Raw genomic sequence first — 55,124 nt, forward strand, 5'->3', positions numbered from 1 at the left:
CGGTCGGGGTGGTCGGGGCGATCACGCCCTGGAACTCGCCGCTGCTGCTGCTGACGTTCAAGCTGGCGCCGGCGTTGGCGGCGGGCTGCACGATGGTCGTCAAGCCGAGCGAGCACGCGCCCGCCTCCACCGTGGCCTTCGCCGAGGTCCTGCACGAGGCCGGGCTGCCCGCGGGCGTGCTCAACGTCGTCACCGGCTGGGACCGCTCGACCGGTGAGGCGCTGTCCGGCCACCCGGGCGTCGACAAGGTCGCGTTCACCGGCTCGTCGGCGACCGGCGCGAAGGTCGCACAGGCCGCCGTGGCGAACTACAACCGGGTCACCCTCGAGCTGGGCGGCAAGTCCCCGCAGATCGTGTTCCCCGACGCCGACCTCGACGCCGCCGCGAACGGCCTGGTCGCGGGCGTGTTCGCCGCCACCGGCCAGACGTGCATGGCGGGCTCGCGGCTGATCGTGCACGCGGACGTCCACGACGCCCTGATCGAGAAGGTCGTCGCCCGGGCGAACTCCATCGTGCTCGGCGATCCCACCGAGGCCGACACCGAGATGGGTCCGGTGGCCAACCGGCCGCAGTACGAGAAGGTGCTGGGCTACCTGCAGGGCGCGGCCGCGGAGGGCGCGACGTTCGCCTGCGGCGGCGAGCCCGACGCCGAGCGCGGCGGACTGTTCGTCAGGCCCACCGTCGTCACGAACGTGACCCCGGAGAACACGATCGTCCGGGAGGAGGTGTTCGGCCCGGTCCTGGCCGCCTACACCTTCACCGACGAGGACGAGGCCCTCAAGCTGGCCAACGACACCCCCTACGGCCTGGCCGGGGCGGTGTGGACCAAGGACGTGCACCGCGCCCACCGGGTGGCGAACACGCTGCGCGCGGGCACGATCTGGATCAACGCCTACCGGGTGATCGCCCCCAACATGCCCTTCGGCGGCTTCGGCGCCAGCGGCATCGGCCGCGAGAACGGCGTCGACGCGGTCAACGAGTACACCGAGAACAAGTCCGTCTTCGTGGAGCTGACCGGCGGCACGCGAGACCCCTTCCAGCTCGGCTAGTCCCCACCCCCTCTTCCCGGCGAGCGGCGCGTTCGCTCACACCTGGTGAGCGAACGCGCCGCTCGCTCCCCTGCCCAGCCCTGCCTTGCCCTGGAGGACCCATGACCGTCACGGCCAACGAGCGCCTCGGCCTCGCCCCCACCGACCCCCGCCCGGCGAGCGAGACCCGACCCGCCGCGGACCGCACCACCACCAACCCGCTGTTCGGCGACCAGAAGATGAAGCTGGGCCTGTTCGGCACCAACACCAGCTACGGGCTGATCATGAGCCACGCGCCGTCGGGTTTCGAGATCACCTGGGAGCACACCAAGGAGATCGCCCAGCGCGCCGACCGCCTCGGGTTCGACGTCCTGGTCCCCGTCGCCCGCTGGAAGGGCTTCGGCGGCTCCACGAACTTCAACGGCAACTGCTTCGAGACCTACACCTGGGCCGCCGGGGTCGCCGAGGCGACCGAGCGGATCGCGGTCGCCGCGACCAGCCACCTCCCGACCATGCACCCGATCGTCGCCGCGAAGCAGGCGACCACGGTCGACCGCATCTCCGGCGGCCGGTTCGCCCTCAACATGGTGATGGGCTGGGTGCCGCCGGAGATGGAGATGTTCGGCTCCGAGCAGCGCGAACACGACGAGCGCTACGCCTACGGCCAGGAGTGGCTGGACTTCGTGAACCGGCTCTGGACCGAGGAGGGCACCTTCGCGATCCACTCGAAGTACTTCGACGCCGAGCTGCTCGAGGCCTACCCCAAGCCCCACCAGGGCCCCCGCCCCGCGCTGATCAACGCGGGCAACTCGCCGTCGGGCATCGAGTTCTCCGCGCGCAACGTCGACTTCAACTTCGCCTCGCTGGACACCCTCGACAACATCAAGGCCTACACCACGGCGCTGAAGGACAAGGCGCGCACCGAGTACCAGCGCACGATCCACGCGATGACCTACGGCCTGGTCGTCTGCCGGGACACCGAGGCCGAGGCGAAGCGGGCCTTCCAGCAGGTCGTCGACGAGGGCGACTGGGGCGCCGCGGGCAACGTCATCAAGATCGCCGGATCCGGTGCGAGCCAGTCCTTCGACCACGCGGTCAAGGCGATGCAGGAACGCTTCATCGCGGGCTGGGGCGGCTACCCGATCGTCGGTACCCCCGAGCAGGTCACCGAGGAGCTGGGCAGGCTGAACGAGGCCGGCATGGAGGGCATGATCTTCGGGCTCATCGACTACAACGAGGAGCTCAAGTACTTCGGCGAGAAGGTCATGCCGCTGCTGAAGGAGGCCGGACTGCGGCACTAGTGCCCCGGACCGCGCCCCGCCGATCACTGAGCCTACCCTTACCGGGTGAAAACGGACGACGGTCTGCGCAGGCGGGTGCTGCGCCGCCAGCGCAGACGGGTGCTCGGGGCGTCGCTGCTGCTGATGGGGCACCAGACGTGCGAGGCGCTGGTCCCGCTCGCGATCGGGTTCTCGGTGGACCGCGCCGTGGCCACCGGCGACGTGCGGATGCTCGTGCTCTGCCTGGCGGGGTTCGTCCTGCTGTTCGGGGTGCTGAACACCTGCTACCGCTGGTTCGCCCGGCTGGGGCAGGGCGCGGTCATCGACGAGGGCCACCTGCTGCGCACGGAGCTCGCGGGCAGGCTGCTGCGCCCGGGGGCCACCACCGCGCGGCGGCACGGCGAGCTGTTGACCATCGCGTCGTCGGACGCCGACCAGACGGCGCGGTCGGTCATCTGGGTGTCGGGGCTGTGCGGCTCGGCGGCCGCGCTGCTGGTCAGCTCGGCGATCCTGATCGGGATCGACCCGCTGCTGGGGCTGGGCCTGATCGTGACGGCCGTGGTCGTCACCCTGGGGCTGAACGCGCTGTCCCCGCTGCTCTCCCGACGGGTGGCGGGCCAGCAGGAGTCCCTCGCCGAGGCGTCGGCGCTGGCCACCGACCTGGTGACCGGCCTGCGCGTGCTGCACGGGCTCGGCGCCCAGCGCACCGCCACCGCGCGCTACCGCGAGGTCAGCAGGCGGGCCGAGAGCGCGGGCGTCCGCACGGGCACCGCCAAGTCGCTGCAGCTCGGCGCCACCGTACTCGCCGCCACCCTGGTGCTCGCGGTGTCGGTCGCGTCCGCGGGCCTGCTCGCCGTCGACGGAACGATCACCATCGGCGCCTTCGTCTCCGCGGTCGGCGCGGCCCAGTTCATCGCCGAGCCGCTGACCGCGGCGGGCTTCTACCTGCAGATCGGTGCGGCCGCCAAGGCGAGCGCCGCGCGCGTCGGCGGGGTGCTGGACGAGGCGCCGGTCGTCGAGCCGGTCGAGCCGGTGCGGCTCGACCTGCCCGCCGGGCGGCTGACCGGGATCGTGGCCGAGCCGGAGGTCGCCGACCGCCTCACCGCGGCGCTGCGGGAGCGCACCGTGACCTTCGACGGCGCCGCCCCGGAGGCCGTGCACGTCGAGCCCCACCACGCCCACCTGTTCGCCGGGACCGTCGCGGAGAACATGGCGCTCAGCGGCGTGCCCGGTGACCTGCGGCCCGCCATCGTCGCGGCCGGCGCCGCGGACTTCGTCGACGCCCAGTCCGCAGGCCTCGACGAGCCGGTCCGGGACCGGGGCCTGAGCCTGTCCGGCGGCCAGCGCCAGCGGCTCGCGCTGGCCCGCGCGCTGCACGCCGATCCCCCCGTGCTCGTCCTGCGCGACCCGACGACGGCGATCGACTCGGTCACCGAGGAGTCCGTCGCGCAGGGCCTGCGGACGCTGCGCCGGGACCGGACGACCGTCGTGATCACCGACAGCCCCGTGCTGCTCGCCCACGCCGACCACGTCGTGCACCTCGCCGCCGAGGGCGTCCTCGCCGAGGGCACGCACCACGACCTGCTCGCCCACGAGGGCTACCGGAAGAAGGTCCTGGGATGAGCACGCGCCTCCCCCTCGCCACCGCGGGGCAGGTCCGCCGCGCGATCGGCGGGTACCTGCGGAGCCGGCGGGCGCTCGCCGTCTCGACGGTCCTGTTGGCCGCGCTCGCCTCGCTGTCCGGCCTGGTCGCGCCCTGGGCGATCGGCCTGATCGTCGACGCCGTGCTGCGCGGCACCACGACCGCGGAGATCGTCGAGCTGGTGGTGCTGGTGGCGGGCGCGGGCGTGCTGAGCGCCGTGCTGACCGCGATCAGCGCCGCCCTCGTCGCCCGGATCGGCCAGCGGGTCCTCGCCCGGATGCGCGAGGACACCGTCGGCACCGCGCTGCGGCTGCCCGCGAACGAGCTGGAGGAGTCCGGCCGCGGCGACCTGCTCAGCCGCGTGGGAGACGACGTGGCGGTCATCAGCGAGGTGATCACCGCCCTGCTGGCGCCGTGGGTCGGGGCCGCGCTGACGGTCGGCCTGACGATGGTCGGCCTGTTCGCCCTCGACCCGTGGCTCGCCGTGGCGGGCCTGACCGCCATCCCGGTGTACGGCTTCGCGATCCGCTGGTACCTGCCCCGGGCGGCAGAGCGCTATGCCGCCGAGCGGGCCGCGTTCGGCGACCGCGCCGAGGCGCTGGTGTCCAGCCTGGAGGGCCTGCCGACGGTGCACGCCTACGGCGCCGAGGACCAGCACGTCGCGCGCATCACCGAGTCGTCGGAGCAGGCGCGGGCGATCTCGAAGTCGGTGTTGTGGTTCGCCACGGCGTGGGGCAAGTGGATGAACATCGCCGAGCTCGTGGGGCTCACGGCGATCATCGGCGTCGGCTTCGCGCTCGTCTCCACCGAGGCCGCCACGGTCGGCGCGGTCACCGCCGCCGCGCTGTACTTCCACCGGCTGTTCAACCCGCTCGGCCTGATCATCATGAGCTTCGACGAGATCCAGTCGGCCTTCGCCAGCCTGCAGCGGATCGTCGGGGTGATCGTGACCGAGGTGCCCGCCGTCGACCCCGCGCCGCGGCCGAACGGCTCCGTGACGGCCTCGGGGATCACCCATCGCTACGGCGCGGACCCCGTGGTGCGGGACGTGTCCGTGGCGCTCGCGCCCGGCGAGACCGTCGCGCTGGTCGGGGCGAGCGGGGCGGGCAAGTCCACGCTCGCGGTGATCCTCGCGGGGCTCACCGACCCCTCCGCGGGGACGGTGCACGTCGGCGGCGAGCCGGTGTCGCGGTTCCGGGCCGACGGGTCGGTCGTGCTCGTGTCCCAGGAGGCCCACGTCTTCGCGGGGCCGCTGGCCGAGGACCTGCGGCTGGCGCGGGCGGACGCGACGGACGCCGAGATCGAGAAGGCCCTCGCGACGGTCGGTGCGGACTGGGTGTCCGCGCTGCCGTCCGGGCTGCGGACGGTGGTCGGCGAGCTCGGGCACGCGCTCTCGGCCGAGCAGGCCGCCCAGGTCGCGCTGGCCCGCGCCCTGCTCGCCGACCCCGTGGTGCTGCTGTTGGACGAGGCCACCGCCGAGGCGGGCTCGCGGGACGCGTCGCGGTTGGAGGACGGCGCCGCCGCCGTGCTCGCGGGGCGCACCGGCCTGGTGGTGGCGCACCGGCTGCGGCAGGCGTCGACCGCCGACCGGATCCTCGTGATGGACGCCGGGGAGATCGTGGAGTCCGGGACGCACGCGGAGCTGCTCGCCGCGGACGGGCACTACGCCCGGCTGTGGCGCGCCTGGCGCGGGGAGTGATCACCGCTGCGCCCGCCCGACCCGCCGCAGCAGCGGACCGGGATCGGTGAGGCACCGCTCGGGGTCGAGGTCGGCCAAGGCGGTGACCCGCGCGAACGGGGTCTGCGCGGGGTCGAGGTCGCAGCGGCCGCAGACCGCGACGACCGGGACGTGGGCCGCGCGGGCCGCCACGGCCACCCCGGCCGGGGCCTTGCCGTGCAGGGTCTGGGCGTCGAGGGCCCCTTCGCCGGTCACCACCAGGTCCGCGGTGCGCAGGTGCGCGGCGAACCCGAGCAGCTCCAGCACCACCTCGATCCCCGGCCGACGCCGCGCCCCGAGCACCGCGAGCGCGGCGTACCCGACCCCGCCCGCCGCACCGGCTCCGGGACGCTCCGCGCCGGGGCCGACCAGGCTCGCGAGGTGGGCGAGGGCCTCCTCGAGCAGCCGCACCTGCGCCGGGGTCGCGCCCTTCTGCGGGCCGTAGACCGCGGCGGCGCCCCGGGGGCCGAGCAGCGGGTTGTCGACGTCGCAGGCGAGGACGATCTCCGTGTCCCGCAGCCTGGGGTCGAGGCCCCGCAGGTCCACCGAGGCCGCCTCCCGGAGCCCTCCCCCGCCGTCGGGGACCGGGTCGCCCCGTGTGGAGAGGATCCGTACGCCCAGGGCGGTGAGCAGGCCCGCGCCGCCGTCGGTGCAGGCGCTGCCGCCGACGCCGAGCACGACCCGGCGCGCGCCCGCGTCGAGCGCGGCGCGCAGCAGCTCGCCGGTTCCGCGGCTGGTCGCGCCGAGCGGGTCCGGCGGCCCGAGCTGCAGGCCCGAGGCGAGCGCCAGCTCCACCACCGCCGTGTCGCCCCGCAGCCCGATCGCGGCCGGTCCCGCCGGCACCCGTCGGAACCCGGCGGCGAGCGCCGCGGCGAGGGTGCCCTCGCCGCCGTCCGCCACCGGCAGCTCGACGGCCTCGTGCCCGGCCTCCCGCAGGCCCGCGGCCAGGTGCGCGGCGACCTCCGCCGCGGTCAGCGTGCCCTTGAACTTGTCCGGCGCGACCAGGACCCTCACGCGAGCGGGAGCGGGATGGTCGCGGTGGGGGCGTGGGCCCGGGTGGTCGCCTGCTCCTCGAACTCGACCACGGCGTCCAGGTCCTGGCCCATCGCGATGTTCGTGACCCGCTCCAACACCACCTCGACGACCACCGGGACCCGGTGCAGCGCCACCAGCTCCTTCGCGCGGGCGAACGCGCCGGGCAGGTCGGCGGGGTCCGTCACGCGGATCGCCTTGCAGCCCAGGCCCTCGGCGACCTTGACGTGGTCCACGCCGTACTTGTCCAGCTCCGGCGAGTTGATGTTGTCGAACCCGAGCTGCACGCAGTAGTCCATGTCGAACCCGCGCTGCGCCTGCCGGATCAGCCCCAGGTAGGAGTTGTTCACGACGACGTGGATGTAGGGCAGCGTGAACTGCGCCCCGACCGCCAGCTCCTCGATCATGAACTGGAAGTCGTAGTCCCCGGACAGCGCGACCACCCCGGCCTCGGGATCGGCGACCCGGACCCCCAGCGCGGCCGGGACGGTCCAGCCCAGCGGCCCCGCCTGCCCGCAGTTGATCCAGTGCCGCGGCCGCTGGACGTGCAGGAACTGGGCCCCGGCGATCTGGCTGAGCCCGATCGTGCTGACGTAGCGGGTGTCCGGGCCGAAGGCCTTGTTCATCTCCTCGTACACCCGGTGCGGCTTGATCGGGACGTCGTCGAAGTGGGTCCGCCGCTGCAGCGTCCCCTTGCGCTCGACGCACTCCCGGACCCAGGCGCTGCGGTCCGGCAGGGTGCGCTCGCGCGCGGCCTCGACCGCGGTCCGCAGGAACGCGCCCGCGTCGGAGGTGATCCCGTAGTCCGGCGCGAACACCCGCCCGATCTGGGTGGGCTCGATGTCGACGTGGACGAACCGCCGCCCGCGCCGGTAGACCTCCAGCCCGCCGGTGTGCCGGTTCGCCCACCGGTTCCCGATGCCGAGCACCAGGTCGGACGCCAGCAGGGTCGCGTTGCCGTACCGGTGCGCGGTCTGGATGCCGGCCAGACCCGCCATCAGCGGATGGTCGTCGGGGATCGCGCCCCAGCCCATCAGCGTCGGGATCACCGGGAGGTCCAGCAGCTCCGCCAGCTCGACGAGCTCGGCGCACGCGTCCGCGTTGACGATCCCACCGCCCGCCACGATGACCGGGCGCTCGGCCTCGGCGAGCAGGTCGAGAACCCGCTCGACCTGCGCGCGGGTGGCGGCGGGGCGGTGCACCGGGAGCGGCGCGTACGTCTCGGGATCGAACTCGATCTCGCCCTGCTGGACGTCGATCGGCAGGTCGAGCAGCACCGGGCCCGGGCGCCCGGACCGCATGAGGTGGAAGGCCTGCGCGACCGCGCCGGGGACCTGGGCCGGCTCGCGGACGGTCAGCGCCAGCTTGGTGACGGGTGCGGCGATCGCCGCGATGTCGACCGCCTGGAAGTCCTCCTTGTGCAGCCTCGCGACCGGCGCCTGCCCGGTGATCGCGAGGATCGGGATGGAGTCCGCCATCGCGGAGTAGAGCCCGGTGATCATGTCGGTGCCCGCGGGTCCCGACGTCCCCACGCACACGCCGATGTTGCCCGCCTTCGCGCGCGTGTAGCCCTCGGCCATGTGCGAGGCGCCCTCGACGTGGCGGGCCAGGACGTGGGTGAGCGTGCCGTCGCGGCGGACGGCGTCGTAGAACGGGTTGATCGCGGCGCCCGGCAGCCCGAACAGGTGCGAGACACCCTCGGCCTTGAGGATCGCGACGGCGGCGTCGACGGCGCGCATGCGGGTCATCGTGCCCGTCCGGAGAGTGCCTCGACCTGCGTCAGCAGGGCGCTGTGGTCGAGCGAGCCGTGCCCCTGCGCACGCAGCGCGCCCACCAGCTGGGCCACGTGCGCACCCAGCGGGATGGCGACGCCCGCCTCCCGCGCCGCCGCCGTCACGATGCCCAGGTCCTTGTGGTGCAGGTCGATCCGGAAGCCGGGTGCGAAGGTGCGGGCGCGCATCGTGGCACCCTTGCGCGCGAGGACCGTGCTGCCGGCCAGGCCGCCGCCGAGGACCTCCAGCGCGGACTCGGTGTCGACGCCGTAGGCCTCGAGGAACACCAGCGCCTCGGCGACCAGCTGGATGTTCCCGGCGACGATCAGCTGGTTGGCGGCCTTGACGGTCTGGCCCGCCCCCGACGGTCCGACGTGGACGACGGTCCGGCCCACGGTCTCCAGGAGCGGACGGGCGGCCGCGACGTCGTCGTCCGCGCCGCCGACCATGATCGACAGCGTGGCTTCGACGGCGGCGGGCTCGCCGCCGCTGACCGGCGCGTCGACCGGGCGGATGCCGCGCTCGCGCTCGGCCTCGGCGATCCGGCGCGCGACGTCCGGGCGGATCGTCGAGCAGTCGATGTGCAGGGTGCCGGGCTTGGCGTGGGCGAGGATGCCGTCCTCGGAGAACACGAGCGCCTCGACGTCGGGGCTGTCGGGGACCATGGTGATCACGACGTCCGCCTCGCGGACCGCGTCCGCGGTGTCGGTGGCGGCGCGTCCGCCCCGCTCGACGAGCACGTCGACGGCGAGCCGGGAGAGGTTGTGGCCCACGACGTCGTGGCCCGCGTCGACGAGGTGGGCCGCCATCGGGCCGCCCATGATGCCGAGGCCGATGAATGCGATCGTGCTCATGCGATGACCTTTCGGGTGGGGACGTACTCCAGCGCGGTGCGGCCGGTGTAGCCGGCGGCCTGCAGCGCGGCGAGGACGTGGGGGAAGTCGATGTCGCCGGTACCGGGCTCGTGCCGTCCCGGCGCGTCGGCGAGCTGAACGTGGGCGATGCGGTGCGCGTGGGCGGCGATCGCGGCGTCGAGGTCCTCGCCGTTGACGGCGAGGTGGTAGACGTCGAACAGCAGGCCGGTGTTCGGCGCGCCGACCCGGTCCAGCACCGCGACCGCGTCGGCGCACGTGCGGATCGGGTAGCGGTCGGCGCCGCTCAGGGGCTCCAGCACCACCGTCGCGCCGATGCGCTCGGCCTCCTTCGCCGCGTGGGCGAGATTCTCCAGCGCGAGGTCGTCCTGGCCGCTCGCGCCGTCGACGCGGTTGCCGTACAGGGCGTTGAAGACCGAGATGCCGAGCCGTTCGCCGAGCCCGACCGCCACCGCGACCGAGGCCCGGAACTCCGACTCCCGGCCCGGCCAGGACACCAGGCCGCGGTCACCCGCGGGCATGTCCCCCGCGGCGAAGTTGAGCCCCACCAGGTCCACCCCGGCGTCCTCCACGGCGCGGGCGAAGCGGTCCACCTCGGCGTCCGACGGCGCGGCCGAGGAGAAGGGCCACCAGAACTCGACGGCGGCGAACCCGGCGGCCGCGGCGGCCGCAGGCCGCTCCAGCACAGGAACATCGGCCAACACGAGCGAACAGTTGAGCGCGTGCACGGTCTCTCCCAAGATCAGGGCATCATGGAGCCACAACTGTCGTTCTCGACCCGCGAAACGACAGTCGTGGCTCCATGATGCGGACGGGGTCAGCGGGCCGAGAGCCAGCGGGTTTCGAGCGTCCGATAGCCACCAGCGGTGGGGGTGCCCCACAGGCGTACTCGGGACAGGCCGCCGTCGGGGTGGATGTCCAGGCGGACGGCGGTGACGGGGGTCGGGTCGTCCGGCACGACGCGGTGCACGGTGTCCGGGCTGAGCTCGGACTCCAGCAGGGTGCGACCACCGCTGCGGAGCACCGCCCGCGCGGGCGCGTTGTGCAGGAAGTACCTCGTGTCCAGCTCGACGACGGCCAGGGACGACTCGACCGCCAGGCCGATCTCGACCCAGTCGTTCCCGGCGTCTCGGCGGCGGGCGGTCTCCCACCCCTCCCCCATCGACCGGGCGGGACCGGGGAGCAACAGGTTGTGGGGCTCGCTGTAGAACCGGTTCGACACGTCCCGGATGTGCCCGCCGTTCTCGACGGCGGCGAGGTCGACGGTGCCCAGCGCCGCCAGCAGGGCCGGGTCGGGCAGCGCCTCGCCGAACACCCGCAGGCGCGCGACTCCGCCGTCCGGGACGATGCGCAGCCGGACCTCGTCGGCGCGGCGGTGGCAGCGGACGTCGAACACGTTCTCGCTGTCCCCCTTGAGGTCCGAGAGAGTGACCAGCTCGAACCAGTCCCCGTCCGCGCGGCCGTCGACCGCGGCCCGCGGCGGGTGGTTGCCGGTGAACCAGGTCGTGTCGACCACGATTCGCCGGACGATGCCGGGCGCGCCGAGCCGGACCACGGCCTGGTCCTCGCCGGGGGTGCGCCTGCGGCGGGTCTCCCAGCCGTCGTAGACCTTGCCGCGGTGGCCGAAGGTCGTCGGGTCGAAGACCGGCGGACCGGGGACGATCAGGTTCTCCTTGGCGGCGAACGACTCGTCGCTCGCCCGGACCACGGAACCGCCGACGGTGCGCAGCGCGAGATCGGGGTACATCAGCGCTCACCTCTCTCGATCAGTCGACCACGGGGGTCGGGCCCCACCCGCTCGCCGCGCAGCCAGGTGCCGCGGACCACGCCGTGCAGCGTGCGATCGGCGTAGGGGGTGGTGGGGTGGCGGTGGGCGAGCGCACCCACCGTGAAGGTCTCGTCCGGCGCGACGATCGCGAGGTCCGCGTGCGCGCCGGGGGCGATGCGGCCCTTGTGCCGCAGCCCGACCAGGTCCGCCGGGGCCGTCGCCATCCGGTCGACGACGGCGGCGAGCGACCAGCCCCGCCGCCGGGCCTCGGTCCACACGACCGCGAGCCCGATCTGCAGCGACGCGATCCCGCCCCACGCCGACCCGAAGTCCCCGGTGCCCTTGAGCTCCGGTGTCGCGGGCGAGTGGTCGCTGACGATCATGTCGATCACGCCGTCCGCGAGGCCCTGCCAGAGCAGGTCGCGGTTGGCCTCCTCGCGCACGGGCGGGCAGCACTTGAAGCGGGTGTCGCCGTCGGGGATCTCCTCGGCCGCGAGGGCGAGGTAGTGCGGGCACGTCTCGACCGTGACCCGCACGCCCTCGGCGCGGGCCCGGGCCAGCAGCGGCAGCGCCGCGGCGGACGACAGGTGCACGACGTGCACGCGCCCGCCCGTCTCGCGCGCGGCGTCGAGCAACCCGGCGATGGCCGAGTCCTCGGCCGCGGCGGGCCGGGACGCGAGGAAGTCGCCGTAGCGCGGGCCTCGGGTGGACCCGATGAGAGCGGCGTCCTCCGCGTGCGCCAGCAGCACCGCGTCCCCCAGCACCCGCAGCGCGGTGCGCGGGTCGGGCAGCGGCGGGAACTCCGGCACGCCGCTGTCCAGCAGGAAGCACTTGGCGCCGAACGCGCCCGCGGCGACCAGGTCCGGCAGCGCGTGCTCGTTGCCGGGCACCGCCCCGCCCCAGAACCCGACGTCCACGGCGCACTGCCCGTCCGCGGCCTTGCGCTTGATCGCGAGGGACTCGACGTCGAGCGTCGGCGGGAGCGAGTTCAGGGGCATGTCGACGATCGTCGTGACCGCGCCCGCGGCGGCGGCCCGGGTGGCGGAGGCGAAGCCCTCCCACTCGGTGCGGCCGGGCTCGTTGACGTGCACGTGCGTGTCGACCAGGCCGGGGATCAGCACCTCGTCCGCCGCAGGCCGGACCTCGACGGCGTCGAGCGGGGCGTCGATCGGCAGCACGGCGGCGATCCGCTCTCCGTCGACCAGGACGGCGGCGGGCCGCTCCCCGCCGTCGACGATCGCACGGCCGCGGAAGACCGTCCTCACGAGCGGTACTCCCGCCAGTCGGCGATGTCCGAGATGTCCGTGCGCGGAGCGGTGTGCCCAGGGCGCAGGATCATCGCGAGGGAGCCGGACCCGTCGGCCAGCTCGATGACGCCGAGCTCCAGCCCGTCGGGCTCGCCGGGCAAAAGGACCTCCCGGAGCTGGGCGTAGGACAGCTCGTAGAGCTCACCCGCGACGGCGGCGGTCCCACCCTCCTCGAGGGCCGGGTAGCGGCCCTCGACCGCGTGGAAGCGGTACCGGGGCGCGGTGGTGGTGCGGGCCACCAGCGGGGCGTCGCCCACGAGGTGGTGGTCGGCGCCGCCGGACATGGCGGTGCCGTTCAGGAACATCCGAGGCATGCCGGTTCCTCTCGTGAGCGGCGATGGTCGCCCTGGCGACCATCGCCGCGCACAGGTCAGAAGGTGATGTGCTCGGGGCGGACGGGGACGCGGCGCAGCGGCTTGCCGGTGGCGGCCCGGATGGCGGCGGCCACCGCCGGACCCGACGAGATCGTCGGCGGCTCGCCGACGCCGCGGACCCCGTAGGGGGCGTGCGGGTCCGCGTACTCCAGGACCTTCACCTGCATCGGCGGCATGTCCAGGATGGTGGGGATGAGGTAGTCGGTGAACGACGGGTTCTTCACGATCCCGTCCTGCACGACGATCTCCTCCATCAGCGCCAGGCCCATGCCCTGCGCGCTGCCGCCCTGGATCTGCCCGACGACGGCGTCCGGGTTCAGCGCCCGGCCCACGTCCTGCGCGGTGTCCAGTGCCACGACCTTGACCAGCCCCAGCTCGACGTCGACGTCCACCACCGCGCGGTGCGCGGAGAAGGCGTACTGCACGTGCGCGTTCCCCTGCCCCGTCTCCGGGTCGATCGGGTACGTGGGGCGGTGGCGCCACTCGACCGTCTCCTCGACGGGGTCGGTGAGGACCTCCGCCAGGGAGGCGACGACCTCCCCGCCCGCCGCGACGATCTTCTCCCCGTCCAGCCGGAGCTCCGCGCGCCCCAGCGCCTCCGACGCCCGACGCAGGACCGACGCCCGCACCGCCTCGCACGCCGCCTTCACGGCGCCGCCGGTGACGTAGGTCTGGCGGGAGGCGGACGTCGAGCCGCCGGAACCGACGGTGGTGTCCTTCGGGTGCACCACGACCTGCTCCACACCCAGCTCGGTGCGGCAGATCTGCTGCTCGATGGTGATCAGCCCCTGGCCGACCTCGGCGGCCGCCGTGTGGACCGTCGCCACCGGCTCGCCGCCGACGACCTCCAGCCGCACGCGGGCGGTGGAGTAGTCGTCGAACCCCTCGGAGAACCCGACGTTCTTGTAGGTCACCGCGTACCCGATCCCGCGCCGCACACCCTCGCCGTGCGTGGTGTTGGACGCCCCGCCGGGGAGCTCGCGGATGTCCCGCTCGCCTGCGGGCTCCGCGGGCAGGGGCAGGTCGCGCACCGTGCGGATCAGCTCCGCCACGGGCGCGGCGGAGTCGACGACCTGGCCGGTGATGGTGAGGTCGCCCTCCACCATGCCGTTGAGCGCCCGGATCTCGACGCGGTCCATGCCGATCCGGTCGGCCAGCTCGTCCATCAGCGCCTCGTGCGCGAAGGCGGCCTGCACGCAGCCGAACCCGCGCATCGCCCCGCAGGTGGGGTTGTTCGTGTAGACCCCGCGGGCGTCCACGTGGACGTTCGGGATCCGGTACGGGCCCAGCCCCAGCGTGCCGCCGTTCCCGACGACGGCGGGCGTGGACGAGGCGTAGGCGCCGCCGTCGAACAGGATGTCCGCCTTGGCGTACACCAGCTCGCCGGTCTCGCGGGCGCCGAACTCGTAGCGCAGCCACGCGGGGTGGCGGTGCACGTGCCCGAAGAACGACTCGTCCCGGGCGTAGCTCATCTTCACCGGCTTGCCGGTGTGCAGCGCCAGCAGGCAGGCGTGGACGTGCATCGAGAGGTCCTCGCGGCCCCCGAACGCGCCCCCGACGCCGGCGAGTGTCAGCCGCACCTGCTCCGGCGGCAGCCCCAGCACCCGGCAGACCTGGCCCTGGTCGACGTGCAGCCACTGGGTGGCGACGTAGAGGTCGACACCGCCCTCGCCGTCCGGCACCGCGAGCCCCGACTCGGGCCCGAGGAAGGCCTGGTCCTGCATGCCGACCTCGAAGTCGAGGGAGACGACGACCGGCGCGGTCGGCGACGGGTCGCCGCGGCGGATCCTCAGGTCCCGCACCAGGTTGTCGTGGTCCGCGTGCACCCAGGGGGTGTCCGGGTCCAGCGCCGTGCGGGGGTCGGTGACCGCGGGCAGCACCTCGTAGTCCACGACGATCCGGGCCGCCGCGCGGCGGGCCGTCTCGGGATGGTCCGCCGCGACCAGCGCGACGGGTTCGCCCTGGTAGCGGACCACGCCGTCGGCCAGGGCCGGGGTGTCGAGGTGCTCCAGGCCCACGGCGTTCTCCCCCGGCACGTCCTTCGCCGTGAGGATCGCCGAGACACCCGGGACGCGCAGCGCGTCGGTGAGGTCGATCGCGCGGATCCGTGCGCTGGGGTGCGGGCTGCGCAGCGTGACACCCCAGACCATGTCGTCGTGCCAGAGGTCGGACGAGTACGCGAACTCGCCGGTGACCTTGAGGGTGCCGTCGGGGCGCAGCGGGGAGTCCCCCAGCCTGCCTGCCATGCGCGTTTCGGTCGAGGTCATGAGGCTTTCTCCAACAACGTCCGGTGGACGCGGACGCACTCCTGTGCCACGGCGTCGGTGTCCACGGTGGTGACCCGGTCGTGCTCGACGACGGGTCGGCCGTTCACGAGCAGCAGCTCCAGCGGCGGCGGGGAGCCGAGCACCAGGGCGGCCACGGGATCGGCGACGTCCGCGTGGCCCAGCCCGTCGAGCGCCCAGAGGGCCAGGTCGGCGAGCTTGCCCACCTCGATCGAGCCGATCTCCTGCTCGCGCCCGAGCACCCGGGCGCCGCCCATGGTGGCCAGCTCCAGGGCGTCCCGGACGGTCAGCGCGGTGGGGCCACCGACGGCGCGGGCGAACAGCACCGCGTGCCGGACCTCCTCCAGGAGCGAGCCCGCCTCGTTGCTGGCCGCGCCGTCGACGCCGAGGCCGACGCGGGCGCCCGCCTCCCGCAGGTCGCGGGTGCGGGCGATCCCGGCCCCGAGCCGGGCGTTGGACGAGGGGCAGTGCGCCACCCCGGTCCGGGTGGCGCCGATCCGCTTCACCGCGGCGTCGTCGAAGTGGATGCCGTGGGCGAACCAGACGTCCGCGCCGGTCCAGCCCAGCGACTCGACGTACTCCAGCGGCGAGGAGCCGAAGCGCTCCCGGCAGAACTCGTCCTCGTCCGTGGTCTCGGCGAGGTGGGTGTGCAGCCGCACGCCGCGGCGCCGCGCCAGCTGCGCGGACTCGCGCATGAGCTCCCCGGTCACCGAGAACGGCGAGCACGGGGCGAGCGCGACCTGGAGCATCGAGCCGGGCGAGGGGTCGTGCCAGCGGTCGATCGCCGCCTCGGAGGCGGCCATGATCGCGTCCCGGTCCTCGACGACGTGGTCCGGCGGCAGGCCGCCGTCCTTCTGTCCCAGGTCCATCGAGCCGCGGCAGGGGTGGAACCGCAGGCCCACGTCGGCCGCCGCCCGGATCTCCGCGGCGAACACGTCCCCGCCCTCCCGGGGGAAGACGTAGTGGTGGTCGCTGCTGGTGGTGCAGCCGGTGAGCGCGAGCTGGGCCAGCGCGCCGGTCGCCCCGGTGTGGACGGCGTGCTCGTCGATGCCGGCCCACACCGGGTAGAGCGTGGTCAGCCACTCGAACAGCGTGTGGTCGGCGGCGAGGCCGCGGGTGACCCACTGGTAGAGGTGGTTGTGGGTGTTGACGAACCCGGGGGTGAGCAGGCCGCCGCGCGCGTCGACGACCCGGTGGCCCTCGCGGCTGGGCGCCGGGCCGGCGCCCACCGCGGTGATCCGGTCGTCCTCGACGACCACGTGGCCGCCGGCGATCTCCGCGCCGGTCACGGTCACGACGTGGGCGTTCTCGATGATCATCGGTTCGCCGCCGCGGTCCGCACGGCGTCCAGGATCTTCTCGTAGCCCGTGCAGCGGCACAGGTTGCCCGCCAGCGCCTCCCGGATCTCCGGGTCGGACGGCGCCGGGTCGCGGTCCAGCAGGTCCTTCGTGGACATCAGGAAGCCGGGGGTGCAGAAGCCGCACTGCACCGCGCCCTTCTCCACGAAGGCCTGCTGCACCGGGTCCAGCCCGTCTCCCGCCAGACCCTCCACCGTGGTCACCTCACGACCCTGCGCCTGGCCCGCGGCCACGAGGCACGCGCAGACGGGCGCCCCGTCGAGGTACACGGTGCAGGAGCCGCACTCGCCCTGCTCACAGGCGTTCTTGGACCCGGGCAGGCCCAGCCGCTCGCGCAGGGCGTAGAGCAGGCTCTCCCCCTCCCACACGTCGTCCGCCTCGCGGGCGACGCCGTTGACGGTCAGCTCGATCCTCATGCGGCGCTCCGGTTCTCGTCGCGGTAGGCGTCCCAGGCCCAGGTCGCGGTGCGACGGGCCATCACGGACAGGGCGTGGCTGCGGTAGGCGGCGGAGCCGCGGACGTCGTCGATCGGGGCGGCGGCGTCCCGGACCCGGCGGCCGAACTCCGTGGCCAGGGTCGCGGGCAGGGCGCCGCGGGAGCTCCACAGCCCCGCGGCCTCCAGCTCCCCGGCGAGGAACGCGGCGGCCTCGGGGGCGGGGCGCGGGGTGGGCGCGGCCGACCCGATGCCGGTCCCGACGGTGCGGGTGTCCGGGTGCAGCGCGAACCCGAAGGCGGACACCGCGATCACCATGGCGTTGCGGGTGCCGATCTTGGAGAACTGCTGCGGGCCCGACGGCGGGGTGACCAGCACGGCGGAGATGAGTTCGTCCGGCTCCAGCACCGAGCGCTTGACGCCGGTGAAGAACTCCGCCACCGGGACCTCGCGGGTGCCGCGCACCGAGCCGATCTCCACGGACGCGAACGCCGCGAGCAGGGCCGGGTGCGAGTCCCCCGCGGGCGAGGCCGCGCCGAGGTTCCCGCCGACCGTGCCGCGGTTGCGGATCTGCGGCGACCCGACCGTGCGGGCGGCCATCGCCAGGCCGGGCAGCAGGTGCCCCAGCTCGGAGATCACCCGGACGTACGGGACGCCCGCGCCCAGCCGCACCCGGCCGTCGTCGAGTGCCCAGTCGGCCAGCTCGGGGACCCGGTTGAGGTCGAGCAGGGCGGGCGGGCGTCGGTGGTCGAAGTTCAGCTCCACCATGACGTCCGTGCCGCCCGCGATCGCGACCGCGTCGGGGTGCGCGGCCTTGCACTCGAGAGCCTCCGCCCAGGAGGTCGGCGCCAGGAAGTCCATGGCGAGAAGTACACCGTCGCTTCGTCACGATCAGGAGTCCCCGGTGCGACGAAGCCATGGCGGTCCCACACGCCCGAGTTGTACGTTCCTCCAATGCTGCTGCGGGACCTGGTCGGGCGCGCCGACCTCCGGCTCCGGCTGCTCCACGGCGACGAGGCGGCCCTCGACCGCCCTGTGCGCTGGGTCTACACGACCGACCTGCCCGACCCCGGGCGCTACCTGACCGGCGGCGAGCTGGTGATCAGCGGGCTGGTGTGGCGCCGGGGCACCGACGACGCCGAGCGGTTCGTCAGCGCGCTCGCCAAGGCCCCGGTGGCGGCGCTGGCCGCGGGCGCCGCCGTCTTCCACGGCACCCCGGCGGACGTGGTCGAGGCCTGCGTCCGACACGGCGTCCCGCTCCTGGAGGTCCCCGAGGAGGTCTCCTTCGCGGCGGTGACCGAGTACGTCGTCGGCTCGGTGACCGCGGCGCGCGGCGACCGCCTCGCCGAGACCCTCGGCAGACAACGCAGGTTGCTCGCGGCGGCCGCGAGCGGCGCCGGGCTGGACGAGCTGACCGCGCGGGTGGGGGCGGAGATCGGCCGGACCTGCCGGGTGCTGTCGGCGACCGGGCGGGCGCTGGCGGGCCCGCCCCTGCCCGAGGACGAGCTGGCCGCCGCCGTCCGCACCTTCCTGACCGCCGAACGCCTGCCCGCCGAGGACCCGCAGCGGTCCGTCTTCCCCGTCGGCCCGTCCTCCGAGCTGCGCGCGACCTCCTGGTTCGTCGTGGTCGACGGCGGCCCGGACCGCGAGCACACCGAGGCCGTCGGCGAGCTGGTCGCGGTGGCGGCGCTGGACCGGGCGCGGCGCGGCGAGGGCCTGCGGGTGGGCCGCGACATCGCCGACGACGCGATCGCCCTGGTCGCCGAGGGCGCCGACACGCGCCCGGAGCTGCCGGTGCGGCTGCGGCAGGCGGGGCTGGACCCGGCGGTGGAGCACGCGGTCGTCGTCGCCGCGTTCGAGGGGGCCGGGCGCGCGGAGACAGCCCGGTCGGTGCTGGTCGACGCCGCGGCGCACCTCGGACCACCGGTCGTCGGCACCCACGAGGGGCTCGCGGTCGCGTTCGTCCCGGGCGACCCGGCGGTCCTCGACACCGCGCTGCGCAGGCTCGCCCCCGGGTTCACCGCGGAACGGTTGACCGTCGGGATCAGCAGGCCCGCGGCGGTCGCCGCGCTGACCGGGGCGCTGCAGGAGGCCCGGCACGCCCGGTCGCTGGCCCTGCAGCGGCCCGGGGCGCTGCAGGTGGTGCGGGCCACCGAGGTGACCTCGCACGTCGCCCTGCTCGCCGCCGTGCCGGACGAGGTGCGCCGCAGCTTCGCGGGCCGGGTGCTCGCCCCGGTCCTGGCCTACGACGCCCGCAACGACGCGGGCCTCCTCGAGACGCTCGAGGCCTTCCTCGACTGCAACGGCAGCTGGAGCCGCGCCGCCGAACACCTCCACCTGCACGTCAACACCGTGCGCTACCGCATCGGCCGGGTCGAGGAACTGACCGCCCGCGACCTGGGCGACTTCCGAGACCGCGTCGACGTCTTCCTCGCCCTGCGCTCCCGCTGACCCGGGGTCAGGCGCGGGCGTTCAGGCGCGCGGCCTGGCGGATCAGGTGGGTGCGTTCCGCCTCCGTCGGGGCGCGGTGTGCGGCGTCGGCGTACAGCCGGGCGGCGAGCGCGAGGTCACCGGCGCGCTCGTGCAGGTAGGCCGCCGCGGCGGTGTGGCGGGGCAGGTCCGGGTCGAGCTCCGCCAGCGCCGCCAGCCCCGCCGGGGCCCCGTCCGCCTCCCCCACCGCGACGGCGCGGTTGAGCCGGACGACGGGGCTGTCGGTGAGCCGGACCAGCTCGTCGTACCACTCCACGATCTGCACCCAGTCGGTCTCCGCGGCGGTCTGCGCGTCCGCGTGCAGGGCGGCGATCGCCGCCTGCGCCTGGAACTCCCCCAACCGGTCGCGGGCGAGCGCGGCCTGCAGGATCCCGACGCCCTCGGTGATCGCCACCGTGTCCCAGCGGCCCCGGTCCTGCTCGGCGAGCGGGACCAGGCTGCCGTCCGGCGCGGTGCGGGAGGGCCGCCGGGCGTGGTGCAGCAGCATCAGCGCCAGCAGACCCGCGACCTCCGGGTGGTCGATGCCCGCCGCGAGCCCGCGGGTCAGCCGGATCGCCTCCGCGGCCAGGTCGACGTCTCCGGAGTAGCCCTCGTTGAACACCAGATAGAGCGTGCGCAGCACCGTCCCGACGTCTCCGTTGCGGTCGAACCGCACGCCGGACACCGTCTTCTTGGCCCGGCTGATCCGCTGCGCCATGGTCGCCTCGGGCACGAGGTAGGCCTGCGCGATCTGCTTCGTGGTCAGCCCGCCGACGGCCCGCAGGGTCAGCGCCACCGCCGACGCGGGCGTGAGCGACGGGTGGGCACAGCGGAAGTAGAGCTGCAGGGTGTCGTCCACCCCGGACACCGGGCCCGGCTCCGGCTCGGCGTCCACCCGGTCCTCCCGGCGGCGGCGGGCCGCCTCCGACCGGGTCGCGTCGAGGAACTTGCGCCAGGCCACCGTGACGAGCCAGGCCTTGAGGTCCGCGGGGTGCTCGGCCGCGCGGACCGCCTCGACGAGCGCCTCCTGCACGGCGTCCTCGGCCGCCGCGAAGTCGGCTCCGCGGCGGACGAGGACACCGAGGACCCCCGGCACGAGCTCCCGGAGGCGGTCCTCCATCAGTGGCAGTCCAGGTCGGACGACGGCGCGCTCAGGAAGGGCCGGACCTCGAGCCACTCGTGGATCGGCTTCCCGTCCTTGCCGGGCGCCGCGGACAGCTCCCCCGCCAGCGCGTAGGCGCGCTCCGCGCTGTCCACGTCGATGATCATCCAGCCCGCGATCAGGTCCTTGGTCTCGGCGAACGGGCCGTCGGTGACCGGCGGACGCCCCTCGCCGTCGTACCGGACCCAGCGGCCCTCCGGGGCCAGCGCCTGCCCGTCGACGAACTCCCCGGACTCCTCCAGCGTGGCCGCGAAGTCCCGCATGTACTGGACGTGGGCCGAGATCTCCTCGGGGGTCCACTGGTCCATCGGGACGTCGTTGGCCGGAGCAGGCGCGCCGCGGTAGTGCTTGAGCAGCAGGTACTTCGCCATGGGAGGTCTCCTTCGTCGTCGCGGCCCATTCTGGCCGCGTTCGCCCCTGGGACGGAGCTGCCCCCGGCTTCTCGACATCCCTCCCGAACTAGCTCCTGACGACGGTCGCCCGGATCAGCCCGTAGGGCCGGTCCGCGGCGTGGAAGACCTCGTTCGGGTTCTCCAGGCCGAAGGGCGACAGGTCGACGACGAAGTGGTGCTTGTTCGGCGCCGACAGCGCGATCTCGGTGATCTCCGGGTGCGCCTCCAGGACCGCCCGACCCATCTCCCACAGGGTCTGCTGCAGCGCGAGGGAGTGCACGGACGCGAAGCGCTCCACCAGGATCGCCCGCACGTCGGTCCAGGTCTTGTCCCAGTCGACGTCCGTGCCGGCATAGGTCCAGGTGGCGACCAGGGACGTCGACATGATCCGGTCGTGGGTCTCCTGCAGGGTCGTGTACTCGTCGCGCAGGAACCCGGCGAACTCGGAGCCGGTGGACTTGAGCAGCACGAGGTCCTTGAGCCCGGAGGTCACCTTCTCGACCTCGCCCACCTCCACGACGGTCGTCCGGACCTCGGACTGCCTCCGCACCCAGGAGTGGTCGTCGACCCGCTCCCACGAGTACTCCTCCACCTCGACGCGGGCGCCGTCGACGGGCTCGACGTCCGCCACGAAGTGCCGCGCCAGGGTCAGCGCGTAGTCCTCGATCTCCCGCAGCCCGTGCTTCTTGGCGTAGGCGTACACGGTGTTCTTCTGGGTGTCGGTCGGCAGGACGCGGGACTGGTCCCCGGCGAGGTGGGCCGCGGTGAAGTCCCCGCGCAGCGCGGTCGAGACGGTCACGTCCCGGATCTCGTGGCGGGCGGTGTCGCGGTGGATGCGCACCACCCGGTTCTCGGCCTTGCCGTAGTCGTCGGCGCCCAGCGTGATCGTCATCTGTCAGCTCCCGCGGTAGGTGGAGTAGGCGAAGGGGGACAGCAGCAGCGGCACGTGGTGGTGGCGTGCCGGGTCGGTCACCGTGAACGCCACGGTGACCTCGGGGTAGAACGGCGACCACGCCGCCGTGGCGAAGGTCAGGGTGTGGACGCCCGCGCCGGGCTCGGCGAGCCGGCCGCGGCCGTCGGCGTCGGTCACGATCCGGTCGCGCTCGCGCCCGCCGGTCCGCAGCACGACGACCATGCCCGCGGCCGGGGTGCCGGAGGTCGCGTCGAGCACGTGGGTCGACAGACTCATCGCAGCACCCGGCCCAGGCGCAGCCGGTTGATCGCGGCCAGCTCGCCGAGCGCGACGGCCCGCTCGGTGTCCGCCGGGTTGGCGAGCCGCGCCCGCAGCGTGACCAGCAGGTCCTCGGCGCTGCGTCCCTCGGCGCAGACCAGGTAGACCCGGCCGAACCGCTCCTCGTAGGCCCGGTTGCCCTCGGCGAGCGCGGTCAGCGTCTCCGGGGGCGCGGAGGCCACGCCCGCCTGCTCGCGGGCGGCCGGTCCCTCCGCAGTCGGGTCCCCGATGCGCGGATGTGCCGCCAGCGCGGCGTCGAGATCGGTGGGATCCAGTGCGGCCGAGGCGGCCGCTTGCAGCGCCTCCACCGTCCCGTACGGCCTGCCCGCCACCACCTCCCGCGCCCAGCGGGGAGCCGCGCAGACCCGCAGGAGCAGGGCCTGCGCCTCGTCGTCGGGCAGGGTGTCGAAGGCGCTCATCGGGCGCTGGTCCCGAACGACGCGGCCCGGGCGGCCGCGATGGGGTTGGCCTCCGCCACGAGGGTCTCGAACCGCCGGTTGGCGACCTTCGCGATCTCGATCAGCGCGGCCGCGTGCTCCTGCGCGGGCGAGTTGCCCAGCCGCCGCAGACCCTCGGCGAGGATCGCCGCGCGGTCGGGGTGCTCGCGCACGCACACGATGAGCGGGATGCCGAACCGCTCCCGGTAGGCGGCGGCCAGGGACGCGAACTCGTCGCGGTCGGCGTCGGCCAGCCGGGTCAGGCCCGCACACTCCTGGTCGGCGAGCGAGTCGTCGTCGAGCGGGTCCCCGCCGAGGTCCGGGTAGGCCGCCATGAGCGCCTCCTGCTCCTCGCGCGGCGCGGAGAACAGCGCCTCCTGGAACGCCGTCCGCAGGGCGCCGGTGTCCGCGAAGGGCTTGCGGTCGTACGCCCGCCCGACCACGTCCGTCGGACCCTGGAAGAGCCTGCCGAAGGCGGCGACGAACTCGTCCCGGCCCATCCGGTTGATCGCGTTCAGCCGCAGCGTGGGCTCACCGGGGGCGCCCGCGATGGCGGGCCCGCGGCCCACGTGGTGGAACACGACGTTGAGCAGGATCGCCGTGATGCTGCCGAGCGTGATGCCCGAGCCGAAGATGATCTGCGCCCAGCCGGGCAGGGCCTTGGCCACGTCGGGCTGGGCGGTGACGAACATGGCGAGCCCCAGCGAGGTCCCGACGATCACGACGTTGCGGTGGTCGTGGAAGTCCACCCGGGAGAGCGTCTGCACGCCGACGACCGCGACGGTCGCGAACATCGCCAGCGCGGCGCCGCCGAGCACCGGGTGCGGGATGCTCGCCACCACCGCGCCCGCCTTGGGGATCAACCCGATGACGATCATGAACACGCCCGCCGCGGCCACGACGTGGCGGCTCTTCACCCGGGTCAGCCGCACGAGCCCGACGTTCTCGGCGAAGCAGGTGTAGGGGAACGAGTTCAGGACGCCGCCGATCGTCGTGGCGAGCCCGTCCGCGCGTAGCGCCCGCGCGACGTCCTCCTTGCCGACCCGCTTGTCCACGATCTCGCCGGTCGCGAACACGTCGCCGGTGGTCTCGACGGCGGTGATCAGCATGACCACGATCATCGAGACGATGGCGGCGCCCGCGAACTGCGGCCAGCCGAAGTAGAACGGGGTCGTGACGCCGAACCAGGACGAGTCCCCCACGGAGGAGAAGGAGACGTCGCCCAGCAGCCAGGCCACGGCCGTGCCCAGCACCAGGCCGATCAGCACGGCGACGGTGGCGGCGAACCCGCGGAACACCCGCTGGATCACCACGATGACGGCGAGCGTGCCCAGGGCGTAGGCCAGGTACCGGCCGTGGGTGGGATCGGGGTTCGAGCCGCCGCCGACGGCGTCGAGCGCGGCGACCGGCAGCAGCGCGAGGCCGATGATCGTGATCACCGTGCCGGTGACGACCGGCGGGAAGAAGCGGATCAGCTTCGAGAACCACGGGGCGATGAGGAAGGTGAACAGGCCGGCGACGATCACCGAGCCGTAGATCACCAGCAGGCCGTCCGTCCCGCCGCCCGCGGCCAGCGCGATCGCGATCATGGGGCTGACGGCGGTGAACGTGACGCCTTGGAGCAGCGGCAACCGCACGCCCACCTTCCAGAACCCCACGGACTGGATGATCGAGGCGATGCCGCAGGTGAAGAGGTCCGCGTTGATCAGGTGGATGAGCTCGCGCTCGGACAGCCCGATGGCCCCGGCGAGCAGGATCGGCACGATCACCGCGCCCGCGTAGAAGGCGAGCACGTGTTGCACGCCGTAGATCGCGAGCTTCCCCACCGGGAGGACCTCGTCCACCGGGTGCGGGCGGCGGGCGGGGGTCGAGCGTTTCCGGGTCGGACGGTCGGGGACGCGCACGGATCACCTCGTCGTGTTCGGCGGTGCTGGTCGGGCGTGAGCCGCCTCATACGGTGGCCCCGGCGCCGGGGGGCGGGCAGGGGCGGACCGCACGAAGGCCGCGGGACGGATCGCCCACGTTTCGTGCGATCGCACAACCCTGCCCGAACGACTAGTCCGGACGGGCGGGCGCGCAGCGACTCGTGAGAGGGTCCGTCGGGTGTACCCCGAGCGTCCGGTGATCGCCTCGTCGTGGCGGCGCACCGAGCGGTACGGCCTGTCCCCGTCCAGCCGCGTCGACCCCGAGGACGTCGAGCCGGTCGACGCCGCGAGCAGGCTCCGCCGGGCCGCCGACCCCGTCCTCTCCCACCTGGCGGCGAGCCTGGACGGCGCCCCGTACACGGTGATCCTCGCCGACCACGACGCGCGGCTTGTCGACCTCCGGTTCGGCCTGCCCTCGGCGCGGGACGAGATCGAGGGGCTCGGGGTGGTGATCGGGAGCCAGTTCCTTGAGTCCTCCACCGGCACGAACTCGATCGCGACGGTGTTCGAGACCCGCACCGGGGTGGCGGTGCACGGCGACGAGCACTACCTGGAGGCCTTCCGCGGCCTCGCCTGCTACGGCCTGCCGATCCTCGACCCGTCGACCCGGCGCGCCGCGGGCGTCCTCGACATCACGTGTCCCCAGGACCATGCGAGCGCGCTCCTGCGGCCCTTCCTGCTGCGCGGTGTGCGGGAGATCGAGGCGCGCCTGCTCGGGGACGTCCGGCAGGCCCGCCGCGGTCTGCTCGAGGCGTTCGACCTCGCCTCCACCCGCCCGGACGCCGCGGTGATCGCGCTGGGCGTCGACGTCGTGCTCACCAACGACACGGCCGCCGAGCTCCTCCAGCCCGCCGACCACGCCGCGCTCCGGACCCTCGCCGACGAGATCCAGCGGGCGCGCGGGCGCGACTGGCGCTGCACGTTCACGCTGACGTCCGGCCGGGAGGTGGACCTGGAGGCGACCGTCGTCGACGGGGGGACGCTCATCCGGGCCGAGCTCGCCCATCGGCGCGCCCCGGTGCCCCGACAGGTCCGCAGCGCCACCCAGTGGGAGGCCTGGCCGCACGCCGAGTTGGCCCGCTACCGCGTCGACGGCACGTCGGTGCTCGTCCGCGGCGAGTCGGGCACGGGCAGGCGGACCGTCGCCCGCGAGCTCGCCGGAGCCGCCTCCACCGAGCTCGACGGCACCACCGCGACGGTCGCGGACGTCGACGCCGTCCCCCCGGACGTGGCCACGATCGTGGTCACGGACGTCGAGCTGCTCGCGCCCGCCGCCGCCGTCGCCCTGGAACGGCTCGCCCGCGGTCACCGGCTCGTGCTCACCGCGGCCACCGGCACCCTCGGTCCCCGCACCACCGCGCTGACCGCCCGCTGCCCCGTGCACCTGGAGCTGCCGACGCTGCGCTCGCGGCGGGACCGGATACCGGCGCTCGCCGCGGCCATGCTGGCCGAGGCGGGCCCCGACCTGCGGTTCACCCCCGGCGCGCTGGCCGTCCTCGCCGCGCAGGACTGGCCGGGGAACCTCGGCGAGCTGGCCGCCGTCGTCGGCCACGTGGCGCGGCGGCGGCAGGCGGGCGACATCACCGACGCGGACCTCCCCCGCGGCCACCGGGAGCCCCGGGCGCCCGTCGGCGGTGCGCTGCGCCAGGCCGAGCGGGACGCGGTGGTCGACGCCCTGCGGACCTGCTGCGGCAACAAGGTGCAGGCCGCCGACATGCTCGGGATCAGCCGGAACACGCTCTACCGCTACATCCGCCAGTACCGGATCGGGGTGTCCCACAACGGCACAGATGAGGTCGCCGGTCCGCGGCCAGGCTGAGGGTCCGCCACTGTCGAGGAGGACATGTGAAGACCAAGGCCGCCGTCGTGTACGAGACCGGCAAGCCGATCGAGATCGAGGAGCTGGACCTGGACGGCCCCCGCGAGGGCGAGGTCCTGATCCGCTACACCTACGCGGGTCTGTGCCACTCCGACGTCCACATCTCCCACGGCGACCTCGAGGCACGCCTGCCGATGGTCCTCGGACACGAGGGCGCGGGGATCATCGAAGAGGTCGGGCCCGGTGTCACCCGGGTCAAGGCGGGCGACCACGTCGTCTGCTCGTTCATCCCCAACTGCGGGGTCTGTCGCTGGTGTGCCACCGGCCAGCAGGCCATCTGCGACATGGGCGCCACCATCCTCGAGGGCTACCTGCCCGGCGAGCGGTTCCCGTTCACCGGCCCGCAGGGCAACTACGGCGCCATGTGCATGCTGGGCACCTTCTCCCAGTACTCCACCATCCACCAGAACTCGGTGGTCAAGGTGGACGACGACCTGCCCCTGGACAAGGCCGTGCTCGTCGGCTGCGGCGTGCCCACCGGCTGGGGCTCGGCGGTCAACGCCGCCGACGTGCGGCCCGGTGAGACCGTGATCGTCTCCGGCGTCGGCGGCATCGGCATCAACGCCGTACAGGGCGCCCGCTACGCCGGCGCCAAGAACCTCATCGCCGTCGACCCGCTGCAGAACAAGCGGGAGAAGGCCATGGAGCTCGGCGCCACCCACGCCGTCGGCTCCATCGAGGAGGCCGCCGACCTGGCCCGGTCGATGACCAACGGCAACGGCGCCGACAAGGCCGTCGTGACCGCGGGCATCGTCACCGAGGAGATCGTCACCGGCGCCTTCGACGCGATCGGCAAGGGCGGCACCGTGGTGCTGACCGGGCTGAACAAGCTGTCGACGCAGAACGTGAACCTGCCCGGCTCGATCATGACCCTGTTCAAGAAGACGGTGAAGGGCTCGCTGTTCGGCGACTGCAACCCCACCACCGACATCCCGAAGATCCTGGGGTTGTACCAGTCCGGTGACCTCAAGCTCGACGAGCTGATCACCAAGACCTACTCCCTGGAGCAGGTCAACGAGGGCTACGACGACCTGCTCAACGGCAAGAACGTCCGCGGCGTGCTCATCCACGAGCACTGATCCGACCCACCCCGCCGCCACGCGGCGTCCCCGGCCGCCGCATCGCGGGTGCGGCTCGGCCCGGGGGCCGGGCAGCGTCGTCGACCGACGCCCTCGACCCCCGGGCCCGGCTCAGCCCAGGACGACCTCGTCCCCCGCCCGGATCGTCCCGGTCCGGACCACGGTGGCGTAGCACCCGGCGCACGGCAGCACCCCGAAGCCGGGCACCTCCACCCGGTTGCGGTCGGCCGGACCCCGCAGGGCGTGGGGTGCGCGCCCGAGGTCGCCGTGCTCCAGCGTCGGCACCGAGCAGCGCGGGGTCGGCAGCGTGACCTCGAGCTCCACCTCCCCGATCCGCAGCCGCCGCCCGAGCCACGCGTTCTCGACGAACGGGGCCACGGACCCGGCGACCACGACGTTCGGTCGGTAGCGCAGCGCCTCCACGCCGAGTGACCCGAGCGTCGCGGTGGTGATCAGGTGCAGCGGGGAGTGGTCCACGAACCGCCCGCCGGGCGCACCCATCGCGATCTCCAGCTCCGGGGTCTCGAGCTCGGCGTCGAGCCCCTGGGCCAGCACCTCCTCCGGGTCCGGCCGCTCGACGAGCGCCCCGTCGGGCCTGCGGAAGGCCATCGCGACCGGGCGGCCGAGCAGCGCGGTCAGCGGCTCGTCGACCTCGTGCGCGCCGCGCACCTCGCCGCCCGGCAGGCGCACCCGCACCCCGGCGTCGGTCGACTCGGCGCGGCACTGCAGCAGGTCCCGCCACCAGCGCGGCTGTTTCGCCGTGGCCACCTTGCCCGTCGTCGGGTCGACCAGGGCGAGCGCGCGGTCGCCGACCACGCCGTGCGCGTCGATCTCGAGGCTGGGCAGGTCCTCGCCCAGCATGGACTTCACCGGATAGCGGTGGAGGGTGGACACCGTCGTCGTCACACCCCCATCGTGGCAGTGGGCTACGGTCTCTGCGCAGGTGCCGGTGCGACGACGGTGGGTGGAGTGGACGAGAGGCTGGACGGCCTGATCCGCCGGTTCATGGTTCCCGGGTCACGGGCCTCGCCCACGTTCGTCGAGGACAGCGAGTGGGAGCCGGTGATCGACGGCGAGGAGTACTTCGCCCAGGTCCTCGCCCTGCTGGAGAAGACCGGCCCCGGTGACTCCGTGTTCCTCACCGGGCTGCAGATCGACGCGGGCGTGGACCTGACCGGCCGCCCGCCCGGCGACCCGGAGTACCGCCCGCTCGCGGACCTGCTGGCCGCCAAGGCCGCCGACGGCGTGGACGTGCGGATCCTGCTCACCGCGGCGGTGTTCAGCGGGTCCGTCCCCGGCGTGGCGATCGGGCCGTTCCGGGCCAACGCGTTCGCGGCCCGGACCTTCCGCCGCCACGAGTCCCTGCGCGGCCGGGTGCTGATGGACTGGTCCGGCGCCGGGATCGGCTGCCACCACCAGAAGATGGTCGTGGTGGCGGTGGCCGGGGAGGTCACGTCGTTCGTCGGCGGGCTCGACCTGCAGCCCAACCGGTTCGACGCCGACCCGCACGACCGGCTCTCCCTCGGCGACACCCGCTGGGGCTGGCACGACGGGGCCGCGCGGCTGCGCGGTCCGGCCGCCGCGCGGGTCTGGGAGGTCTTCCGGGCGCGGTGGGCGGAGGCGGCGACGCTCCCCCGTCGCTACACCTGGTTCCCACCCGTGACGTTCGACGAGATGAACCCCCCGCCCTTCGACACCGAGCTGCCGCCGGCGCCGCCGACGGAGCCGTACCCCTCCCCCGGCACGGCCGTCCAGGTGCTCCGCTCCTTCGAGGCGTGGCGGATCGAGACCCTGTTCCTGCTCTACCGCAGGCACTGGACCACCCTGCCGCGCCACGGCGTGCACGAGGTCTACCACGGGCTCGCCCACGCCCTGCGCGCCGCGAAGCGCTACATCTACCTTGAGGACCAGTACTTCTACGAGACACCCGGCGGCCGCCGCCGCTACGAGCTCTACGGCCTGCTGCGAGACGCCGCGGCCCGCGGGGTCAAGGTCATCCTCGTCTGTTCCGGCCGCAAGGACCCGGCCGACGCCGGTGTGAACCGGTTCCGGCGCCGGGTCACCCGGGACATCCAGCGGGGCGTCATCGACCGGCTGAGGCCCGCGGACCGGGCGAACGTGATGATGCACCGCATCGAGGACCTCACCGTCCACACGAAGCTGATGCTGGTGGACGACGTGTTCGCCGCCGTGGGGTCCGCGAACTTCTACAGCCGATCGATGCGCGGCACGGACAGCGAGCTGACCACGGTGTACGTCACCACCGGCACCCAGGTCCAGGACCTGCGGGTGCGGCTGTGGGCCGAGCACCTGCGCACCCGGCTGACCGACGAGCTGCGCCCCCACCTCGAGGACCTCGACCTCGCGCTCGGGATCTGGAACCCGTGGTGGCTCCCGCCGGACGCGCCCGCGGGCACCTGGCGCACGGCGGGCTACCCCGCGGGCTTCGCCCCCGACGAGCGGGTCCTGGTCCCGGTCGGCCCGTGGCCGGAGCCCAGCCCCCGACCCCTGCAACGCGCCGCCGACGGCGTGCGCAAGGGTGCCCAGCTCGCCTCCTCCGGGATCCGCGCGGCCACGGACTCGACCCACCGGGGCTGACGGGCTGCGTTGATGGTCCCCGGGGCCCGGGGCCCGGGGCCCGGTGCCCGGTGCCCGGTGCGAGACCGTCGCCGTTGTCACCGTCACGGGCACGGCGGGACGTGACGTGTGATGTCTCAGGACATGGGTGACAGTTGTGCATCAGGACATCGGTGGCAGTTGCTGTGTCAGGACCTCGGTGACGGTTTCTGGTTCTTCGGGCGACGGCCGCGGGGTCGGCCGTTCCCGACGTAGCTGATGCCCGGGGGGCGGGTCTGGTGCGTTCGGCGAGGATCTCGCCGTCGAGGTCGGTGATGATGACCTTGTCGCCGGGTTGGTCGCCGTCGCTGACGACGAGGACCTGCATACCCTTGTGAGGGCCGCCGACCTTGTAGATCACCATGTCGACGCCGATGTCGCCGCTGGCGCTCACCGTGCGCAGGCCCGTGCCGGCGGGGAGGCCTGGGGGCGGGGTCGGCCGGGGCCGAAGGCCGAGGACCGGCGGCCTGTAGACGGGCCGGTCCGGTCTCGGCCGGGGTGGATCAGCCTTCGGGGTGGCCTGCCACGCGGCCAGCGGGGTGATCCGCCTGGGCAGTCCTTGGTGTGGGCGTTCGGTGTTGTAGATGTGGTCGAACGCGTCGATCTGGGCCTGGATCTCGCCGAGCGTGGCCGCCAGGGGCTGCTTGTCGAGGTAGCGGAACAGGGTCTGATGGAAGCGTTCGTTCTTGCCCTGGGTGGTCGGCTTGTTCGGCTTGCCGTTGATCGCCTCGGTGCCCAACGCGGCGCGTCGTCAGGCCACCGCGAGATCGCAAGGCGGGCACGGGGATCGATGGGTTCCTGGGCGGCCATCGCGGAAGCCTCGCGGCCGAAGTGTCACCACCAAGAACACCCACAGTGTCACCGATGTCCTGATGCAGACTCGTCACCTATGTCCTGAGACATGGCACGGCGGGACGTGACGACTGCTCCAGCTCTTCGAACATATGTTCGCTTTGTGTCGGTTGAGCTGCTATGATGACTGCATGACCGCGACTCTCGCAGACCCTCCGACGGTGGCGGGTGTCGTGCCGTCGCGGGAGGAGCGGGCTGCGGGTTTCGCCCGGATCGAGCGGCTGGTCGTGCTGCGGAACCGGATCGACGCCGAGATCGCCGAGGAGGTCCGAGCCGCAGCACAGCGGGAGGTCGAGGCCCGTCTGCAGGAAGCACTCGCCGATCCCGAACGGGTCGAGGCGAGCATCGTCGGGCAGCTCGGGCTCGCCCTGCGGATCTCCCCGACCCGGGCCCGCACCCAGCTGCGCCTCGCCCGGGACCTGCACGCCGGGCTGGACACGATCCGGGAAGCGTTCGCGGCCGGGGAGCTCGACGAGCGGCGAGTCGCCGCGATCGTCGCCGCCGCCAGACACCTCGACCCCACCCCACGCGCTGAGCTCGACCGTCGTCTGGCCGCGCACGACCTGCCGATGCTCGGCGTGCGCAAGGTCGCCGACCTCGCTCGCTCGGTGAGCGCGGCGGTGGCACCGGAGAAGTTCGCCGAGCGTGCTCGCGCCGCCCGCCGGGACCGGCACGTGTCGATCAGCTCGGCCGAGGACGGCATGGCGGTGCTGCGGGCGCTGTTGCCGATGGAGCAGGCCATCACCTGCTACGCGGCGCTGCGCAAGGCGGTCACCGAACACTGGGTGTCCCCGGAGCCGGTGACCCGCACCCGCGGACAGATCATGGCCGACACCCTCGTCGAACGCCTCACCGGAGAGTCTGTAGCCACACCGACGCAGGTGGAGATCCAAGTCCTCGTACCGGTCGAGTCCCTCCTCGACCGCGACTCCCCGCTGCCCGCCGAGATCCCCGGCTTCGGGCCCACCAACCTCCTGAACGAGGCCCGGCGTGTGGGGTGGCGGCGGCTGGTCACCCGGGACGGCATCGTCATCGGCGGCGACTCCCGCCGCCGCGCCTTCGGCGGGGTGCTGGCCGACTGGATCCGGGCCCGGGACCATGGCCGCTGCACCGAACCCGGCTGCGACGCCCCCATCGCCCACCTCGACCACCGCAGACGCTGGTCCGAAGGCGGCCCGACGAGCCTGGACAACGGCCGCGGCACCTGCGCATTCCACAACCAACTCCGCGAACAACCAGGCTGGCACCTCACCGACCACACCACCACGACCCCCACCGGCCGCCGCTACAGCCTGCGCTCATAACCCGGCGCCCAGAGCGCACACCTTCCGCACCCCCACGTCCTCCACGTGGCGGATTCCGCAGCTGCCCGGGCACGGCTGCGCGCTCGTTGCCACGGGCATCGCGAGCCGGCGCCCCTCTGGTGTGTACCGCGCGGGCCGGCAACGGCGCCCGCGGGCGACTGGTCCCGCGAGGCCCCCACTATGGACACGCGAGTCCCCCACCGCAGAGACGCGAGTCGGACAGACTTCGAGGCGGCGACGTCCGGACCGCGCGCCCTGGCGCCCGACTCGCGGGCCGTCAGCGTCCGACTCGCCGGCGTCCGACTCCCGGCCGCCCTGTCCGACTCGCGAGCCATGGTGTCCGACTCCCGACCGCCCCGTCCGACACGCGAGCCATGGTGTCCGACTCGCGAGCCATGGTGTTCACATCGCGTGTCCATAGTGGGGACTCGCGGGTGTGAGGTGCGGGTCTCGCGGGGTCAGACCGTGTCGGGGGTAGGCCGCGGCAGCGTCGTCGCCGGCGGTCTCGGTGACCACAGCGCGGAGGCCGGGCGATGGGCCAGGCCGGGGACGGCCGCGACCCGGCGGGCGGCGACCAGCCGGGTCTCGCCGATCAGCGGGGCCGCGGAGCTCGGCGACGAGCGCGACGAGCGCCGCGGTGCGGGTCCGGCTCGGCCCCGTCCTCCCGCGCGCGCAGCTGCGCCTCGTGCCGGCGCCCGGCACTCGGCTGGTGCGGGACAGGCCGAGCACCGTGCGCCTCCCGCGCCACACCGGGGCGTGGCGGCACGGTCAGGCAGGCGCGCTGCTGGACAGGGAGCGGGCCGCCTGGATCAGGGCGGCGACGCGGCCGTCGTCGATGGTCTCCGGCATCCGGTTCACGGTGCCGACCAGGGCCAGGGTGGCGGCGAGGGCCCCGTCGACGCCGTAGACCGGTGCGGCCACGCAGCGCAGGCCGTCCGCCTTCGCGTCGCTGAACGCGACCCCCTGCTTGCGAATCGCCGCCCGCCTGCCCAGCAGCGCCTCGCGCTCGGCCTCCGGCACCGCGCTCGTCGCCCGGGCGAGGGCGCGGTCGTCGGAGAGGTGGGCGAGGAAGAGCTGCCCCTGCGCGGTGCCGATCGGCATGGTCGACCCCACCGCGAGGGAGATCCGGATGAAGCGGCTCTGCTCGTCGTGCACTCGGGCGACGAGCGGCCCGCTGCCACCCCACACCGACAGCGTGGAGGTCTCGTGCACCGTCTCGGACAGCTCCCGCATCACCGGGTCGGCCCGCTCGATGAGCGGCAGCCGGTCCAGCGCCAGCAGGCCGACACGGGAGAGCAGCGGCCCCAGCGAGTACCCCTGCCCGGTGGTGTGCACCAGCAGCCCGTGCTTCACCATCGCGGCCAGGTAGCGGTAGGTCGTGGAGCGGTTGAGTCCGAGCTCCGCGGTGGCCGTCGGCAGGTCGATCAACGACCGCTCCCCGCTGAACATCCGCAGCACCCCGGACACCCGGGCGAGCACCTGGAGATCGCGGCCCTCGCCCGGGGCGGCGGCCCCTTCGCTCATCCTGCCCTCCGGTCCGACGTGACGATCCCCCCATCATCGCCTACGTCGCCCGCGGGAGAGCCCGGGGACCCCGCTAGACGATCAGCCCGAGCAGCAGCACGAACACCAGGCCCGCGACCGAGATCAGGGTCTCCATCACCGACCAGGTCTTCAGGTTCTGCCCGACGGTGAGCCCGAAGTACTCCTTGACCAGCCAGAACCCGGCGTCGTTGACGTGCGAGAAGAACACCGAGCCCGCGCCGATCGCGAGCACCAGCAGCGAGGTGGTGGCCGGGTCCAGCGTGCTGACGAGCGGCGCGAGGATGCCGGACGCCGTCACCGTGGCGACCGTGGCCGAACCGGTGGCCAGCCGGATCAGCACGGCGACGCCCCAGGCCAGGAGCAGGACGGACACCCCGCTCCCCGCGACCCAGCCCGCGATGAGCCCGCCGATCTGGGTGTCGACCAGGACCTGCTTGAAGCCGCCGCCCGCGGAGACGATGAGCAGGATCCCGGCGATCGGCGGCAGCGCGGTCTCCACCGAGCGGCCGACTCCGGCGAGGCCCATCCCCCGCCCCAGCGTCACCATCCCGACCAGCACCGCGAGGAGCAGCGCGATCAGCGGGGTGCCGACGAAGTCCAGCACACCGCGGATCGGGGTGTCCCCGGGCAGGAAGATGTCCGCCAGCGCCTTGCCCATCATCAGCACGACGGGCAGGAGGACCGTGGCGAGCGTCGTCGCGAACGTGGGCCTGCGGACCTCGGTGCGGGTGGTGGTGCCGCCGCCGCTGGTGGGCTCGTCGGACTCGTCGGGCTCGAACAGTGCGGGCGGCGGGACGTCGACCCAGCGGGCGGCGTAGCGGGCGAAGAGCGGGCCCGCGATCGCGACCGTGGGGACGGCGACGATCACCCCGAACAGCAGGGTGATGCCCAGGTTGGCCCCGAGTGCGTCGATCGCGACGAGCGGGCCCGGGTGCGGCGGGACGAGGCCGTGCATCGCCGAGAGGCCCGCCAGGGCCGGGATGCCGACCCGGATCAGCGACAACCCCGAGCGGCGGGCGACGAGGAAGATCACCGGCATCAGCAGCACGAGGCCGATCTCGAAGAACATCGGGAGCCCGATCAGCGCCCCGACCGCGGCCATGGCCCACGGCAGGGTGCGCGGGCTCGACCGCCCGACGAGGGTGTCGACGATCCGGTCGGCGCCGCCGGAGTCCGCCAGCAGCTTGCCGAACATCGCGCCGAGCGCGATCAGCGTGCCGACGCTCGCGGCCGTGCTGCCGAAGCCCTTGGTGAAGCTCGTGACGGAGTCGGCCAGGGGCATCCCCGCGATCCCGGCGACGACCAGTGAGCCGATCGTCAGCCCGAGGAACGGGTGGATCTTGAAGCGGGTGATGAGCACGACGAGCACGGCGATGCCGATCAGCGCCGCGGCGACCAGCCTACCGCCCGAGGCGGTGGGGGCCGCGGCGTCGGCCGCGAGGAGGAGGGTGCTCATGCCGGCACCGCCCCGGTCCGCAGCGCGGTGGCGGCGGTCTCGACGAGGACGTCGACCGGCTGGTCGAGGTCCACGGTGATGCCCCACTCCTCGGCGGTGAGGGGCTCGAGCGTGGCGAACTGCGACTCGACGAGCGAGGCGGGCATGAAGTGCCCCGGCCTGCCCGCCACCCGCCGCGCGACGACCTCGGGCGAGCCGTCGAGGTGCACGAACACGGTCCGGGCGGAACCCGAGCGCAGCACGTCCCGGTACTCGTGGCGCAGCGCCGAGCAGCTCAGCACTCCGCCGGTGGGCTCGTGGGCCGCCAGCCAGTCGGCGAGCGCGTGGAGCCACGGGACGCGGTCCGCGTCGGTCAGCGGCGTGCCCGCCGCCATCTTCGCGACGTTCGCCTGCGGATGGAAGTCGTCGCCGTCGGCGAAGGGCACGCGCAGGCGCTGGGCGAGCGCGGCGCCGACGGTGGTCTTGCCGGATCCGGAGACCCCCATGACGGTGACCAGGGGTGGGGTCTCGCTCGCGGTGGGGAGTGGCACGTCGCTGTCCTCTCGGCGTCGTTCGTTGACGGCTTCGTCGAGCGTGGACGATAAGTAGTATTTATGCAACGCTGTATCGAATCAGATCCTACTAATTGGCGTTCCGCCTGCTGCGAGTGTGATGATTCGCCGGTGTCGGAGCCGAGGGAGTCGCTGCACGGAGACGTGCTCGACCAGCTGGGCCTGCTCGTGACCGGCGGCGGGCTGACCGCCGGACAGACGGTGCTCACCGAGGAGCTGGGTACCCGGTTCGGCGTGTCCCGCACCGTCGTGCGCGAGGCCGTGCGGGTCCTGGAGTCGATGGGACTGGTGACGAGCAGGCGCCGGGTGGGCGTGACGGTCGCCCCGCGCTCGCAGTGGCAGGTCCACGATCCGCGGGTCATCCGCTGGCGCCTCGACGGGCCCGGCCGCGAGGAGCAGCTGCGGACCCTCACCGAGCTGCGCGGCGGCGTCGAGCCGGTGGCCGCCCGGCTCGCCGCGACCCATGCGACGCCGCAGCAGTGCGGCGAGCTGACCCGCGCGGTGATGGACATGGCCGTGCACGGGCGGGCGGGCGCGCTGGAGCCCTACCTGGAGGCGGACGTCCGCTTCCACTCGACGCTGCTGGCCGCCTCGGGCAACGAGATGCTGGCCGCCTTCTCCGGCATGGTCGCCGAGGTGCTGGCGGGCCGCACCCGCCACGACCTCATGCCGAGCCGACCGGAGCCTGCCGCCATCCGCCTGCACGCGGACGTCGCCGAGGCGGTCCAGGCGGGTGACGCGGCTGCCGCGGAGACCGCCATGCGCGGCATCCTCGCCGAGGTCGACGACGCGATGCAGCGCACCGACTGAGCCCCTCAGCCTCCGGGCGCGAGCCCACCGCGCGGTCCGACCAGGCGGTGTGGGCGCAGGGAGCACGGGTAGCACCCGGACATGAACTCCCCCGCACCCGCCGCTCGCGGACGCCGAGACCGACGCCGGACCGTCCTGCCGATACTCCTGGCCCTGCTGGCCCTCCTGATGGTCGGCGCGTGTGCGGGCGGCTCCCGCAGCGGCTCCGACCAGCCCGGCGTGGACAACGCCCAGACCGCGCCGGTCTCGGTCAACGACTCGTCCGAGCAGGATCTCGCCGCCGCGCTGCGCGGGCTGGACGTGCCCGATCCGGAGAACTGGGCGCAGATCCTCGCCGAGTACAAGCCCTACGCCGAGGGCGACGCGGGCCGACAGCAGATCCAGGACGTCCTGACCCGGTTCCGGGCCGACCAGGAGACGGCCGAGAAGATCAGCCGGTCGGTCGTCCCGTGACGTCGGGCCGCGGCGGCCGCCGGGTCGGAGACGGACGGTTCGAGCCCCGCCCGCGGGGGAACCTCTCCGAGGTGACAGGTGTCGATGGCGGCCCCGGGCCCGAGGCATCGATGCTCTCCGCCCACGCGCTCCGCGCCGGGCTGGCCCTCAGCGACATGAGCATCACCGACCTCTGGCTCGCCGCGGTCGCCCTCGGCGCGACCATGACCCTCGACGACCTCGCCGCCACCGTCGCGTTGCAGCGGGAACCGGCGGGCCTCGAGCACGACATGGTCGCCGCGGCGCTCAACGACTGGTTCGTCGACCACTGGGGCCGCCAGCCGGTCGCCTACTCCGACGAGCTGCGGCCACCCTGAACCGCCCGCCTCAGGTCGGGAAGCCCCGGTGCGCGGCCACCTGGTCGGCCAGGTCGGCCAGCTTGACGTTGCGGTCCTGGGAGTACCGCCGCAGCAGCGCGAACGCCTCGTCGGGCCCCAGCTCGTAGCGCGCCATCAGGATGCCCTTGGCCTGCCCGATGCGGTCGCGGTTGGTCAGGGCGTCGCGCAGCTGTTCGATCAGCCGGGTCTGGGCGAGCGCGATGCTCGCCAGGGCGGTCAGCAGCGCCACCGCGGACCCGTCGACGTCCCCGAAGGCCTCCGGAGCCTCGGCGTAGAGGCTGAGGGTGCCCAGCAGCTTGTCGTCGGCCGCGAGCGGGAGACAGAGCACGGACCGCACACCCAGCCGCTGCGCGGTCTTGGCGTAGGCGGGCCACCGGTCCTCCTCCGCGGTGTCTCGGACCTGGACCACGACCTGGTCGGACGCCGCGGTCAGGCAGGGCCCCTCGCCCGTCTCGGTCTGCAGGCGGTCCAGCTCCGCGGGGGCCGGGCCGGTCGCCGCCACCGTCGTCAACCGGTGGCGGGCGGAGACGACGATGACCCCCGCCGCCGTCGCCGGGCCGACGATGTCCACGGCCTGGTCGCAGATGGCCGCCACCAGGTCGTCGACGCTGCCGCTGCGGGCGTGCAACGTCCGGGCGAGGGTCTCGGCACCGCGGCGGGCCGTCGCGGTCAGCGTCTGCTCCAGGTGGTCGGGGCGCTCGGCCACCCCACCGGCGTCCAGTCGTTCCGCCACAGTGGACTCCTCATCACGGGGTCGCGATGGGCGGTCTCGTGGCTGAACCCGCGCCGATGACGGGTCCTGTCTACCGAAGAACACCGGGGCGCGCAGCGCGGCGCCGGGCGGCGGGTTGGACCCGCGACGCGCGGGTAGCCCGCACTCCCGCCACCTCCACCACAGCACCAGGGACGACGCTCGTGATCTTGCTCTGCCCGCCCGGCGTGTACCGGGCCCAGTCGGACACCGACCTCCTCGCCGGCCACCTCACCGGGACCGCCACCGGTCGAGACGTCCTCGACCTCGGCACGGGCACCGGGGCCCTCGCCCTGTCCGCGTGGCGGGCGGGCGCGGCGTCGGTGACCGCGGTCGACCTCGCGCGCCGCTGCGTCGCGACCACGCGGCTCAACTGCCTGCTGCACGGCACCCCGGTCCGGGTGCTCCGCGGCGACCTGTTCGCCCCGGTCGCGGGCAGGCGGTTCGGGATGATCGTCGCGAACCCGCCCTATGTGCCGTCCGAGGCCGCCGTGCTGCCGCGACACCGCGCCGCCCGCAGCTGGGACGCGGGCCCCGACGGACGCGCGGTCCTGGACCGGATCTGCGACGCCGCCCCGGACCACCTCACCGACGACGGGATCCTGATGATCGTGCACTCGCAGGTCTGCGGCCCGCAGGCCACCCTCGACCGGCTCGAGCGCCGAGGCCTGCGGGCGACGGTCGTGGACCGCTCCCGGATACCCTTCGGCCCCGTGATGCGCTCCCGGGCGGGCCTGCTCGAACGCCGCGGGCTGGTGGCGCCCGGCGACCGACTGGAGGAGCTCGTCGTCGTGGAGGCCCGCCGTGGCTGAGCCGACGCAGCCGTCGCCAGCACACCCGACGCGCATCACCCTCACCGAGGAGGGCCCCGCCCTGGTGACCGGGCCGGTCGAGCTGGCCCTGCCCGACGGCACCGTCGTGCGGTCCGACCGCGCCGTGACCGCCGTGTGCCACTGCCGCCGCAGCAGGCGCTACCCGATCTGCGACGCCTCCCACCGACGCAAGGAACGCGCATGACCACCGCCCTGGCGGGCCAGGTGCTCCCCACCGCCCGCGGACCGCTGTCCTCCGCGGTCCTCGACGCCCTGCGAGGCGGCCGACCCGCCGCCGTCGACACCGCCGCCGCGGACCCCTACGGCGACGACCTGCAGCTCGCCCTGCACTGCTGCTACGAGCTGCACTACCGCGGCTTCGCCGGGGTCGACGACGCCCTGGAGTGGGACCCCGACCTGCTGGCCCTGCGCCGCGGCCTCGAGACCCGCTTCCTGGCCGCGCTGCGCGGCGACGTCCCGCCCGGCGCGGACGTCGACGCCGAGGTCGAGGCCCTGCTCGTCGAGCCCGTGGGGCCGCACGTGCGCGGGGTCTCCCACCACCTGCACCGCGCGGGCACCGTCGAGCAGCTGCGCGAGTACGTCGTGCACCGCTCCATCTACCACCTCAAGGAGGCAGACCCGCAGGCCTGGGCGATCCCGCGGCTCACCGGGGCGGCGAAGGCGGGCCTGGTCACCGTGGAGCACGACGAGTACGGCTCCGGGCGGCCCGAACGCATGCACTCGCGTCTGTTCGCCGAGATGATGACCGAGCTCGGCCTCTCCGACCGCTACGGCGCCCACACCGACCGGGTGTCCGGCGCGACCCTCGCCGAGGTCAACCTGATGTCGCTGTGCGGGCTGCACCGCCGCCTGCGCGGCGCGTCGGTCGGCCAGTTCGCGATGGTCGAGCTGACGTCCTCACCCGGCTCGGAGCGGCTGGTGCGCGCCCTGCGACGGCTGGGGTGCGGACCGGCCGCGATCCACTTCTACGACGAGCACGTGGAGGCCGACGCCGTGCACGAGCAGGTGGTGCGCCGCCAGGTCCTCGCCCCGCTGCTCGCCGCCGAGCCGGAGCTGGCCGCGGACGTGGTGTTCGGGATCCGCGCGAGCCGGTTCCTCGGCGAGCGGATGGGCGAGCAGGTGCTCTCCTGCTGGGAGCGTGGGGAGAGTAGCCTGCGGCCCGCGTGATCGACGCGCGGCGCGGGGCGGCGGACCGCACACTGAGACGATGGAACTCGTTGCGCGACAACCGCTCGGGGCCACGATCCACGGTCTGGACGTGGCCGCCGCCGACCCGGCCCTGCTCGTCGCACTGCTGGCCGAGCACGGGGTGCTGGTCCTGCCGCGACAGTCGGTCGACGACGCCGGGTTCGCGGCGTTCCTGCGGCGGTTCGGCCCGCTCGCCTTCACCCCCGGCGAGACGCCGCTGCCGGACTTCCCGGAGCTGAACGTGGTCAGCAACGTCGGCCGGACCACGCCGCCGCGGAGCTCGTTCCACGTGGACACCAGCTACGTCTCCCGCCCGCCCGCGTTCACCGCGCTGCGGGCGGTCGCGATCCCGCGGGTGGGCGGGGCGACGCAGTTCACGAACCAGTACCGCGCCCACGACACGCTTCCCGACGGCTGGCGGGAGCGGTTGGCGGGCAGGCGGATCCGGCACGTCGTCACGGGGGTGGCGCCCGAGGCGGCGGGCCCGGAGACCGAGGCCGACCACCCCGTCCTCCGCCGCCACCCGGTGTCCGGGCGGACCGCGCTCTACCTCTCCACGCCGGCGCGGTGCGTGGCGGTCAGCGGGATGTCGGAGGCGGAGTCCCGCGAGACCGTCGAGTTCCTGTTCGCGCACTCCACCCGCGAGGACAACGTGCTGCGCCACGAGTGGTCGCCCGGTGACGTCGTGGTCTGGGACAACGCCTGCGTGCTGCACCGGGCGGACCACTCCGGGGTGGACGGTGACCGGATCATGCACCGGGGGATGGTGGCCGGACCGGTGCCGGTCCCCGCGTGACCCGGCGGGCCAGCTCGTCGAACAGCTGCCGCACGCCGATCCCCGCGGCCTGCGCCATCGTCGCGACCACGGAGGACGGGGCGAAGGAGCAGTAGAGCCCGGCCTCCAGGAACCAGGGTCGCCCCTGCGGGTCCACCCGGAAGTCGAACAGCCCGTAGTGCCGACACCCCAGCGCGCGGTGGCAGGCGCGCGCAGCCGCCCACACCGCGGCCGTGACGGGGTCGGCGGGATCGGTGGGGTTCACGATCCACGAGCGGGTCGGGTCCTTCGCGACCAGGCGCAGCTCCCCGGCGCCGTCGCGGGCCAGCTTGTCGCTCGCGAGCCGGATCGGCTTCTCGTCGGGGTCCATCGGGTACTCCTCCAGCGGCAGGCAGACCAGCTCGCCGTCCCGCTCGAGCACCCCGCACCGCACCTCCCGGCCGAGGGGGACGAACTCCTCGACCAGCGCCGCGGACGAGTGCGACCAGGCCTCCTTCAGCGCGGCGCCCAGCTCGCCGGGGTCCCGCACGTGGGTCACGCCGACGGAGTTGTCCGCGTCGACCGGCTTGACGACGGCGGGCACCCCGATCGTCGGGGACTCCCCCGGCCGCAGCACCTCCCCCGCGGGCACCGCGACACCCGCGGCGGCGACCACGGCACGCGCCTTGGCCTTGTCCGCCCCCAGGGCCATCACCTCCGGCGGGTTGCCCAGGTAGGGGACGCCGAGGACGTCGAACAGGGCGCGGTAGTGGGTCATGCCGGGCGGGCAGAACATCTGGGGGACCATCACGTCCACCCCCACCCCCTCGATCAGGGCGAGGGCGTCCGCGAGCGGCATGCTCGGCGCGGCGGCGAGCGCGGCGGGGTCGAGGGCCGACGGGAACCGCCACCGCCCGTCCGGTGACACGTAGGCGATGAGGTTCTCGTGCCCGCCCGCGACGACCCGCAGGCAGTCCTCGGCGTAGAGGCGGGACAGGTCGGCGAAGAAGTCGTCGACGGCGGAGCCGACGAGGTGCAGGACGCGCATCAGTCGCCTCCGGGCTCGACGAGCTTGCCGATGTTGACGTCGATCTTCATCCAGGCCCTGCGCCTGCGGAGTGCGTCGAGGAGCAGGGCGGTGATCTGCAGGTGCGGCAGGAGCAGGAAGGGCAGGGGGTCCCACGCCTCGAGCAGCGCCTCCTTGCCCCGCACCACGGTCCGGACCCGTTCCGCCACGGTGGACGGATGGCGCAGCAGCAGCCACAGCTCGTGGTGCAGCCAGTAGGTCGGGCGGCTCCGCCCGGTCGGCCGCACGGTGGGTCCGTCGCCGTCCAGGTAGGCCGACGCCACCCCGGGGTGGTCGTAGAACATCGTGATCGCCGAGTGCGTGCGGGGGTTGCACTCCAGCCCGTACACGCGTCCGTCGGGTGTCTGCATGAAGTCGAACGACAGCTGCCCGGTGGCGCCCGTCGCGGCCACGAAGCGCCGCACCCACTCCTCGATCTGCGGGTGCTCGACGTGCGCGTAGTTCAGCTGGAACCCCGACGACGGACAGCAGCAGTGCAGCCGCACCCGGCCGTCCCGGACCGTGCTGTGCGTGCAGAACTCGGTGCCCTCCACGAACTCCTGCAGGATCCACGGGTTCGCGGCGCTGATCGGCAGGGTGTGCGCGAACCGCGCCGTCTCCTCCGCGGTCGGCCGCGGCAACCGGGTGAGGTCCATGCGGCGGACGGGGTCGTAGGCGATCGACTTCGCCACGTACGACCGTCCGGGCGGGTAGGCGAAGTCCACGAGCTCCTGCGGGTCGGTGATGCGGTGGGTCTCCGGGACGCCGAGGCCGAGCGCGGCGGCCGTCTCGGCGAACCGGTGCTTGTCGTCCACCATCGCGACGTTCTCCGGGCCCGGGTGCACGACCTCGCAGAACGGTTCGAGCGCCCGCTTCGCCAGCGCGTCGTACCGGCTGGCCAGCGGGCTGCAGACGGGCACGTACACGTCCGCCTGCTCCAGCTCGGCGATCGCGGTGAGGCGGTCCGTGTAGTCGGGATGGTCGGGGGCGGGCACCGTGTGGAAGGCCGACACCGCCCGGGAGAAGCGGTGGGCGCCGAGCCGGTACCGCGCCTGCTCGACGAGCACCACGCGGTGCCCGGCCCGGTGGAACGCCCGGGCCAGCGCCAGCGCCTTGGTCATCTTCCCGCCGCTGACCAGCACGGTCAGCGGGCGGTCCGGGGTCGCTCGGCGCAGCGGGCGGGCCACCCCGACGAGCGCCGCCACCGCGGCGACGAGCAGGTCGACCGGTAGCGCCGCGGTGAGCAGGGTGAGCATGCCGAGCGTGCGCGCGGTGGTCCGGTCCCGCGGGCGCGCGCGTCTGCGGGTGTCCTCCAGCAGCCGGGTCACGAGACCCTCCGGATCAGCGTGACGCCGTCCCGCAACGGGACGAGCACCTGCTCGACGCGCGGATCCGCGGCCACCGCGCGGTTGAAGTCGGCGACGGCGGCGGCGTTCGGCCCGCTCCCCGTCGTCCAGGGCAGCCCCTGCATCAGGGTGTTGTCCACGCAGATCGTGCCGCCCTCGGCGAGCAGCCCGGACTCCAGCACCGCGTCCAGGTAGCCGAGGTAGCCGGCCTTGTCTGCGTCGAGGAACACCAGGTCGAACGGCTCATCGAGGGATCGCAGGGTGTCCTCCGCCGGGCCGACCCGCACGTCGATCCGCCCCCCGGCCGGGGATCCGGCGACGCAGCCGCGGGCGAACTCCGCGACGTCGGCATCGACCTCGCAGGCCACCACCACGCCGTCGGCGGGCAGGGCCTCGGCCATGGCCAGCGCGGAGTAGCCGGTGAACAGGCCGATCTCCAGCACCCGCCGGGCCCCGGTCATGCGCACGAGGAAGCGCAGGAACCGACCCTCGACGTGCCCGGAGAGCATCTCCTGCTCCAGCGCGCCCTCCCACACGTGCTCCCGGGTCCGGCGTTCCAGCTCCCGCAACGCCGCCGAGGCGGGCGAGGTGTGCTCGTCGAGATACGGGTCGAGCCCGGCGGCGAGGTCGTGCGCTCGGCGCAGTTCCGCGTCCTCGGGGTGCCGGGCGACGGCGTCGGCGAGCAGGGCGGCGAGGATCGTGGTCGGCGTGACCGGACGTGGGCCGCCCACCGTCCTCAGGCCGGCCGCGACCACATCGCCACCCCCTCCACGGCGGTCGGCAGGTCGGTCACCAGATCCTTGTGCGCCGCGAGGGTGTCGGCCAGCTCGGTGGTGGTGACGTCGTTGAGGAAGCGGCAGGCACCGATCGGGTCGGGGACGGCGGCGCGCAGCAGTCCGCCACGGGTCTGCACGATCGAGTCCGTGGCCCGCGTGAGCAGCTCCGCGGTGAGCAGCGGGCTGTCGACGGCCAGGCCGAGCCCGCTGAACAGCCGGTGGATGCGGTCGCGCTCCCCCGCCGACACGTGGCCGCGCCGCTGCGCGAGGGTGGCGGAGAAGGCCATGTCGATGCTGATGGCGTGGCCGTGCAGCATCGGTGTGTCCGGTGCCAGCTCCAGCGTCGGGCTCCACGTGTGGCCGAAGGCGATGACCCGGTCGAGGTCGAGCTCGTGCAGGTTGGCGTGTTCCAGCTCGAGCATCGTGCGGATCGCCTCGTAGCCCGCGTGGTGCGCGGTCTCACGCAGCTCGGGGGTGCCGTCCCGGTGGCCGAACCCGGTGGTCAGCAGCTCCTCGCCGTACTTCTCCAGGACGCCGAACAGCTCGGCGTTGGCCACCGTGGCGATCTTGACCATCTCCGCGAGGCCGTTGCGGACCTGCGGCTGCGGCAGGGTGGCGAGGAAGCCGAAGTCCAGCAGGACCTCGCGCGAGGCGTGGAAGGCGCCGAGCCGGTTCTTGTGCTTGCCGTGGTTGACCGCGACCTTCATCGCGACACTCGCGTCGATCAGGCCGATCAGCGTCGTCGGGATCCGGACGTACGGCGTGCCGCGCTTGTAGGAGGCGCAGGCGAACCCGGTGACGTCCGTCGTCAGGCCACCTCCGACCACCAGGACGGGCTCGGTGCGCAGCAGGCCGAAGGCCGCGAACTCGTCGACGATCCGCTCCAGCGTGCGCAGGCTCTTGGCCGTCTCCGCGATCCGCAGCGCGACGATCGTCACCGGGATCCGGTGGTGGTCGAAGTAGGCGCGCATGCGGTCGCCGTAGAGGCCGTGCACCGTCTCATCGACGATCGCCAGGCACCGACCCCGGTCCCGGTAGAGGTCCGCGACCTGCGGGTTCTCGGGAGCGAACACGCCGTCGACGTAGCGCAGGGTGAAGTCGATCGGCTCCCAGCTCTGCACGCGGAAGTCGGTGGCGGTGGCGGTCAGGACGGCGCGGGGGGCGCTCGCGGTCATCACGCGACCCGTCCGACGAGAGCGTCCGCATCGAGGCGGTCGGTGCGATCGGCGGGGAAGTCGTGCCCCGCGGTGTTCGTGTTGGGGAAGGCGATGCACTCGATGCCGGCCGAGGTGGCCGACCCGACCCCGCCGAGGTTGTCCTCGATCGCGACGCACGATCCGGCGTCCTCGCCCAGCACGGACAACGCGTACCGGTAGGCGGCCGGATCCGGTTTCGGGTCGTCGACCGAGGAGCTGTCCACGACGACGTCGAACACCGCGCGGTCGAGGTGGGGCTCGAGGCCGGTGAGGAGGGCCTCGACGTTCTCCGGCGCGGTGGTGGTGACCAGCCCGACCCGGACGCCGGCCCGGCGGGCCGCCTCGACCGTCTCCAGGACACCCGGTCGGGGTGTGAGCGGGGTGGACCGCAGGCTCTCCTGGAAGAGCGCGGACTTGGTGTGGTGCACGGCCTCGGCGTCGACCTGGACACCCGTGCGGTCGGCCTCCTCGGCGACGCGGCGACGACCGCCGCTCGACTGCAGCAACCGGGCGTACTCCTCCTGCGACCACGACCAGTCGAGGCCGTGCCGGGCGAACGCGCGGTTGTACGCGTCGCGTTGGAGCTCTGAGGTGTCGGCGAGCGTGCTGAGGGAGCCGAACAGGACTGCGGGCATGACGGGACCTCTCACGAGAGACGTGATGACAGCGGTGTCGGGTCCGTCGAGCGGGGGCGAGCGGAACCACGAGGGGCCCGCGACGCGGGCCTGGGGTGATACGCGGCGACGACCCCGATGGGAGCGGTGGTCTCGCCGGTCTGGTGCCCCGGCAGGGGCGACGGATGGGGCCTGGCGGTCTCCTCGTCACGACGGCGCCCCGGGGCGTCACGGGGTCTCGTCCAGTATCGGGACTCCCCCGGGGACGGCAACTCGACCTCGGGGGCCGCCGGTCAGGCGGACCGCACCCCCGGCACGCCGTCCTCGCCCGTGTCCGGCCGGCCCGCGGCGGCGAAGCCGTCCGCGCCCGCCGCCACCTCGTCGCGTTCGGCGCGGTCGTCCTCTCGGCCGGAGTGCCTGCCCGCGGGGTGCTCGCCCCCGCCGGGCAGGCCGTAGTGCGCCAGCAGTGCGGCGCGCTCCCCGGGGGTGAGACGCTCGGCCGCCGGGACGGGCGCGGTCCGGACGGCGTGCGCGTCGTGGGGCACGGCGAGGGTGTCTCCGTCGATCTCCGATCCCGCGAGCGGGACCGGGGCCGTCGGGCTCCCGGCGCGGGTGAGCACCGCCCACTCGAGCTCGCCGGTCTCGTCCTCGGCGAGGACCGCGTCGACGGTGCCGAGCTCCTCGCCCCCGGTGCCGATCACGATCTTCCCGACCAGGGCGTCCGCGTCCGTGTGATCCATCTGCCGGGGGTACCCGGGCCGCGCGCACCCATGCGGGTGCCGTCCTGCGGCCGCCGTCTCACCCGCGACGGCGAGCGGGTCACCCTGCTGCGGACCCGCCCGCACGGACCGGGCGCGTCAGGCGCGGCGCAGCGCCGCGTCCGCGACGCAGTAGAGCCCGAAGGCCCCGAAGCCCAGCGCCACGGCGACGACGAGGAACGGTCCGAGCGGGGTCTCGGCGAGGGCCCGCAGCGCGGCGTCGAGCCCGCCGGCCCGCTCCGCGTCCGACGCCACGGCCGCGGTCACCACCAGGATCCCGACGACGGCCAGCGCCACCGCCCTGGCGACGTGCCCGAGCGCGCCCACCACCTCGATCAGGCGCCGCACGGCCGAGGGCACCTGCCGGACGTCCAGGTCGCCCATGAACGTCCGCCGGACCCCGGTGTAGGTCATGGTGACCGCGACGATCCCGATCACCACGCCGCCGAGCAGGACCAGCAGCCTGCCCGCGGGCAGCACCAGGACGTCGGCCACCGTCTCGCGTGCGCCCGCGTCGCCGGAGCGCCTGCCGGAGAACAGGAACGCCACCGTCACACCGGCGAGGGCGAGCATCGCGGCGGCCTTCGAGACGGCGCCGACCCGCTTGCGCACCCGCTCGCCGCCGGAGACCCAGCGAAACCCCCACCACGCCGCCGACAGCTGCCAGACCGCGAACGCGACGAGCCCCACGGCGATCACCACCAGGCCCACCGCCCCGGCCCCGGTCGCGGCGATCTCGGCGACCGCGCCCTGGGCGTCGGCCGACCCCTCCGGCGCCCCCAGCGCCGCCCGCACGGCCAGCCAGGCCACCACGAGGTGCACGACGCCGTAGGAGACCAGCCCGATCCGGCCGAGCAGGTCGATCGCGGGGCCGGGCGCGTCGGAGCGGCCCGCGCGCACGGAGCGGCGGAGCCGCCGCAGGGAGAGGGTCACCCGCACACCCTGGCCTACCCGCGCAGCTCGCGGACGAGGCCCTCCTGCAGCTCGGGGAGGGAGTCGTACACCTCCCGGGCGCCCGCCTCCCGGAGCTCGCCCGCGGAGAACCCGCCGGTGCGCACGCCGAGACCGGGCCACCCCGCCCGGCCCGCCGCCACGAAGTCCCACACCGAGTCCCCGACCATCAGCGCCCGCCGCCCGTCCACCCGCTCGACCGCCGCGTGGAGCAGGTCCGGCTCGGGCTTGGTCCGGTCGACGTCCTTGCTCGTCGTCCAGGCGTCGGCGAGGTCGCGGCCGTCGAACAGGTCGAGGTAGACGTCGACGTGCTCGGGCGCACCCGAGCTGGCCAGGACCACCCGCACCCCGGTCCCGCGCAACGCGGTGAGCAGGTCGCGGACGCCCTCGAAGGCCCGGATCTCGGGGAGCGTGGTCTCGAACTCCTCGGCCCAGGCCGCGCGCACGTCGTCGCCGTGCTCCTGCTCGAACCGGGACCCGGCCACCGCGGGCACGATCTGGTCACCGCCCATCCCGATCGCCCGGTGCAACCGCCAGACCGGCAGCACGACGTCGAACCGCAGGAACGCCCGGTACCAGCTCAGGGCGTGCTGGTAGTTCGTGTCCACGAGGGTGCCGTCGACGTCGAGCACGACGGTGTCGATACGTTCCACCATGCCCGGCGAGTACCCGGGACGCGTCCGGCTACTCGGCACCCCACCGGCGGCGGACCGCGCGGGCCGCGGCACCCACGGTGAAGCGGAAGCCCTCCTTGACCAGGTCGGGCAGCGCCTCGTCGCCGCGCAGCTGCGACCGCAGCGCCTTGACGAGCTGGTCGATCGTGACGTGCGGGGGGATGATCGGCACGTGCGGGTCGACGACGGCGTCGATCACGAAGGGCCGGTCCGCCGCGAGCGCGGCGTCCCACACGGCGTCGATGTCCTCGGGCCGCTCCAGCCGCCGCCCCTCCAGACCGAGCATCCGGGCGTAGTCGGCGTACCGGACGTCCGGGAGGCCCTGGATGTTCGGGTCCGGCCGGTCGCCGAGCTCGGAGCGCACCTCCCAGGTCTCGAACGCCAGGTCCCGGTTGTTCAGCACGAGGACGACCAGCCGCGGGTCGGCCCACGTCCGCCAGTACTTCGCCACGGTCACCAGCTCGGTGAGGCCGTTCATCTGCATCGCCCCGTCGCCGAGCAGCGCGAACGCGGGCCGCTCCGGGTGGGCGGTCTTCGCGGCCAGGGCGTACGGCATGGCGCCGCCCATGCTCGGCAGGGTGCCGGACAGCGACGCGAGCTGCCCTGGCCGCAGTGCGAGGTCTCGGGCGAACCAGCAGGTCACGGTGCCGCACTCGATCGCCAGCAGCGCGTCGTCGGCGAGCCGGTCGGACAGGGCCGACACCACGGCCTCCGGGTTCACGGGGTCGGCCTCCGCGCGCACCCGCTGCGCCGAATAGTCGCCCCACGTCTGCTTCCAGCCGGCGATGCGATCGCGCCAGACCCCGTCCGGCTTCGGCTCGAGCAGGGGCAGCAGGGCGGCGAGGGTGGCGCGCGAGTCCCCCGTGAGGTTGACCTCGGTCGGGTAGCGCAGGCCGTTGTTCGCGCCGTCGATGTCGATCTGCACCGCCCGCGCCGAGCCGGGCGGCGGGTGGTACTCGCCGTACGGCATGGTCGTGCCGACCACGAGCAGGGTGTCGCACTCCTGCATGAGCTCCCAGCTGGGCCGGGTGCCGAGCAGGCCGATGGCGCCGGTCACCCACGGGAGGCGGTCGTCGAGCACGGTCTTGCCGAGCAGCGCCTTCGCCGCCCCCGCCCCCAGGCGGTCCGCCACCGCGGTCAGCTCCCCGGTGGCGTGCGCGGCGCCCGCCCCGGCGAGGATCGCCACCCGCTCCCCCGCGTTCAGCACCGCCGCGGCCCGCTCGAGATCGGCGGCCGCCGGGACCTGCGGGGTGGTGCTGGGCACCGACGAGGTGTGCACGAAGCCGTGCGCGAAGGGCGGGTCGGTGACCGCGTCGGCCTGCTGGACGTCGCTGGGCAGGATCAAGGCGGTGACGGTGCGTCTGCTCAGCGCGATCCGGCACGCCCGGTCGACGGCGTGGTTGACCTGCGCCGGCTCCGCGTCCCCCGCGGCGACCGCCTGGCTGAGCCGAGCGACCATCCCGCCGATGCCGTCCCCCGGGTAGCCGTAGAAGCGGCGCACACCCCAGTCACCGAGCCGCCGGGCGAGGTGCGCACCGACCGTCGCGGACCCGGTCATCACACCGTCCCCGGGTACATGGGCTTGCCTCCCGCTGCGGACACCATGTCCACATCGATACCCGGAGCCGGTGGGGAGAACGCCGAGCGCGGGGTAACCGACCGCCATGACCTCCTTCGGCTACACCCTGATGACCGAGCAGCGCGGGCCGCGCGACCTCGTCGCCGACGCCGTCGGGGCCGAACGCGCGGGCTTCGACTTCGCGGTGGTGAGCGACCACTACTTCCCGTGGCTCGACGAGATGGGCCACGCCCCCTACGCGTGGAGCGTGCTCGGCGCGGTCGCCACCGCCACCGAGCGCCTCCCCCTGATGACCTACGTGACCTGCCCGATCATGCGCTACCACCCCGCCGTCGTCGCGCAGAAGGCCGCCACGGTGGCCCTGCTGTCCGAGGGCCGCTTCACCCTCGGGCTCGGGTCCGGGGAGAACCTCAACGAACACGTCGTCGGGCGGGGATGGCCCACCGCCGACGTCCGCCAGGACATGCTCGACGAGGCCGTCACCGTCATCCGCAGGCTCCTCGCAGGCGGGTACGTCACCCACGAGGGCCCGCACTACCGCGTCGACTCCGCCAAGATCTGGGACCTGCCCGAGGGCGGCGTCCCGCTCGCGATCGCCGTCTCCGGCGCCCGGTCGATCGACCGCTACGCCCCGGTCGCCGACGCCATGGTCGCTGTGCAGCCCGAGCCCGGCCTGGTCGAGCGGTGGGACGCCGCCGCCGGGACGGACCTGCCCAAGATCGGGCAGCAGCCCACCAGCTGGGGGCCCGACGCCGAGGCCGCCACCGACCGCGCCCACGCGCTCTTCCGCTGGTTCGGCGGGGGCTGGAAGGTCAACGCCGAGCTCCCCGGCACCGCCGGGTTCGCCGCCGCCACCCGGTTCGTCCGGCGCGAGGACGTCGCCGCGGCGATCCCCTGCGGCCCGGACGTGTCCGCCCACGTCGAGGCGGTGCGCCCGTTCGTCGACGCGGGCTTCACCCACGTCGCCCTCGTGGAGATCGGCGGGGAGATGCAGCCCGACTACCTGGAGTTCGCGCGGACCACCCTGCTGCCCGCGTTGCGCGAGGAGTACGGCGAGGCGAAGGACTCCGCGATCACCACGCGGCCCTCGGCGTAGCGGACGCGTAGCCCGCCGCGCCTCGGGTAGCCGCCTCGATGATGAGCACCGAGAAGCCGCCCGAAGAACCCGAGTGCCCGCGCCACCCCGACGACCCCGATGCGGAGGCGGAGGACCGGGGCGACGAGCTGGACGAGCTGCAGCGTCGGTTCGACGTGGCCCACGACAGCCCGCCGCCCCCGGCGCGGGGAGAGCTCTAGAGATCGAGCAGCGCCTGCTGGACCACCTCCGTCAGCGCGGGGTGGATCCAGTAGGGCCGGTCGATCAGGTCCGCCGCCGGGATGCCCAGCGTCATCGCGACGACGAGGGGCTGGATCAGCACCGGGGCGTCCGGGCCGAGGAGGTGGGCACCGAGCAGCCGTCCGCTCGCCGGGTCGACGTAGACGGTGCAGAACCCGGCCGGGTCCTCCAGCGCCCAGCCGTAGGCGGTGTCGACGTACTCCGCGGTGCCGCGCAGGTAGTCGCGCCCGCTCAGCTCCGCGGCCGTGGCACCCACGGTGGCGATCTGCGGGTCGGTGAACACCGCGGCGGGGACCACGTCGTGCTGGGCGGACCGCAGCGACTCCGGATGCCGGAGGTTGTGCCGCACCACGTCCGCCTCCCGGTTCGCGACGTGCTTGAGCGGCACCGGGCTGCAGCAGTCCCCCAGCGCCCACACCCCGTCCGAGGTGGTGCGCTGGTACTCGTCCACCGTGATCAGCCCCGCGTCGTCGGTCTCGACGCCCCCCTTCGCCAGGTCCATCCGGTCGCCGTTGGGCGTGCGGCCGGTGGCCACCAGCAGCGTGTCGGCGCCGATCACGGTCCCGTCGTCCAGCACGATCTCGAGGTCCCCGGGCCGACCGCGCAGCTCCGTGAGCTGTCGTCCGAGATGGAGGGTGAACCGCCGGGCCGCCAGCTCGGTGAAGGCCGAGGCGAGCTGTCCGTCCAGGCTCGCGAGCAGCGTGTCCCCGCTCTCCACGATCGTCACGTCCGTGCCGAAGGAGTCGAACACGTGCGCCAGCTCCGCAGCGATGTAGCCACCCCCGAGCACGACGAGCCGAGCGGGGAGCGCGTCGAGCCGCATGATCGTGTTCGACGTCTCGTACGGCAGGCCCGAGTCCGCCACCGGCGGCGGGACGACCGGGCGGGACCCGACGGCGAGCACGATCCGGTCCCCGGTCACGGTGACCCCGTCGACGTCGAGCTCGCGGGGGCCGGTGAACCCGGCCGTCCCGGTGTGGACGGTGATCGAGTCCGTGTCGGCGCGCGAGCGGCGCGAGTCCGTCGCGATCGGGTCCAGCCGCGCGAACACCCGGTCCCGCACGGCGGGCCAGTCCACCCCGCCCGGCTCGGCGGCCACGTCGAACGTGCCCGCGGAGCGGACCTCGGTGGCGACGTCCGCGGTGTGCGCCAGCATCTTCGTCGGGATGCACCCGACGTTGAGGCACGTCCCGCCGAAGCGGTGTTCCTCCTCGACGAACGCCACGTCCAGGTCCGCGAATGACGAGTCGACCACCATGTTCCCGGACCCCGTGCCCACGACGACGAGGTCGTGATGATGAGACGCCATGGCGCCGGGGTACCCGCTCGCCCGGCCGCGACCCCGCCGGCGTCCGGCGTGGTTCGCCGACCACGGCCGGGGGTAGCGCCATCGCATGGCGAGCATCGGCTACTTCCTGTCCTGCGAGCAGTACGGTCCCCGCGAGCTCGTCGCCCAGGCGGCCGCCACCGCCGCGGTCCAGCTCGACGGGCGGTTCGTCCTCGGCGTCGGCAGCGGCGAGGCGCTCAACGAACACGTCCTCGGGGACGCCTGGCCCTCGGTCGGCGAGCGGCTGGCCATGCTGGAGGAGGCCGTCGACCTGATCCGGCTGCTGCACCGCGGCGGGCAGGTCAGCCACCACGGCGAGTACTACGAGGTCCAGGAGGCCCGGATCTACACCCGCCCCGAGGAGCCCGTCCCGATCTACGTCTCCGGGTTCGGCCCGCAGGCGACCGAGCTCGCCGGCCGCATCGGCGACGGCTACTGCACGGTGCTGCCCGACGCCGACCTCGTCCGCACCTTCCGCGAGAGCGGCGGCGGGGACAAGCCCGTCCAGGCCGGGATGAAGGTCTGCTGGGACACCGACCGGGAGGCCGCCCTGGACCGGGCGCACCGGTTGTGGGCCAACGACCTGCTGCCCGGACAGCTCGCCCAGACCCTCCCCCGCCCCCAGGACTTCGCCGACGCCACGTCCCTGGTCCCGCGGGACGCGATCGGCGACGCGATCGTCTGCGGTGACGACACCGCCGAGCACCTCGACCGCGTGCAGTCCTACCTGGCGGCCGGGGTCGACGAGGTGTACGTCCAGCAGGTCGGCGCCGACCACGACGGGTTCTTCCGGGCCTGGGGCGACCACATCCTGCCGAAGCTGAGCTGACCTCACTCCGGAGGGCCGGGCCGCCTGCGCTCGCGCCGCCGGTGCCCGTAGGCGACCCGGCGCACGGCCTCGGAGTCCTCCAACCCGGACCCGACGGCGCCGGCCACCACCCCCAGCAACGTCGCCATCACCACGATCCGGACGTAGTCGGCGACCGTGGCCGCCCGGCCGAGCACCCCGCCGAGATGGTCCGGCGGCAGGATCACCGCGGCGGCCACGCTGTTCCCCACGAGCAGGACGACGGTGAACGCCAGGGTCCCGCCCGTGAGGGTCAGCACCGTCGCGGTGTTGAGCAGCCACGCGGGCGCCGGGCTCGCCCGCCTGCGCTCCCAGAGCCGGTGCCGGAGCAGCAGCCAGCCCACGAACAGCGCGACGGCCCCCACGTAGGCCAGGACCAGCCGCCAGGGCGCCAACGCGGTCGCCAACGACCAGATGTTGGAGTAGAGAAGCCCGAACGCCGACCCGGTCGCGGCGCCGGCGAGCGCGGCACCCAGCGCCAGTGCCAGCCGCCACGGCCGATTCGCCCGCACCGTCCCGGCGAGCAGCCGCAGCGAGCCCGTCCGGGACAGCTCGGTTCCCTCGCCCGAGGTCCGCGCGGTCGACCGCAGCAGCTCGGTGTGGACCGCCGATACCGTCCGGTCGCCCGTCCGCGCCGTCCCGGTCAGCGTGCCGATCAGGTCGACCACGGCGTCCCGCGTGCGCGGGAACAGCCGGAACCCACCCAGGGACGGCAGCGAGAGCACCGCGATCCGCGCCCGTTCGTCGAGCTCGGCGACGACGGGCTTGCCCTCCGAGACCGCGGGCACGTCCGTCAGGCACACCGTGACGTCCCACCCGGTGTCCCGGGCGCGCTCCCGGGCCCGCTCCAGCACCCCCGGCCCCTCGCCGTGCTCCTCGAAGCCCTCGACCACGGTCTCGACCCGCCAGTCCGCGCCGTCCGAGTCGAGCCGGGCGGCCAGCACGCTCGGCAGCGTGGCGGCCAACCGGTGGGCCACGTCCGCGGGGAGGGCGGGGTCGGCGATGAGCCCGACCACCACTGGCATTGCGACGACCTCCGACCACATGCGACAGCGGGTCCGACTACCCGACCCCACCGGCCCGGAAACCCGGCCGGGCACCGCATCCGCCGCCGGTCGATCGGGTGAGATCCCGGGACCACACGCGTGGCCGCCGTCGTGCCGGGTACGCCTCCCCCATGACGGAACCGAACCGCGACCCGAACCTGGACGACGTCCTCGATCCCGCCGAGCAGGCCCACCCCGACCACCGCGAGCACGCCAAGACCCCGCACCCGGTCGACGACGAGGAGCTGGAGCGCCGTGCCGAGCACGAGCGCGCGGCCCTGCACGCCGACGGGCCCGTCCGGGACCGGTAGGGGCGACGATGGCCACCACCGACGGGACCCGAACCAGCACGACCCCGCCCGAGGAGGCGTCGACCGCACAGCTGGTGCGGCAGCTCACCGAGCAGGTCCGGACCCTCGTCACGGACGAGGTCGAGCTGGCCAAGGTCGAGATGACGGCCAAGGGCAAGGCGGTGGGCGTCGGCGCCGGGCTGGCGGGCGCAGGCACCGTGCTCGCGCTGGGCGGCGGCCTCGCGGTCATCACCGCCGCGATCGCCGCCCTGGCCCTGGTGCTCCCGGTCTGGGCCGCGGCTCTGATCGTGGCGGCGGTGCTGCTCCTCGCGGGCGGCGCACTCGCCCTCGCGGGCAAGAAGCAGATCACCGACGGCGTCCCGCCC

The 55,124-nt window shown here is 74.0% G+C and carries 54 protein-coding genes and 1 pseudogene (2 of these 55 cut by a window edge); 21 read left to right on the forward strand and 34 right to left on the reverse strand.

The genetic code is table 11. From position 1 onward, the window contains the following. The 4 genes from BLS43_RS20840 to BLS43_RS20855 all read left to right on the forward strand — a co-directional run. A protein-coding gene (locus BLS43_RS20840) for an aldehyde dehydrogenase (RefSeq protein ID WP_093087679.1) crosses the window boundary here: on the forward strand, positions 1–1,049 show its 3' portion. Its footprint begins 430 nt before the window's first position; 1,049 of the gene's 1,479 nt are visible here — the last part of the coding sequence; its start codon lies beyond the left edge, outside the window; its stop codon occupies positions 1,047–1,049. Positions 1,050–1,150: 101 nt separating this feature from the next. Beyond that, positions 1,151–2,329, forward strand: coding sequence for an LLM class flavin-dependent oxidoreductase (locus BLS43_RS20845; protein WP_093087681.1), 1,179 nt, complete (start codon positions 1,151–1,153; stop codon positions 2,327–2,329). Between the two features lie 45 nt (positions 2,330–2,374). Further along, positions 2,375–3,931, forward strand: coding sequence for an ABC transporter transmembrane domain-containing protein (locus BLS43_RS20850; protein ID WP_218129921.1), 1,557 nt, complete (start codon positions 2,375–2,377; stop codon positions 3,929–3,931). Beyond that, positions 3,928–5,649, forward strand: a complete 1,722-nt coding sequence (locus BLS43_RS20855) for an ABC transporter ATP-binding protein (RefSeq protein WP_093087684.1) — start codon at positions 3,928–3,930, stop codon at positions 5,647–5,649. The genes BLS43_RS20850 and BLS43_RS20855 overlap by 4 nt, the downstream gene beginning before the upstream one ends. On the opposite strand, the gene BLS43_RS20860 is transcribed toward BLS43_RS20855, so the two are convergent. The 11 genes from BLS43_RS20860 to BLS43_RS20910 all read right to left on the reverse strand — a co-directional run bounded on the left by BLS43_RS20860 (position 5,650) and on the right by BLS43_RS20910 (position 17,729). Beyond that, positions 5,650–6,681 carry a glycerate kinase gene (locus tag BLS43_RS20860; protein ID WP_093087687.1) on the reverse strand — a complete coding sequence of 344 codons (1,032 nt, stop codon included), beginning with the start codon at positions 6,679–6,681 and terminating at the stop codon, positions 5,650–5,652. Further along, complete coding sequence (gene gcl / locus BLS43_RS20865) at positions 6,678–8,447, reverse strand: glyoxylate carboligase (protein WP_093087691.1); 1,770 nt, start codon at positions 8,445–8,447, stop codon at positions 6,678–6,680. The genes BLS43_RS20860 and gcl overlap by 4 nt, the downstream gene beginning before the upstream one ends. Next, the gene (locus tag BLS43_RS20870) at positions 8,444–9,325 is read right to left on the reverse strand and encodes a 2-hydroxy-3-oxopropionate reductase (protein WP_093087694.1); all 882 of its coding nucleotides are present in this window, start codon (positions 9,323–9,325) and stop codon (positions 8,444–8,446) included. Before BLS43_RS20870 ends, gcl begins: the two co-directional genes overlap by 4 nt. Continuing rightward, positions 9,322–10,071, reverse strand: coding sequence for a hydroxypyruvate isomerase family protein (locus BLS43_RS20875; protein ID WP_245707634.1), 750 nt, complete (start codon positions 10,069–10,071; stop codon positions 9,322–9,324). The genes BLS43_RS20870 and BLS43_RS20875 overlap by 4 nt, the downstream gene beginning before the upstream one ends. Before the next feature lie 89 nt (positions 10,072–10,160). Beyond that, a complete protein-coding gene (gene alc, locus BLS43_RS20880; RefSeq protein WP_093087699.1) occupies positions 10,161–11,090 on the reverse strand; it encodes an allantoicase in 930 nt (309 codons plus the stop codon). Beyond that, on the reverse strand, positions 11,090–12,376 hold the full coding sequence (gene allB, locus BLS43_RS20885) for an allantoinase AllB (RefSeq protein ID WP_093087701.1): 1,287 nt from the start codon (positions 12,374–12,376) through the stop codon (positions 11,090–11,092). The genes alc and allB overlap by 1 nt, the downstream gene beginning before the upstream one ends. After that, positions 12,373–12,732 carry an allophanate hydrolase-related protein gene (locus BLS43_RS20890; RefSeq protein WP_093087703.1) on the reverse strand — a complete coding sequence of 120 codons (360 nt, stop codon included), beginning with the start codon at positions 12,730–12,732 and terminating at the stop codon, positions 12,373–12,375. The genes allB and BLS43_RS20890 overlap by 4 nt, the downstream gene beginning before the upstream one ends. Positions 12,733–12,788: 56 nt before the next feature. After that, positions 12,789–15,059: a xanthine dehydrogenase subunit D gene (gene pucD / locus BLS43_RS20895; protein ID WP_093087707.1), complete on the reverse strand. Its 2,271-nt coding sequence runs from the start codon at positions 15,057–15,059 to the stop codon at positions 12,789–12,791. Next, complete coding sequence (locus BLS43_RS20900) at positions 15,056–16,396, reverse strand: 8-oxoguanine deaminase (RefSeq protein ID WP_093087710.1); 1,341 nt, start codon at positions 16,394–16,396, stop codon at positions 15,056–15,058. Before BLS43_RS20900 ends, pucD begins: the two co-directional genes overlap by 4 nt. Then, the gene (locus tag BLS43_RS20905; RefSeq protein ID WP_093087713.1) at positions 16,393–16,851 is read right to left on the reverse strand and encodes a (2Fe-2S)-binding protein; all 459 of its coding nucleotides are present in this window, start codon (positions 16,849–16,851) and stop codon (positions 16,393–16,395) included. Before BLS43_RS20905 ends, BLS43_RS20900 begins: the two co-directional genes overlap by 4 nt. Next, a complete protein-coding gene (locus BLS43_RS20910) occupies positions 16,848–17,729 on the reverse strand; it encodes an FAD binding domain-containing protein (protein ID WP_093087717.1) in 882 nt (293 codons plus the stop codon). Before BLS43_RS20910 ends, BLS43_RS20905 begins: the two co-directional genes overlap by 4 nt. Before the next feature lie 93 nt (positions 17,730–17,822). Between BLS43_RS20910 and BLS43_RS20915 the strand changes: the two genes are divergently transcribed. Next, positions 17,823–19,319, forward strand: coding sequence for a PucR family transcriptional regulator (locus BLS43_RS20915; protein WP_093087720.1), 1,497 nt, complete (start codon positions 17,823–17,825; stop codon positions 19,317–19,319). Between the two features lie 7 nt (positions 19,320–19,326). On the opposite strand, the gene BLS43_RS20920 is transcribed toward BLS43_RS20915, so the two are convergent. From BLS43_RS20920 to uraD (BLS43_RS20945), 6 genes are all read right to left on the reverse strand, one after another. Then, a complete protein-coding gene (locus BLS43_RS20920; RefSeq protein ID WP_425438560.1) occupies positions 19,327–20,457 on the reverse strand; it encodes an RNA polymerase sigma factor in 1,131 nt (376 codons plus the stop codon). Further along, complete coding sequence (locus tag BLS43_RS20925; protein ID WP_093087723.1) at positions 20,457–20,870, reverse strand: YciI family protein; 414 nt, start codon at positions 20,868–20,870, stop codon at positions 20,457–20,459. The genes BLS43_RS20920 and BLS43_RS20925 overlap by 1 nt, the downstream gene beginning before the upstream one ends. Positions 20,871–20,958: 88 nt before the next feature. After that, on the reverse strand, positions 20,959–21,783 hold the full coding sequence (gene pucL, locus BLS43_RS20930) for a factor-independent urate hydroxylase (protein ID WP_093087726.1): 825 nt from the start codon (positions 21,781–21,783) through the stop codon (positions 20,959–20,961). 3 nt (positions 21,784–21,786) lie between these two features. Further along, on the reverse strand, positions 21,787–22,080 hold the full coding sequence (locus tag BLS43_RS20935; protein ID WP_093087729.1) for a hydroxyisourate hydrolase: 294 nt from the start codon (positions 22,078–22,080) through the stop codon (positions 21,787–21,789). Continuing rightward, a complete protein-coding gene (gene uraD, locus BLS43_RS20940) occupies positions 22,077–22,541 on the reverse strand; it encodes a 2-oxo-4-hydroxy-4-carboxy-5-ureidoimidazoline decarboxylase (protein ID WP_093087732.1) in 465 nt (154 codons plus the stop codon). Before uraD (BLS43_RS20940) ends, BLS43_RS20935 begins: the two co-directional genes overlap by 4 nt. Next, positions 22,538–24,463, reverse strand: coding sequence for a 2-oxo-4-hydroxy-4-carboxy-5-ureidoimidazoline decarboxylase (gene uraD, locus BLS43_RS20945; RefSeq protein WP_093087735.1), 1,926 nt, complete (start codon positions 24,461–24,463; stop codon positions 22,538–22,540). The genes uraD (BLS43_RS20940) and uraD (BLS43_RS20945) overlap by 4 nt, the downstream gene beginning before the upstream one ends. A 199-nt stretch (positions 24,464–24,662) precedes the next feature. On the opposite strand from uraD (BLS43_RS20945), the gene BLS43_RS20950 reads away from it, so the two are divergent. Both BLS43_RS20950 and BLS43_RS20955 read left to right on the forward strand, forming a co-directional pair. Then, complete coding sequence (locus tag BLS43_RS20950; protein ID WP_093087738.1) at positions 24,663–26,303, forward strand: sigma-54-dependent Fis family transcriptional regulator; 1,641 nt, start codon at positions 24,663–24,665, stop codon at positions 26,301–26,303. Positions 26,304–26,329: 26 nt separating this feature from the next. After that, on the forward strand, positions 26,330–27,442 hold the full coding sequence (locus BLS43_RS20955) for an NDMA-dependent alcohol dehydrogenase (RefSeq protein WP_093087742.1): 1,113 nt from the start codon (positions 26,330–26,332) through the stop codon (positions 27,440–27,442). A gap of 111 nt (positions 27,443–27,553) precedes the next feature. Here the strand turns inward: BLS43_RS20955 and BLS43_RS20960 are convergent, their stop codons facing one another. Beyond that, the gene (locus BLS43_RS20960) at positions 27,554–28,348 is read right to left on the reverse strand and encodes an MOSC domain-containing protein (RefSeq protein ID WP_245707636.1); all 795 of its coding nucleotides are present in this window, start codon (positions 28,346–28,348) and stop codon (positions 27,554–27,556) included. Between the two features lie 63 nt (positions 28,349–28,411). Between BLS43_RS20960 and BLS43_RS20965 the strand changes: the two genes are divergently transcribed. Continuing rightward, on the forward strand, positions 28,412–30,040 hold the full coding sequence (locus tag BLS43_RS20965) for a phospholipase D-like domain-containing protein (RefSeq protein WP_245707638.1): 1,629 nt from the start codon (positions 28,412–28,414) through the stop codon (positions 30,038–30,040). A 517-nt stretch (positions 30,041–30,557) separates the two neighbouring features. Here BLS43_RS20965 and BLS43_RS20970 read toward each other — a convergent pair. Further along, positions 30,558–30,797: pseudogene (locus tag BLS43_RS20970) on the reverse strand (integrase core domain-containing protein); the annotation flags it as partial. Positions 30,798–31,041: 244 nt separating this feature from the next. Between BLS43_RS20970 and BLS43_RS20975 the strand changes: the two are divergent. Next, positions 31,042–32,214: an HNH endonuclease signature motif containing protein gene (locus BLS43_RS20975; protein ID WP_176921450.1), complete on the forward strand. Its 1,173-nt coding sequence runs from the start codon at positions 31,042–31,044 to the stop codon at positions 32,212–32,214. Positions 32,215–32,982: 768 nt separating this feature from the next. On the opposite strand, the gene BLS43_RS20980 is transcribed toward BLS43_RS20975, so the two are convergent. The 3 genes from BLS43_RS20980 to BLS43_RS20990 all read right to left on the reverse strand — a co-directional run bounded on the left by BLS43_RS20980 (position 32,983) and on the right by BLS43_RS20990 (position 35,745). Then, complete coding sequence (locus tag BLS43_RS20980) at positions 32,983–33,738, reverse strand: IclR family transcriptional regulator (RefSeq protein WP_093087748.1); 756 nt, start codon at positions 33,736–33,738, stop codon at positions 32,983–32,985. A 73-nt stretch (positions 33,739–33,811) separates the two neighbouring features. Then, the gene (locus BLS43_RS20985) at positions 33,812–35,215 is read right to left on the reverse strand and encodes a GntP family permease (protein WP_093087751.1); all 1,404 of its coding nucleotides are present in this window, start codon (positions 35,213–35,215) and stop codon (positions 33,812–33,814) included. Continuing rightward, positions 35,212–35,745: a gluconokinase gene (locus BLS43_RS20990; protein WP_342741182.1), complete on the reverse strand. Its 534-nt coding sequence runs from the start codon at positions 35,743–35,745 to the stop codon at positions 35,212–35,214. The genes BLS43_RS20985 and BLS43_RS20990 overlap by 4 nt, the downstream gene beginning before the upstream one ends. A 132-nt stretch (positions 35,746–35,877) precedes the next feature. Here BLS43_RS20990 and BLS43_RS20995 point away from each other — a divergent pair, with 132 nt between their 5' ends. The 3 genes from BLS43_RS20995 (at position 35,878) to BLS43_RS21005 (ending at position 37,385) form a co-directional block, all read left to right on the forward strand. Further along, positions 35,878–36,576: a FadR/GntR family transcriptional regulator gene (locus tag BLS43_RS20995; RefSeq protein ID WP_245707640.1), complete on the forward strand. Its 699-nt coding sequence runs from the start codon at positions 35,878–35,880 to the stop codon at positions 36,574–36,576. An 81-nt stretch (positions 36,577–36,657) separates the two neighbouring features. Beyond that, positions 36,658–37,029: a hypothetical protein gene (locus BLS43_RS21000; protein ID WP_143030139.1), complete on the forward strand. Its 372-nt coding sequence runs from the start codon at positions 36,658–36,660 to the stop codon at positions 37,027–37,029. 71 nt (positions 37,030–37,100) lie between these two features. Beyond that, entirely contained in the window at positions 37,101–37,385 is a 285-nt protein-coding gene (locus BLS43_RS21005; RefSeq protein WP_143030140.1) for a hypothetical protein, read from the forward strand. Positions 37,386–37,395: 10 nt separating this feature from the next. Here the strand turns inward: BLS43_RS21005 and BLS43_RS21010 are convergent, their stop codons facing one another. Continuing rightward, positions 37,396–38,139, reverse strand: a complete 744-nt coding sequence (locus tag BLS43_RS21010; RefSeq protein ID WP_143030141.1) for a GAF and ANTAR domain-containing protein — start codon at positions 38,137–38,139, stop codon at positions 37,396–37,398. Positions 38,140–38,321: 182 nt separating this feature from the next. Here BLS43_RS21010 and BLS43_RS21015 point away from each other — a divergent pair, with 182 nt between their 5' ends. From BLS43_RS21015 to BLS43_RS21030, 4 genes are read left to right on the forward strand one after another with little or no spacing between them, the layout of a single operon-like run. Next, positions 38,322–38,969, forward strand: a complete 648-nt coding sequence (locus BLS43_RS21015) for a HemK2/MTQ2 family protein methyltransferase (protein WP_218129922.1) — start codon at positions 38,322–38,324, stop codon at positions 38,967–38,969. Beyond that, positions 38,962–39,174, forward strand: a complete 213-nt coding sequence (locus tag BLS43_RS21020; protein WP_093087769.1) for a CDGSH iron-sulfur domain-containing protein — start codon at positions 38,962–38,964, stop codon at positions 39,172–39,174. The genes BLS43_RS21015 and BLS43_RS21020 overlap by 8 nt, the downstream gene beginning before the upstream one ends. Beyond that, the gene (locus tag BLS43_RS21025; protein WP_093087772.1) at positions 39,171–40,157 is read left to right on the forward strand and encodes an iron-containing redox enzyme family protein; all 987 of its coding nucleotides are present in this window, start codon (positions 39,171–39,173) and stop codon (positions 40,155–40,157) included. The genes BLS43_RS21020 and BLS43_RS21025 overlap by 4 nt, the downstream gene beginning before the upstream one ends. Positions 40,158–40,197: 40 nt before the next feature. Then, positions 40,198–40,974 (forward strand): TauD/TfdA dioxygenase family protein, encoded by a 777-nt coding sequence (locus BLS43_RS21030; RefSeq protein ID WP_093087775.1) that lies wholly within the window; start codon positions 40,198–40,200, stop codon positions 40,972–40,974. Here BLS43_RS21030 and BLS43_RS21035 read toward each other — a convergent pair. The 9 genes from BLS43_RS21035 to BLS43_RS21075 all read right to left on the reverse strand — a co-directional run bounded on the left by BLS43_RS21035 (position 40,928) and on the right by BLS43_RS21075 (position 49,871). Next, on the reverse strand, positions 40,928–41,980 hold the full coding sequence (locus BLS43_RS21035) for a D-alanine--D-alanine ligase family protein (RefSeq protein WP_093087778.1): 1,053 nt from the start codon (positions 41,978–41,980) through the stop codon (positions 40,928–40,930). The two genes, BLS43_RS21030 and BLS43_RS21035, sit on opposite strands and share 47 nt — an antisense overlap. Next, a complete protein-coding gene (locus BLS43_RS21040; protein ID WP_245707642.1) occupies positions 41,980–43,326 on the reverse strand; it encodes an ATP-grasp domain-containing protein in 1,347 nt (448 codons plus the stop codon). Before BLS43_RS21040 ends, BLS43_RS21035 begins: the two co-directional genes overlap by 1 nt. Continuing rightward, positions 43,323–44,075 (reverse strand): O-methyltransferase, encoded by a 753-nt coding sequence (locus BLS43_RS21045; RefSeq protein WP_245707644.1) that lies wholly within the window; start codon positions 44,073–44,075, stop codon positions 43,323–43,325. Before BLS43_RS21045 ends, BLS43_RS21040 begins: the two co-directional genes overlap by 4 nt. 5 nt (positions 44,076–44,080) lie before the next feature. Beyond that, positions 44,081–45,295 carry a sedoheptulose 7-phosphate cyclase gene (locus BLS43_RS21050; protein WP_093087781.1) on the reverse strand — a complete coding sequence of 405 codons (1,215 nt, stop codon included), beginning with the start codon at positions 45,293–45,295 and terminating at the stop codon, positions 44,081–44,083. Next, positions 45,295–45,951, reverse strand: coding sequence for an HAD-IA family hydrolase (locus BLS43_RS21055; protein WP_093087784.1), 657 nt, complete (start codon positions 45,949–45,951; stop codon positions 45,295–45,297). Before BLS43_RS21055 ends, BLS43_RS21050 begins: the two co-directional genes overlap by 1 nt. 272 nt (positions 45,952–46,223) lie before the next feature. Next, positions 46,224–46,670 carry a PRC-barrel domain-containing protein gene (locus BLS43_RS21060; RefSeq protein WP_143030142.1) on the reverse strand — a complete coding sequence of 149 codons (447 nt, stop codon included), beginning with the start codon at positions 46,668–46,670 and terminating at the stop codon, positions 46,224–46,226. A 117-nt stretch (positions 46,671–46,787) separates the two neighbouring features. Further along, positions 46,788–47,621, reverse strand: coding sequence for a DUF1206 domain-containing protein (locus BLS43_RS21065; protein WP_176921451.1), 834 nt, complete (start codon positions 47,619–47,621; stop codon positions 46,788–46,790). 14 nt (positions 47,622–47,635) lie between these two features. Then, positions 47,636–48,295 (reverse strand): HAD family hydrolase, encoded by a 660-nt coding sequence (locus BLS43_RS21070; RefSeq protein WP_093087904.1) that lies wholly within the window; start codon positions 48,293–48,295, stop codon positions 47,636–47,638. A gap of 28 nt (positions 48,296–48,323) precedes the next feature. Continuing rightward, the gene (locus tag BLS43_RS21075; protein WP_093087793.1) at positions 48,324–49,871 is read right to left on the reverse strand and encodes a thiamine pyrophosphate-dependent enzyme; all 1,548 of its coding nucleotides are present in this window, start codon (positions 49,869–49,871) and stop codon (positions 48,324–48,326) included. Positions 49,872–49,977: 106 nt separating this feature from the next. On the opposite strand from BLS43_RS21075, the gene BLS43_RS21080 reads away from it, so the two are divergent. Next, positions 49,978–50,988: a TIGR03557 family F420-dependent LLM class oxidoreductase gene (locus BLS43_RS21080; RefSeq protein ID WP_093087796.1), complete on the forward strand. Its 1,011-nt coding sequence runs from the start codon at positions 49,978–49,980 to the stop codon at positions 50,986–50,988. Positions 50,989–51,026: 38 nt separating this feature from the next. Beyond that, the gene (locus BLS43_RS30140) at positions 51,027–51,188 is read left to right on the forward strand and encodes a hypothetical protein (RefSeq protein WP_176921452.1); all 162 of its coding nucleotides are present in this window, start codon (positions 51,027–51,029) and stop codon (positions 51,186–51,188) included. Here BLS43_RS30140 and BLS43_RS21085 read toward each other — a convergent pair. Beyond that, positions 51,185–52,537, reverse strand: a complete 1,353-nt coding sequence (locus tag BLS43_RS21085) for a mycothione reductase (protein ID WP_093087907.1) — start codon at positions 52,535–52,537, stop codon at positions 51,185–51,187. The genes BLS43_RS30140 and BLS43_RS21085 overlap by 4 nt on opposite strands. A gap of 85 nt (positions 52,538–52,622) precedes the next feature. On the opposite strand from BLS43_RS21085, the gene BLS43_RS21090 reads away from it, so the two are divergent. Beyond that, a complete protein-coding gene (locus BLS43_RS21090) occupies positions 52,623–53,384 on the forward strand; it encodes a TIGR03557 family F420-dependent LLM class oxidoreductase (RefSeq protein ID WP_093087799.1) in 762 nt (253 codons plus the stop codon). Positions 53,385–53,386: 2 nt separating this feature from the next. Here the strand turns inward: BLS43_RS21090 and BLS43_RS21095 are convergent, their stop codons facing one another. Continuing rightward, positions 53,387–54,427, reverse strand: a complete 1,041-nt coding sequence (locus BLS43_RS21095; protein ID WP_143030143.1) for a hypothetical protein — start codon at positions 54,425–54,427, stop codon at positions 53,387–53,389. A gap of 152 nt (positions 54,428–54,579) precedes the next feature. Here BLS43_RS21095 and BLS43_RS21100 point away from each other — a divergent pair, with 152 nt between their 5' ends. Further along, positions 54,580–54,759, forward strand: coding sequence for a hypothetical protein (locus tag BLS43_RS21100; protein WP_093087805.1), 180 nt, complete (start codon positions 54,580–54,582; stop codon positions 54,757–54,759). 8 nt (positions 54,760–54,767) lie between these two features. Further along, a protein-coding gene (locus tag BLS43_RS21105) for a phage holin family protein (RefSeq protein ID WP_093087808.1) crosses the window boundary here: on the forward strand, positions 54,768–55,124 show its 5' portion. 69 nt of this gene lie beyond the right edge of the window; 357 of the gene's 426 nt are visible here — the first part of the coding sequence; its start codon is at positions 54,768–54,770; its stop codon lies beyond the right edge, outside the window.

Source organism: Pseudonocardia oroxyli (genome assembly GCF_900102195.1).
Lineage (GTDB): Bacteria > Actinomycetota > Actinomycetes > Mycobacteriales > Pseudonocardiaceae > Pseudonocardia > Pseudonocardia oroxyli.

What these genes read in the sequence shown, in the direction of transcription:
- BLS43_RS21050 (WP_093087781.1), bottom strand. Translation starts at nt 45,295, where the DNA reads ATGACCGCGAGCGCCCCCCGCGCCGTCCTGACCGCCACCGCCACCGAC.
- BLS43_RS21030 (WP_093087775.1), top strand. Translation starts at nt 40,198, where the DNA reads ATGGAACTCGTTGCGCGACAACCGCTCGGGGCCACGATCCACGGTCTG.
- BLS43_RS21055 (WP_093087784.1), bottom strand. Translation starts at nt 45,951, where the DNA reads ATGCCCGCAGTCCTGTTCGGCTCCCTCAGCACGCTCGCCGACACCTCA.
- BLS43_RS21095 (WP_143030143.1), bottom strand. Translation starts at nt 54,427, where the DNA reads ATGCCAGTGGTGGTCGGGCTCATCGCCGACCCCGCCCTCCCCGCGGAC.
- BLS43_RS21090 (WP_093087799.1), top strand. Translation starts at nt 52,623, where the DNA reads ATGGCGAGCATCGGCTACTTCCTGTCCTGCGAGCAGTACGGTCCCCGC.
- BLS43_RS21080 (WP_093087796.1), top strand. Translation starts at nt 49,978, where the DNA reads ATGACCTCCTTCGGCTACACCCTGATGACCGAGCAGCGCGGGCCGCGC.
- BLS43_RS21100 (WP_093087805.1), top strand. Translation starts at nt 54,580, where the DNA reads ATGACGGAACCGAACCGCGACCCGAACCTGGACGACGTCCTCGATCCC.
- BLS43_RS20845 (WP_093087681.1), top strand. Translation starts at nt 1,151, where the DNA reads ATGACCGTCACGGCCAACGAGCGCCTCGGCCTCGCCCCCACCGACCCC.
- BLS43_RS20980 (WP_093087748.1), bottom strand. Translation starts at nt 33,738, where the DNA reads ATGAGCGAAGGGGCCGCCGCCCCGGGCGAGGGCCGCGATCTCCAGGTG.
- BLS43_RS20915 (WP_093087720.1), top strand. Translation starts at nt 17,823, where the DNA reads ATGCTGCTGCGGGACCTGGTCGGGCGCGCCGACCTCCGGCTCCGGCTG.
- BLS43_RS21035 (WP_093087778.1), bottom strand. Translation starts at nt 41,980, where the DNA reads ATGCGCGTCCTGCACCTCGTCGGCTCCGCCGTCGACGACTTCTTCGCC.
- BLS43_RS20855 (WP_093087684.1), top strand. Translation starts at nt 3,928, where the DNA reads ATGAGCACGCGCCTCCCCCTCGCCACCGCGGGGCAGGTCCGCCGCGCG.
- BLS43_RS21070 (WP_093087904.1), bottom strand. Translation starts at nt 48,295, where the DNA reads ATGGTGGAACGTATCGACACCGTCGTGCTCGACGTCGACGGCACCCTC.
- BLS43_RS20975 (WP_176921450.1), top strand. Translation starts at nt 31,042, where the DNA reads ATGACCGCGACTCTCGCAGACCCTCCGACGGTGGCGGGTGTCGTGCCG.
- BLS43_RS20870 (WP_093087694.1), bottom strand. Translation starts at nt 9,325, where the DNA reads ATGAGCACGATCGCATTCATCGGCCTCGGCATCATGGGCGGCCCGATG.
- BLS43_RS21060 (WP_143030142.1), bottom strand. Translation starts at nt 46,670, where the DNA reads ATGGATCACACGGACGCGGACGCCCTGGTCGGGAAGATCGTGATCGGC.
- BLS43_RS21025 (WP_093087772.1), top strand. Translation starts at nt 39,171, where the DNA reads ATGACCACCGCCCTGGCGGGCCAGGTGCTCCCCACCGCCCGCGGACCG.
- gcl (WP_093087691.1), bottom strand. Translation starts at nt 8,447, where the DNA reads ATGACCCGCATGCGCGCCGTCGACGCCGCCGTCGCGATCCTCAAGGCC.
- alc (WP_093087699.1), bottom strand. Translation starts at nt 11,090, where the DNA reads ATGTACCCCGATCTCGCGCTGCGCACCGTCGGCGGTTCCGTGGTCCGG.
- BLS43_RS21075 (WP_093087793.1), bottom strand. Translation starts at nt 49,871, where the DNA reads ATGACCGGGTCCGCGACGGTCGGTGCGCACCTCGCCCGGCGGCTCGGT.
- uraD (WP_093087732.1), bottom strand. Translation starts at nt 22,541, where the DNA reads ATGAGCGCCTTCGACACCCTGCCCGACGACGAGGCGCAGGCCCTGCTC.
- pucD (WP_093087707.1), bottom strand. Translation starts at nt 15,059, where the DNA reads ATGACCTCGACCGAAACGCGCATGGCAGGCAGGCTGGGGGACTCCCCG.
- BLS43_RS21000 (WP_143030139.1), top strand. Translation starts at nt 36,658, where the DNA reads ATGAACTCCCCCGCACCCGCCGCTCGCGGACGCCGAGACCGACGCCGG.
- pucL (WP_093087726.1), bottom strand. Translation starts at nt 21,783, where the DNA reads ATGACGATCACGCTGGGCGCCGACGACTACGGCAAGGCCGAGAACCGG.
- BLS43_RS20920 (WP_425438560.1), bottom strand. Translation starts at nt 20,457, where the DNA reads ATGGAGGACCGCCTCCGGGAGCTCGTGCCGGGGGTCCTCGGTGTCCTC.
- BLS43_RS21085 (WP_093087907.1), bottom strand. Translation starts at nt 52,537, where the DNA reads ATGGCGTCTCATCATCACGACCTCGTCGTCGTGGGCACGGGGTCCGGG.
- BLS43_RS20905 (WP_093087713.1), bottom strand. Translation starts at nt 16,851, where the DNA reads ATGAGGATCGAGCTGACCGTCAACGGCGTCGCCCGCGAGGCGGACGAC.
- BLS43_RS20910 (WP_093087717.1), bottom strand. Translation starts at nt 17,729, where the DNA reads ATGGACTTCCTGGCGCCGACCTCCTGGGCGGAGGCTCTCGAGTGCAAG.
- BLS43_RS20900 (WP_093087710.1), bottom strand. Translation starts at nt 16,396, where the DNA reads ATGATCATCGAGAACGCCCACGTCGTGACCGTGACCGGCGCGGAGATC.
- BLS43_RS30140 (WP_176921452.1), top strand. Translation starts at nt 51,027, where the DNA reads ATGATGAGCACCGAGAAGCCGCCCGAAGAACCCGAGTGCCCGCGCCAC.
- BLS43_RS20890 (WP_093087703.1), bottom strand. Translation starts at nt 12,732, where the DNA reads ATGCCTCGGATGTTCCTGAACGGCACCGCCATGTCCGGCGGCGCCGAC.
- BLS43_RS20985 (WP_093087751.1), bottom strand. Translation starts at nt 35,215, where the DNA reads ATGAGCACCCTCCTCCTCGCGGCCGACGCCGCGGCCCCCACCGCCTCG.
- BLS43_RS20925 (WP_093087723.1), bottom strand. Translation starts at nt 20,870, where the DNA reads ATGGCGAAGTACCTGCTGCTCAAGCACTACCGCGGCGCGCCTGCTCCG.
- BLS43_RS20935 (WP_093087729.1), bottom strand. Translation starts at nt 22,080, where the DNA reads ATGAGTCTGTCGACCCACGTGCTCGACGCGACCTCCGGCACCCCGGCC.